Here is a 57,671-nt window from a genome sequence, read left to right as displayed (position 1 = left end):
AAAAACCGAATAGGTTAATATACGTAAGAGCCAAAATAGTCATTAACTAACTCTAAAAAGAATTTTAAGGGTTAAAAAACCTAAAATGAGTAGTTACAAACATTGCGTTCCTGACTATATTCACTTTTGATTGGAGCCAAAAACCAACAAAAACTTGGCAAATGGTTTTAAGCAATTTGAGAGTTATGCAAAAAAGAAACCGGTGAAGGAGATAAAGAACTACCAGCACCAGCAAAAAAAGAAAAAAGCCGCTTTAAAAAGCAGCTTCAACCTCACTTAATGATGCCCGTGCCCGTGTTCCGCCTGTTCTCTTTTGAACTTGACGTAGCTTTCACCGGCTGCATCCAGGCACTTCTTGCAGAGCATGGCATTTTCAGTCATGACACCTTTTGAGAAGTTGGGGATATGCAGTTCCACGGGGTAGAGGTCGGTTTTTGTCCCGCAGAGTTTACATTTGCCGGGGGTACCTGCAAGTTCTTCTTTTTCCACTTTTACGCGGGTTTTGTCGGCGGATTCGAGACAGTTCTCGCAGAGGCCTGTCCAGACTCCTTCGGGGTAGGCGAATTTGAGGAGGGGGCGGAAAACCCGCACCGGGTTAACGGTGGGGATTCCGCGTCCGCATAGATCACAGTCTGCCATATCTTTTCCTCCTTATTTTCCTTAGACCAGTACACTTGCTGCTTCCATTGCCCACTGCACGAAGGGTTCGGGCCAGATTCCGATTACCAGTACGCCTGCCACTGCGAGCAGGAGAGCGAGGGCATACGGGAAGGGAGTTCCGATCTTCTCGCCTTCGGGGGGCAGGAAGTACATGTACTTCACGAGCCGTGCGTAGTAGAACAGGGAAAGGGCACTGTTCAGGATGGCGATTACAGCCAGCCAGGTCATGCCTGCCTGGATGGTCGAGGAGAAGAGCACGAACTTGGCCATGAAGCCCGCGGTTGGCGGGATTCCTGCAAGGGCGAAGACGAAGACCATCATTGCAAAGGCAGCGATTGGCATTCTCTTGCCAAGGCCCTTGAAGCTATCCAGGTGGTCGGGGACTTCCAGGTTGCCTTTCTTTTCGGAGGTCACCATCCAGACAACGGCCCCTGCTGCTATGAATGCGCCTGCCTTCATGAAGGCGTGGGCAAGAGCATAGAGGATACCGCCTGCAAGAGCCATCGGGGTCATGACCACGAAAGCCATTGCGATGTACCCTGCCTGGGCAAGGGAAGAGTAGGCGAGCATGCGCTTGACACTGGTCTGAGACACTGCGACCACGTTTCCGAAGGTCATGGTGACAACAGCCAGGATCGTAAAGGCTAGCTGCCAGTCAGGCTGGAGGGCTGCCAGGGCTACGATGAAAACCCTGAAAGCTGCCACGAAGCCCATCTTCTTGGACCCTGCCGCAAGGAGGGCAGACACAACCGAGGGGGAACCCTGGTAGGTATCCGGAGCCCACATGTGGAAGGGGACAAGAGCCATCTTGAAACCGAACCCTGCAATCAGCAGGACCACTGCCACAAGCCCGATCGGGTTGTCCACGAGAAGGCCGCAGTTTGCAGCGATCAGGGGGATGCTGGTCGTGCCGGTTGCTCCGTAGACGTAGGTAAGCCCGAAGAGCATCAGGGCAGCCGAGACCGAGCCAATCACGAAGTACTTCATGGAGGCTTCAAGGGACCTCGGGTTCTGCTTCTCATAGCCTGCAAGGGCGTAGGTTGCGAGACTTGCAAGTTCGAAGGCGCAGAAGAGCACGATCAGGTCATTGGCTGAAGCCACGAACATCATGCCAAAGGTTGCAAAGAGCACCAGGGCATAGAACTCTTCGGTGTGGTCGCTGTCCTCATTATACTTTATGGCAGCTACCGAGACCAGCAGGGCGACTGCCAGGAAGACCAGCTTGAAGAACTGGGAAAGGGCATCGATACTGACCGTTCCCGAGAACATCACCGCTTCGGTCCCGAAGCTTGCGACCGTCAGGCCGAGAGCAGCCAGGACCCCGAAGGTTGCCAGGTAGCCGAGCATGTTCTTTGCCTGGGGGGACATGAAAATCCCCGTGACCAGGACAAAGAGGCCGGTAACCGCGATTGCGATTTCAGGTGCAAGTAACATAAGGTCTACCATTTTTCACACCCCCGCTCCAGCCGCCAGGCTGACTATTGCTTCCGAATTAGTAATCATCATATCAAGCACCGGATTCGGGTGCAGACCGAAGTAGAGCACCAGGAGGGCAATTATTGCCATGGAAAAGACCTGGAGGGAGTTAATGTCTTTCACGTCCCCGAGCTTCTCATTATACACACCGAACATTGCCCTCTGCATTGCCCAGAGGTGGTAGCCAGCGGTAATCACGATTGCCAGGAGAGCTATCACCACAAAGCCAGGCAGGTTCGCGAAAGTGAAGGTCAGCACCAGGAACTCGGCAATGAAGCCGGTCAGCCCGGGAAGACCAAGCGAAGCCATGAAAGCAAGCATCATGATGACTGTCAGCTTTGGCATCTTCTGGGCAAGCCCGCCAAGGTCGTTTATAATCCTCGTCCCTGCACTGCTGTGGATGGCGCCTGCCGACATAAACAGGATTGCCATAATCAGCCCGTGAGAGAACTGCTGGAACATTGCGCCTGAGACTGAAAGGGCAACCAGGCCTGCAGCACCGAGGGTCACGTACCCCATGTGGCTCACACTGGAGTAGGCGATCATACGCTTGAGGTCCTTTTGCCTGAGCGCCAGGAGAGCTCCGTAAAGGATACTGACCGACCCGAGCAAGCCCATCAGAACAATGAACAGGTCAGGGCTGCCTGCGTTAGGGAGCATGGGGAGTATGATCCTGAAGAGCCCGTACCCTCCGATCTTGAGCAGGACGAAGAGCACGCTGCCTGCGGTGGGGGCTTCGGAATAGGCATCCGGAAGCCAGGAGTGGAAGGGGAAGGATGGGATTTTTGCCAGGAACCCGAAGAGAAGCGCCAGGAAAATGGCGTCTTTCAGCATTCCGGACTCAAAGAACTGGTACTGAGAGATCAGTTCCCTGATGTCAAAGGTGGGCACCCCGGTCTGCTGCCAGGAGGCATAGAAGATCCCGAAGATCCCGAGGAGCATCACCAGGGAAGCGACATGCGTGTAAATGAAAAACTTGTAGGACGCATGGGCTCGCTTTTCTCCTCCCCAGATGTTCACCATGAAGAAGAGGGGGATCAGGGTGAGTTCCCAGAAGATGTAGAACATGAAGAAGTCAAGGGACACGAAGACCCCTATAACTGCTGCCTGCATGGCAAGGATCAGGCCGTAGAACCTGTTAGGGGCTTCTCTGTCCTCGCTCCAGGAATAAACAACAAGCAGCGGAATTACTATCGCGTTCAGGAGGATCAGGGGCATGGAAATGCCGTCAATCCCCACGGTGTAACTGATCCCTAGGGAAGGAATCCACTCCATCGACTCAAAGAACTGCATGGCAGCCGTGCTGCTGTCAAAGTTCATGTAGGCGTAGAGGGTGATTCCAAGCGTTACAAGCGAACCGAGCAGGCCCATTCCTGCAGCCTGTTCTTTCGTTTTTGTGAAAAAGGTCACTGCTGCAAAAATCAGCGGCACCAGAATCAGCAACGATGCTACCGGCAGCATTAGAGCACCTCCATTATCAACTTAACAAGTATTATCAACAGGCCCACACCCGCGATCACGACGGTTGCATAGGTCTGCACGACCCCTGTCTGCACCCGCCTGAGTGCATCGGCTGCTGCGACTGTGACGATTCCGATTGCTTCCACAATGCTGTCAATAATCACGTCAACTACCTGTCCCAGGAAGGCAACAATGCCGTAGACCACACCGATTGAGAAGAATTCAGTGAAGATCTCGTGCTGGTAGTAGCGCTTGTAGAGCAACTTGTAGACAGGGTTCTTCATAGAAGCCACAGCTCCGAGGTCCACTGCCCTGAGGTAGTAGAGCACGAAGGAAATCCCGAGGCCTGCAAGGGCAATAATTACCGGCATCCAGAGGATAAGGAGCGGCTCGTGCCCTGCGGCATGGACAATTTCGTTTCCTCCAAGCCCTGCAAGGCTTCCGATGTCCACATTTACAAAACTGTTTGTAAAGGTTTCCTCAAGGAACTCCATGAAACCTGTCCTGGTAAGTCCACCGAAGATAAGGGCAAGGACTGCCAGGATGCTGAGCGGAATGGTCATCACGGACGGAGACTCGTGCCCCCCGCAGTTGCTCCTTGGCTTTCCTGCAAAGGTCATGAAGATCAGCCTGAAGATGTAGACTGCGGTCAGGAGCGCTGCAACGATTGAGAAAATGTAGGGAATCCAGTTGCCGCTGTGTTCTCCAAGCAGGTAAGCGTTCTCGATTATCGGGTCCTTGGAGAAGAAACCGCTTGTCCCGATTGAAGTCCCCGGAATCCCGAAACCTGCAAGGGAAAGGGCTGCAGCGGTCATTGTAGCCGCGGTTATCGGCATGACTTTCGCAACGCCTCCGAGTTCTCTCATGTCGTGGGTGCCCACTGCGTGGATCACACTTCCGGCACAGAGGAAGAGAAGCGCCTTGAAGAATGCGTGGTTGATCAGGTGGAAGAGGGACACGCCCACTGCTTCAAGCCCGACGGCTGCTCCCAGACCCAGGGCCAGCATCATGTACCCGAGCTGGCTGATGGTTGAAAAGGCAAGCACACGCTTGAGGTCGTTCATCACAATGCCCATGGTGGCTGCAAAGAGAGCTGTAAAGCCTCCGAAGTAGGCAACTACCATCAAAGAGTCGGGAGCTGCAATGAACATCGGGAAGGTCCTTGCGACCAGGTAGACCCCCGCAGTAACCATTGTTGCTGCATGGATGAGGGCTGAAACGGTTGTCGGGCCTTCCATTGCGTCAGGCAGCCACACATGGAGCGGGAACTGCCCGGATTTTCCTACTGCGCCTCCGAAGAAGAGCAGAGTAATAATAGTAAGGTGGCTCACTTCAAAGCCGAGGAAGTTTGCCTGCATAGCCGAGAGTTCCGGGATATAGCTGAAGATCTCGTCAAAGCGGAGCAGGTATACGCCTTCCGTGAACCCGCCTGCAAGCTTCATAAGGTCGGCGGTGAGCACGATAATTCCCGTAAGGAACATCACATCTCCGATCCTGGTTGTCAGGAAGGCTTTCTTGGCTGCGGATGCTGCCGAGGGTTTTGCAAACCAGAACCCGATCAGGAGATAGGAACAAAGCCCCACAAGTTCCCAGGAAACGAAAAGCTGCAGGATGTTGTCCGAAAGGACCAGGGACAGCATTGCCGCGGTGAAAAGGGCGGTTTCTGCAAAGTACCTGGGTTTTGCGGGGTCATGGGACATGTAGCCCACTGCATAGATGTGGATAAGCAGGCTCACAAAGGAGACCATGCAGAGCATGACTGCAGCCAGGGGGTCAATTAATACTCCCAGGTTTAGCACTGCGAACCACGAAACGGACTGGCTGACAACCTCTTCCGGGTTTGCCAGCAGGCCGAGAGTAATCATGAAAGAGATTACAAAGGAGGCGGCAATGGCTGCTATCGGGATGATTGCTCCTCCCGAGGGCAACTTCTTCCCGAAGAAGAAGGTGATTACAAACGCAAGTGCCGGAAGCACGGGGATTAAAAATGCAAGTTCTTCCAGTGCCATTTTTACCACCTCAGAAGGTTAAGTTCGTCAAGGTTGATCCTGTCATGCATCCTGTAGATTGCCATGAAGATCGCAAACCCGATCGCTGCCTCTGCGGCTGCGAGAGCAATGGAAAACAGGGCAAAGACCTGTCCGTTCAGGGTATCCGTGTAGCTTGAGAAAGCTACCAGGTTCAGGTTTGCGGAGTTGAGCATGAGTTCGATGCACATGATCAGCCTGATACCGCTTTTATGCGTCATTACGCCATAGAGCCCGATAGAGAAAAGCAGGGCTGCAAGGCCAAGGTAAAAGTTTAAGGGAATCATTTGCTGCCCTCTCCTTTTGCCATATAGATTGCCCCTATCAGGGAGGCTAACAGGACGATTGACATGATCTCGAAGGGAATTACATATTGGGTAAAGATCAGCATCCCCAGGCCTTCAACGTTACTCGGATCAGCCGGGTTTTCAGGCAGTTCGGACACGGTGTTCCAGGAAGTCCCGAAAGTTCCCAGGACCACAACGGCCAGGAAGAGCAGGACCACTAAAAGGGCTGCGGGCCGGTTAATCTGCATTGGAAGCACCTCCGAGTTCACGCTTGGTAAGCATCACGGCAAAGAGGATCAACACCCCGATAGCTCCGATATAGACCAGCACCTGGACAACTCCGAGGAACTGGGCGTTCAAGAGGAGATAGAGCGCTGCCACACCGAACATGCACATGATAAGGGCAAGCCCGGCTCTCACAACATCCTTTGTGATAACCACAAAGATTGCGAAGAAGACCGTGATTACAGAAAAAAGCCCGAAGGCGGCCATTTCAACAAAGGCTCCGATCGTTTCAAGTCCGATCATCTCTCATCACCTTCCGCAATGTCGACTTCCCTGGCAAGTTTGGCAGGGGTCATGAGCATGTCTTTGTGAGTCCACTTGACAACGCCCTTACAATATTCCTTCCCGCTGGAAAGGGCACCTTTCGGGCACTGGTCAATGCAAAGCCCACAGAAGAGGCAGTGACCGATATCAATTTCCGGGAACCAGCGCTGTTTTCCACTGCCCGGTGCAATAGGAGCTTTTACGATCCTTATTGCGTTGTTCGGACAGGTGTTGGCACAGATCCCACAGCCAATGCATTTGCTTTTATCGAGGATCTGGAGCCCCCTGAACCTGTCAGAAAGCGGGCTTTCCACTTCGGGGCACAGCCTGGTTACGCGTTTTTTAGGGATGTTTTTTAGCGCATATTTGATATTTTTAAGAACCATGCTTTCACACTCCCAGATAGAGCCCAAGGCCCACTGCCCAAACAAGGTTCAGAAGGGATAGGGGCAGCAGTCTTTTCCAGCTAAGGTCTACCACCTGGTCGATCCTGTATCTCGGAACAGCCCATCTCATCATGACGATAGTACACAGGACAAGGGCAGTTTTAAGAAGCAGGAAACCTGTGGGGGCAATCAGGCCCAGCACCGGGTTGCTTGCAACAAAAGCCGGCACGTTCCAGCCGCCAAGGAAAAGAAGCGCCACAAGGAAAGAACCCAGGATCATGTGGATATACTCGGCAAAGAACCCGAGCCCGAAACGCATTCCGCTGTATTCGGTAACCCATCCTGCGACCAGTTCTTCTTCAGACTCGTTCTGGTCGAAAGGAAGCCTTCCCATATCAGCCATAAGGGCAATAAAGAAAACAACAAATCCGACCGGCTGCAGGAAAATGTTCCAGACAAGCCCCTGGCCCTGAGCGATTTCCACAATGTTCAGGGACCCGGTCATAACAGCAACACTGATAACCGTAATTCCGAGGGGGACTTCATACCCTACCATCCGGGCAAAGTTCCTGAAGGCTCCCAAGAGGGAATATTTGTTGTTCGAACCGTAGGACATCATGAAGATCCCGAAGATCGAAATAGAGGACATTGCCTCGATGTAAAGGATACTGATATCCATCTCGGTGACTGCCAGCGGGTATTCGACGCCGCCTATGAAGACCGCTCCCACGGGGATTGCAACAAGCATCAGGAAAACCGAGCTCATCAGGAAAATAGGGGCATTGTCGAAAAGAAGGCGGTCAGCGTTCTTCGGCCTCAGGTCTTCTTTAGTAAAGAGCTTGATAGCGTCTGCCACGAGCTGCAGGAGCCCGAACTTGCCGACTCTCATAGGGCCGTACCTGAACTGGATGTCGGCTGAGAGTTTACGCTCAATCCAGACCGCACCCATTGCGCCCAGGAAAATGGCACCAACAAGAGCAAGGCCCACAACCCCGCGGATCCAGGGAATAAAAGGCACTATTAATTCAGGAATTTCGATCATTAAAATCACCTGTCCGCTTCACTGGTACATCCGTCCATACTGCCTGAAATCGCTGCCACATCCGCAACCGTCGTACCTATGATAAGCGGGGGCAGGGCCTGCAGAGTCGGGAAATAAGGTCCTCTGACCTTTACCCTGTGCGGTTTGTCCGAGCCGTCAGAGATCATGTACATCCCCATTTCTCCCCTGGGGTCTTCCACTCTGTGGAATACCTCTCCTGGGGGCACTCTCATAACAGGAGTCCTCCTGCCGTAGGGAGAGTTTACGGGGAAAATCGGCCCGTCAGGGATCCGGTCAAGGCACTGTTCGAGGATGTAGATGCTTTCCCGCATCTCGTTAAGCCTTACCCGCACCCTTGCAGCGCAGTCCCCTGCGGTCTCGGTGCAGACCTTGAAGTCCAGGTCCTTATAGACAAGGTAGGGCTCGTTCTTCCGGATATCGAAAGGAACACCCGTTGCCCGGAGCGCAGGCCCGGAAACACCCAGGTTCTTTGCAACATCTGCGGTAAGGATGCCCACACCCTCGGCACGTTCCCTGTAGATAGAGTCCGACGCAAACATTTCCTCGTAATCGTCAATGACCTTCTTGAGGTTGTTCAGGACAGGAAGAGCTGTTTCCTTGAAGCCTTCGGGCAGGTCGTCGCGCACCCCTCCGAACTTCAGGTAGGTGTGGGTGACCCGGGCTCCGGTAACCATGTCGATAAGAGTCAGGATATCTTCCCTTTCCTTAATCGTGTACATGAACATGGAAACAAAGCCGATGAATTCCCCGTACTCGCCCATGCCGAGCAGGTGGCTCTGCAGCCTGGAAAGTTCCTCTATAATGACCCTGATATACTGGGCCCTTTCGGGAACCTCGATTCCTGCAAGTTTTTCCACACAGCCTACAAAACATTCCTCGTTGGTCAGGGCTACCAGGTAGCAGATCCTGTCCACGATAGGGATTCCCTGGAGGTAGGTCTTGTTTTCCAGGATTTTTTCAATACCTTTGTGAATGTAACCCAGTTCCACATCAGCATCCACCACGGTTTCCCCTTTCAGCCTCAGGTTCAGTCTGAAAGGTCCGGGCTGCATAGGATGCTGGGGGCCCAGGTGTACGATCATCTCATTAGGTCCAACCATTTCTTCCATTTTTAACCCCTCACACAAGGTTTCTGGCTGTCTTGTTCGGGAAACCCTCGTAGTCTTTCCTGAGAGGCCACTCGCCCAGCATCTCTTCAGGAAGCACCAGGGGCCTTAAGTCAGGGTGGTTTTTGAACATGACCCCGTAGAGTTCGTAGGTTTCTCGCTCGTACCAGTTTGCGTTCCAGTAGACCGGCACGACTGACTCGATTTCCGGGTTTTCCCGGGGAAGTTTTGCCTTCAGCATAAGGACCACAGGGTGCTCATATGAAGCGATGTGGTAGACAACTTCGATTTCCCCACGCTTCGGATAGTCAACTCCGCAGACGCTGCCGAGGTGGTCAAACTGAAGGGAATCCTTAAGGTACTGGCAGGTTTCCTTTGCCTTTTCCGCAGCCACGTATGCCCTTACGCGAATTTCGGATTCGACCTCGGATTCGGAAATTGCCTCCGGAAATTCACTGGTCAGTGATTCGATAATTGTTCTGGCATCCATTATTTTCCCTCGAATAATTCAAAACCGTTAGAAAAACCTCAATATTCCGTTCCCAGGTCTTTCTTGGCTTTGATTTTTTCCTGGAGCTCCACGAACCCCTGGATCAGGGCTTCAGGCCGCGGAGGGCAGCCGGGAATAAACACATCAATGGGAAACATCTCATCGATGTTCTGTACCGTGCTGTAGGATTCGTAGAACGGGCCGCCGCTGATAGAGCAGTCCCCCATGCAGAGAACCCACTTTGGAGCCGGCATCTGTTCCCAGAGCCTCTTCAAAGCCGGCAGATATTTCTTTGTCACGTAGCCACTGATGATCATGACATCCGCATGCCTCGGAGAGTTCCTTGGAATGATCCCGAAGCGGTCCGTATCATAGTGGGCACAGCCCGTAGCAATCATCTCCACCCCGCAACAGCCCATGGGCTGGGTCATGAACCAGAGCGAGTTTTTCCTTCCCCAATTTATAAAGTCCTGAGCTTTGGACTTCTTGAGGAAGTTATGGATCGCACTGGTGGTGGTAGTGATTACCCCCGGGATTTCGTCATCCGGAGTGTTTTTTATATCACTCGTTTTTTTCACCTTCACTTCACCCATGTAAGGGCCTCCTTCTTCCAGAGATAGAGGTATCCGAAGAGCAGCACGAAGATAAAGACAAACATCTCGATTACTGCGACTGAAGTGATCCCGTGCCCTTTGTAGACCGTGGCCCAGGGATAGAGGAAAAGCACCTCAATATCAAAGAGAACAAAAGCAATCGCATAGAGATAATACTCAACATTGAACTGGATCCTGGCAGTCCCGGTAGGGACGGAACCTGATTCGTATGTTGTGTATTTGTTTGCTGCCTTGCTCCTCGGACTCAGTTGCTTTACAATAAACATCGTCATGGGCGGCATAATCAACCCAACGGCGAGAAAGATTGCAACCGGTATGTAGCTATCGATTATTCCAGACATTGTATCACCTTTTAAAGTGCGGCAATCTGAAACTGCAGCATTTTATGACCTGGATTCTATAGGGTTTTCGATATTCCTGAGAAAAATCTGCATCTTCAGGAGAGAGGGTTTCCAGAACCCGAATTCAACCAAATGCAGATCCCATCGCAGAGCCTATCATTAATACACCTGTACTTCGGACCGGGTTTTTTGAAAAAACCTGACTCAGTACGAAACAGGCATCTGATTTTTGGGCTGTGAAAAGATATTTTTCAAAGCCCGACCATTGAAATAAATTACCGGAAGTTAAGGAAATTCCTCCTCCGGCAAAGTGGTCAAATTGTCATGAGATTATTATTATTAATAATTAAGATTCCAAATAACCACTATTTATTTCTGCAATGAATCAGGGGATATTTATAGGTATGTGCTAGATAATTAATATTATATAAATATTAAGTTTAAATATTTGAAAGACTGTATGAAAAAATAATTATACAGAAAATTGACATCGGTAAAGCAATATCTATCCCCCTAAATTATATATACAGCATAAATATGATATTTACAAACAAATTTCACCCCGTATTACCCAAATAAATTAACCCTTCAGACAAGATTTTTCAAAGAGACGATCGAGAAATATATATAGCTAATAATTATTTTAGTAGGCATAAAAACCCCCCAATACATTACAAATAATAATGACAAATCTGGACTCTGAAACATTCCGGAACCGAAAATAATAAAGAACCTTCCATAAGACTTACGCAGTTGAAAAAAAAACCAGTAGCATGGAGCACCAAACGGTCTAAAGCAGGATTTTCCTGGCAAGCTCTAATGTGCTTGGTTTTACATATCAAGTGCGCAACTCCAATTCCATTTACCATGCTACCCCGACACCCCTCACAGGACGGAGGATGGATTTCACCAGCACTTCAATTGGCTCAGCCCTTAGCCACCTAAAGGCACGGCAGATATAATATAGGCAGCAAATCATAAAGCTTCAACCGAAACTCCTGCAAGGAACCCACAGGAACCAAACAGGAGTACCTATAAGATATTATAATCAAATTGATATAAATAAATGATATATCATCAACCGCATAAATATGGCAGATGGCAAGTTTTTCAAAGAGCGAGTCAGCTTAACTGTCCCCGGGCAATCCGGACAAACGGACATTTAAAACGTGGTCAGAAACTTAAAATATGCCCCGCCCTTTAAGCCTCCCCCCGAGATTCAAACTTGATACTGGTATTCAAACTTCCCCGGCATTCAAGCTTAATCCCGACATTTAAGCCTCCTCACGGAATTCAAACTTTTCCGGGATTCAAGGCTTATCCGAACAAAAAAGAGACCAAACGTCATACCAATACTTTATAATAACTCCTTTCATGATAGGAAAGCTGGTGGAAATCGTATGAAAATTAACGATAACTGTGTAGGGTGCGGACAATGCACATCCTTTTGCAGGCAGGGCGCAATAGTGGTCAGAGGAAAAGCCCGGATAACCGATGCCTGTGTGGAATGCGGGACATGTGCCCCCTACTGCCCCGTAAAAGCCATAGAGGTGTCGGTATGAGAGTAGTAATCATCGGTGCCGGGCTGGGTGGGCTCCTGAGTGCCGCCAGGCTTTCGAAGGCAGGAAATGCCGTTGAAGTATTCGAACGGCTCCCGATTACAGGAGGCAGGTTCACGAATCTTGAGTATAAGGGCTTCCAGCTTTCCAGCGGAGCTTTTCACATGCTCCCCCACGGCCCGGGTGGCCCCCTTGCCAAACTTCTCAAAGAGATAGGAGCTGACGTCCAGATCGTACGCTCCGAAAAGACTACGATCCGCCTACCCCTGAAGAAAGGGGATGCCGACTACAGGCAAGGGTTCAGGGACATTCCTTTCAACGAGTTCCAGAAACCGCTCTCCCACAGAGACCGCCTGAAAAGCGCTTATCTGATCGTTAGCACAAGAAAGGACCCTCCCGAAGGGAGCACTCTTAAGGAATGGATAAGATCCCAGGTCAAAGATGAATGGCTGGTGAAGCTTGCGGATTCCTTCTGCGGCTGGTCCCTGAGTATGAGAAGCGATGAGGTCTCCGTGGAAGAAGTCTTCGAGATCATTGAAAACCTTTACCGCTTTGGGGGCCCGGGCGTGCCCATGGGCGGCTGCAAAGGTATAACCGGCGCTCTTGAAAAGGTGATCACGGCAAACGGCGGGACAATCAACACGAAAACCGAAGTCTCGAAGATCCTGGTGGAAAACGGAAAAGCGGTAGGAGTTGTAGTGGACGGTACGGAACATAGAGCCGACCTCGTAATAAGCAACATAGGCCATGCCGCAACTGCCGGGCTCTGCAGTGAAATCCTCTCCGAAGAAAAAAATGCCGAATATCTCAGGACCCTTAAAACCCTGCAGCCCTCAGCCGGCATAAAAATCTGCCTTTCCGCAGAAGAACCCCTGATAGGGCACTCCGGAGTGCTGCTGACCCCTTATGCAAGGCGCGTAAACGGGATCAATGAGGTCACCCAGGTGGACCCGTCACTTTCCCCTCCCGGAAAGCACCTGACCATGTCCCACCAGCATGTGGCTCCGGAAAATGTAGGGAAACTTGAAGAAGAAATCGAAATGGGCCTCCGGGACTTAAAAGAGATCTTCCCGGGCAAAAAATACGAAGTCCTGCTCATCCAGTCCTATCATGATTCCTGGCCCGTAAACAGGGCGTCCTCGGGAACTGACCCCGGCAACAATACCCCAATCCCGGACCTCTACGTCGTAGGAGACGGAGCCAAAGGAGAAGGAGGAATCGAAGTCGAGGGAATAGCCCTTGGAGTTGCCAGGACCATGGAGAAAATTCTTGGCTGAGTCCCATCCTTAAAAATTTCACACTTAATAATCACATAAGAAAACCCGGACCCGAAGATTCCAGAGTATAACAATAGATCAAAAATAGATCCAGAATAGACCCTAGCTGGCAGGTGTTTTACCATTCAACAGGAAAACCCCCCTTTCGTAACTTATTCGAAAAACGTATTCATTCCCGTAACCAACGTCTGCAGGAACCACTGCGCATACTGCGGGTTCAGGCGCGACCCCGGACATCCCGAAGCCAGGCTCATGAAACCCGAAGAGGTAATCCCCATCCTTGAAAACGGGGTGAAAGCAGGGTGTACGGAAGCTCTTTTCACCTTCGGGGAATATGCCGAAGAACTGCCCGAATACCGCGAATGGCTCGACACCCTGGGATATTCTTCCACCCTGGACTACCTCATCCAGCTCTCCAAAACCGCTATCGAAATCGGAATCCTGCCTCACACGAATGCAGGCGTCATGACCCGCTCGGAACTCGAAGCCTTAAAACCCCTGAACGCCAGTATGGGGCTCATGCTCGAGACCACCGCGGTTCTGGAAGCCCACCGGGACTGTCCCGGCAAGGACCCGGAGAGAAGAATCGAAACTATCCGGGAAGCCGGAAAGCTCCGTATCCCCTATACCACTGGTTTGCTTGTGGGGATAGGCGAAAGCCGGGAAGATAGGATAGAATCCCTGGAGACGATTGCAGCCCTGCACAGGAAGTACGGGCATATCCAGGAAGTTATCATCCAGAACTTCGCCCCAAAACCCGGGACCCCCATGGAAAAGCATCCCGAGCCAACGGCAGAAGAGATGATAGACACCGTGACCCTTGCCAGGCAGCTTTTGCCCGCAGACGTTGCCGTGCAGGTGGCTCCGAACCTTATCGACCCGAAAGTCCTGATCGCAAAAGGAGTTTCGGACCTGGGAGGAATTTCCCCTCTTACCATTGACTGGATCAACCCGGAAGCCGAATGGCCGGACGTTAGAGCCCTGCAGGAAAAACTCGGGAGTATCCCCCTCAGGGAACGCCTGCCAATCTACCCGCAGTACGTCAGGAAGGGCTGGTACTCACCCGGGATAAGTGGACTGATTGAGCGGCTTTCCGACAGGAAAGGTTACAGGAAACCCCCCGAAAACGAGTATTCCGAGGAATAAAAAATGGACAGCAGAATCCCAGATGACCTCATCGAACGTGCATATCAGGGAAAGAACACGAAAGAAGACGCAAGCCTGCTCCTGCAGACTCCGCCTTTCGAACTGTTCAGGTTTGCGGACGAGCTCCGCGCCTTTGCCGTGGGAGACGAGGTCACATATGTTGTGAACAGGAACATCAATTTCACCAGCCGCTGCGTTGGAACCTGCGGGTTCTGCGCATTCAGGGACAATAAGGGCTACATCCTGAGCCTTGAAAAAATCCTTGCCAGGGTAAAGGAAGCAGCCAGTGCAAAAGCCACTGAAGTCTGCATCCAGGGAGGGCTTTTGCCTGATGTGGGCCTGGACTTTTATCAGGGAATAGTCGAGGCCATAAAAGCCGAATGGCCGGAAATGCACGTCCATGCCTTTTCCCCCATGGAAGTCTACCATGCCGCCCACATCAGCGGAATCACTGTAAAAGAAGCCCTTTCCAGGCTCAAGAAAAGCGGACTTGACACCATGCCCGGGACGGCTGCTGAAATCCTTTCCGACCGCGTACGGGAAATCATCTGTCCTGCGAAACTCAAGACAGGAGAATGGGTTGAAGTGGTCAGGCAGGCCCATGCCACAGGGATTCCCACAACCGCAACCATGATGTACGGGCATGTTGAGACCCCGGAAGAGAGGATAGAACATATCCTAACGATCCGGGAAATCCAGAGGGAAACCGGCGGCATTACCGAATTCGTGCCCCTGCCGTTCATGCCCTACAACAACCCTATAGGGGAAAAAATGATCCGGGAAGGCAGGTACGCCACCCCCGGAACGGAAGACCTGAAAATTTACGCAATCTCCAGAATCCTTCTCCATACCCATGTCGAGAACATCCAGACAAGCTGGGTGAAGCTCGGGAAAAAACTTGCCCAGTTTGCCCTCCACTGCGGAGCCAACGACCTGGGAGGTACCCTGATGGAAGAGAGCATTTCAAAGTCAGCAGGGGCGAATAACGGAGAACTCATTTCGGCTGAAGAACTGGAATGGATGATCCACGGGGCCGGCAGGGTCCCTAAAGAGAGGAATACCCTTTACAGGGGAGTGAATAAGCTGGCAGCCTCCGGTCGCAAAAAAGCGGCTGGGTATGGAACGCTCCAGTGAAACCGGGGAAAGGAAAGAAGCCCGGACCTACAAGAAAAACCAGATTAGACAAAACACGGACAGGAATGATCGGGATGGACAGTAAAAAACCGACAATCCCCGAAGACGTCATTGAAAGGGCGTACCGGGGAAAATGTACAAAAGAAGATGCCTTTACCCTGCTTGAGGGAAATCCTTTCGAGCTTTTCACGCTTGCCGATGAATTACGCGCCCTTGCCGTGGGCGACGTGGTCACCTATGTAGCAAACAGGAACATTTACATCACAAACAAATGCTTAGGAACCTGTGGGTTTTGCGCTTACAGGACCCGGGACGGGTACATCCTGAGTGTCGAGGAAATCCTGGAAAAGGTCGCATGGGCCGAAAGGGCAGGAGCCGTGGAAGTCTGCGTGCAGGGAGGGTATACTCCAGAAGCGGACATGGAGTTCTATCTTGAGATCATAGAGTCCATAAAAGCCGAGTTTCCTGAGATGTGCATCCACGCCCTGTCCCCGATGGAAGTGAACTATGCGGCAGGGATTTCCGGCATGTCCGTGGAAGAAGCCCTTCACAAACTGAAAAAGAGCGGACTTGACTCCCTGACCGGGACCTCGGCTGAAATCCTTTCCGACCGGGTAAGAAAAATTATCTGTCCGAGCAAGATTAACACCCAGCAGTGGATAGACACCATAACTGCGGCCCACAAAACCGGGATTTCCACCAACGCAACCATCATGTACGGGCATGTTGAAACCCTGGAAGAGCGCCTTGACCACGTTTTTACGATCCGGGAGATCCAGCGGGAAACCGGCGGCTTTACCGAACTTATCCCGATGTCTTTTTTGCCTTACAATAACCGGATCGGGGAAAAAATGCTTGCGTCCGGGAAGTTCTCCAGCACCGGGCTTGAAGACCTGCAGCTCCTTGCGATTTCCAGGGTTATCCTGCACACCCATGTCAACAACATCCAGGCTACCTGGGTAAAACTCGGAAAAAAACTGGCACATGTAGCCCTCCACTGCGGGGCCAACGACCTTGGAGGGACCCTTATGGAAGACCAGATCTCCACAGCCTCCGGCGGCAGCAACGGGGAATATGTATCTCCTGAAGAGTTTGAGTGGATGATAAAAGGTGCAGGAAGAATCCCGATGCAGCGGGATACCCTTTACAGGCAGGTCGAACCCCGCCAGGGCAGCCAGGGAACAGTCCCGAGCTGCAAGAGAGCAGGAATAGGTAGCAAGGAATAAGAAAGCCGAAAAAACAGATAAAAATTCCCGGCACCACAAAAACGAAGAAGCAGCAGGAGTAAAGATGAGAGCCGTAATTCCCTATAAGAAAGCCGGTGCAAAATCCCGATTGTCCCCTGTCCTCAGCCTGGGGGAAAGGGAAGAGTTTGTCGGAATCATGCTGGACCAGGTCATAGCCTCCCTCGAAGAAGCCGGAATCGAAAAAATAGATATTCTCAGCACTTCGGGCTACGGGCTCGAAGGTATGGAAAAAGCCAGAGTGCTTATTGATGAAAATGGGCTGAACGAAGCCCTTAACCTTTATCTGGAACAGGCAGGAGAACCGGTTCTGATCGCAATGGCAGACCTTCCTCTGCTGACCCCCAAACATATAAAAGAGATAATCTCCACCGAAAAGGATGTCTGCATCATCCCGGGGAAGGGGGGAGGAACAAATGCCCTCTTTATCAGGAACCCTTCCCTCTACCAGGTGAAATACTACGGCTCAAGTTTCCTGACCCACTGTTCGATAGCTACCAAAGCCTGCCAGAGCCTGGAAATCTACGATTCCTTCCTCGCAGGCACGGATATAGACGAACCGGAAGACCTGGTAGAACTACTTATCCACGGAAATGGACCCTCAAAAGCCTACATAGACGGTAAGTTCAGGCTTGAAGTCAGCAAGGGAAGGGTCAAGCTCATTCCGCTTTGAACGCGGAGAAAATGCCGGTAGACCTTTAAGACCCGAAGGGCTAAGCCGGAAGGGCATCTTTAAGAGAAAACTCCGGAAGCATCGTAATGGTCAAATAATTTTAAAGTAAAAGGTATGTGGGGTACGAGGGAGAATCGGGCAGTCGGAAAACAGGACAGGCCCAAAAACAGTTCACCTGGCAGGACAGATGAGAATTAGTTCCTAAGACCGGGTAGAAAAAAATATCTCAGAGTGGGGAGAAACCTGAAAAAACAAGAAGGAAGTCCGGCACAGTAAATAGCTGAAGCGAAAAATAGGACTTCAAGTCGGGATTATCTTAAGTAACAAAAACTATATGTTAGAGAATTATTATTATCTGCTTTAAATTGTCTTATTTCCACAGCTAACTTAGTATATAACTTAACACATTCAATAAGTTGATGCGTTCAATAAGTTGGCATGTTCCGAGTTGATACGTTAAATAAGTTGATAACTTCAATAAGTTGATACGTTCCGAGTTGATACATTCAATAAGTTGATACATTCAATAAGTTGATACATTCAATAAGTTGGTACATTCAATAAGTTGATACGTTCCGAGTTGATGCGTTCAATAAGTTGGCATGTTCCGAGTTGATACGTTAAATAAGTTGATAACTTCAATAAGTTGATACGTTAAATAAGTTGATACGTTAAATAAGTTGACGTGATCCATAATTTGACATATTCATAAGTTGCCATTTACCAATTAATTACCTTAGTTTGCCGTCAAATATAACAGGTGAGTTAGTGAGCATAAAAGTAAACAGATACAAATGCGGATATTGTGGTACCTGTGTGGGAGTCTGCCCCAGAGGGGCACTCGAACTTGTAGAAACCTGGTTGGAAGTAGATGAAAGTATGTGCATTTCATGCGGGATGTGTGACCGTATTTGCCCTGTGGGGGCAATTGAGGTAATGAAATGAAAGACCGGTACGATGTCATAGTGGTCGGAGCTGGCCCTGCGGGCTCCATTGCCGCGAAAACTGCGGCAGAGAAAGGACTTGACGTACTTTTGATTGAAAAGCGCCAGGAAATCGGAGACCCTGTACGCTGCGCCGAGGGTGCGAGCAAGATATACCTCAAGAATCACGTGGAGATTGACAAAAAGTGGATCTGTGCCGACCTGAAAGGCTCCAGAATTTACGCACCGGACGGCACATTGATAGAAATGGCAGAAGAAATCTCCGGGGGGGAAGTCGGCTATGTTCTCGAAAGGAAGATTTTTGACAGGGCCCTTGCGGAAAAAGCAGCAGAAGCGGGGGCAGAGGTAAGAGTCAAGACAAGAGCCACGGACCTTATCATTGAAGACGGCTTTGTGAAAGGGGCCAGGCTCATGCACCTCGGGGAAAAGTATGAGGTAAGGGCAGACATCGTCATCGGAGCCGACGGGGTTGAGTCCAAGGTAGGAAGGTGGGCCGGGATCGACACCGCCCTGAAACCCGCTGACATTGAAACCTGCGCCCAGTACCTGATGGCAGGGCTGGACATTGACCAGGAATACTGTGAGTTTTATATAGGGGGAGAACTCGCTCCGGGGGGTTATGCCTGGATCTTCCCGAAAGGAAAAGGAAAAGCCAACGTAGGGATCGGCCTTCTCGGAAGTAAGACAGGAAAGTTCAAACCAAGACCCATCGATTATCTCAATGAATTTGTGGAGAAACGCTTCCCTGGAGGCAGGATTATCGAAATGGTTTTAGGAGGGGTCCCGGTCTCAGGAAGCATTGAAAAAACCTCAACAAACGGACTCCTACTTGTAGGAGATGCCGCCCGCCAGTCCGACCCTATCACGGGCGGCGGAATCATCAATGCCATGGACGCCGGGAAAATCGCAGGAGAAGCAGCTTACAAAGCCATCTCCGCAGGAGACGTCTCAGAGGAAATGCTTGAAGAAGCCTATGAAAAGCGATGGAGAGCTACCGTGGGCCACGAGATCAACATGAGCCTAATCGTCAAGAACTGCTTCATCAATCTGGACGACGAAGCCCTGAACTCCCTTGCCCATTCCCTCAAGGACGTGAAGTTCGAGAGAATGCTCCTTCTGGACCTGCTCTACGCCCTCTTCAAAGCCAACAAGAAACTGCTCTGGGACCTCAGGGTACTTTTCAAAGATGCGGCAAAAGAAGTGGCGAAAAATAAACTCTGATTCCCCGGAAACAGGGTTTATTCCTTTTTTACTATTTTCGGTATTTTGTTCTTTTTTACTATTTTTCAGAACTTTACCATTTTTACTATTTCCCGGCATTTATTTCCATTTTACTATTTTTCGGCATCTTTTCCATTTTACAATTTTTCGGAACTTAACCGCTTTTTTCACTATTAATGTGGATGCTATTTTTGGCAGGACTCCGGGATCTCTTCAGTGCTTTTTCATTCAAGGTGGAATTTCAAGGGCTTTCCGCGCAGGCAGCACATAGAATAAGGAAGTTAGACTCCACTCGGGCTGTTTCGGAATAATCCCCCAATCGGTTAATGAGGGAACCCCGGGGTTTTGCTTTAGGGTATGAAAAAAGACATTTAAGGGAAATCCGCCTGTTCCCTGCTTCACTTGTTCCAGAACTCCGGCGTAAAGAGCAGGATGACGGTGTAAACTTCAAGCCTTCCGATCCACATGTTTGCGATAAGGACCAGCTTCCCGACAGCGGGGATGGAGTCAAAGGTGCCCATGGGGCCCACTATACTCAAGCCGGGGCCGATGTTTCCCAGAGTTGCGATGGAAGCCGTTACCGAGGTCATTATGTCCATGCCTAGCACCGAAAGGATGAGGGCTCCCGAAAAGAAGACCAGGAGATAGATCACAACAAACGAGACGATGGAGTTTACAACTTCTTCAGGCACGGTTTTGTTGTTGAACTTGATGCCCCGGACAGCCCGAGGGTGCATTGTCTTGAAGAGTTCCGCACGCCCGTGCCTGAGCAGCATTAGGATGCGCACGACCTTGATGCCTCCACCTGTAGAACCTGCACAACCGCCTACGAACATGACCATAAGGAGGATCATTTTCCCGGATTCGGGCCAGAGATTGAAGTCCGTTGTGGCAAACCCTGTGGTGGTCATGATGGATACCACCTGGAAGATGGCAAACCTGAAGGAATCAACAAGGCCTGTCCCAAGGTCCCGCCAGAGCAAGAGGGTCAAAAGCCCGGTTGCCCCAAGGGTGAGAGCAGTATAAAAACGGAACTCGTCGTCTTTGAAAAGGAAGTTCTTGTCCACGTAAATAGCCCTGTAGTGGAGGGCAAAGTTAGCGCCTGCAACGAACATAAAAAAGGTGATTATGAACTCCACGAGGGGGCTGTTGAAAGCCTCGATACTTGTCCCGTAGGGAGAAAAGCCTCCGCAGGCCATGGTGGTGAAAGTATGGGTTACAGAGTCATAGAGGGACATTCCGGCCAGGAGGAGGGCAACGACCTCCAGGACCGAAATTACCATATAGACCATCCAGAGGATCTTTGCTGTTTCCCGGATCCGGGGCTTGAGCTTATCCTCGGTGGGGCCCGGAGCCTCAGCACGGAAAAGCTGCCTTCCGGCAACCCCGAGTTTGGGCAGAATAGCAATAAACAAAACGATGATGCCCATGCCGCCAAGCCACTGCATCATGGACCTCCAGAAGAGGATGCTCCTGGAATGGCTTTCAATATCCACGAGGATGGTAGAACCTGTAGTCGTAAACGCCGACATGGACTCGAAAAGGGCGTTTAAGGGAGAAATCCCATCCAGGACGAAGGGGATCGCCCCGAATATAGCAGCTGCAAGCCAGCCCAGGCCAACGATCGCAAAACCTTCCTTTCGCAGCCATTCCCCCTCTGTTTTGTAAGTAAGCAGGAAAAGCCCGGTAACGGCCGTTATCAAAATTGCAATCAGGAAAGGGACCAGAGATTCATCATAATAATATGCAACAGCCAGCGGGATGATCATAAGTATCCCCAGGAGCCGGAGCAAACCGCCAAGAACATAAAAAACAATCTTAAAATTCATGCGGATCCTCTGTTTTTACAGCATCCCATGCTTCTATAACTATGCATATCCATCCCTTCCCTGAAAAATTTTTCTTACCTGAAAAATTTCTCCACAAGCTGAACCGTGGAAGATAGAGCAAAGATAATCACCCTATCACCTTCCCTGACCACAAAATCCCCTCTAGGGACAACGATATCATCATTATGGACCACCATGGTGATGATCGCGCCCTTGGGGAACTTAACCTTGTTGAGGGCTTTTCCTACAATCTTTGAGTCCCTTGAAGTGGTATACTCAATAATTTCCGCTTTTTCCCCTTCAAGGGTAGCAAGGGTCTCGATACCCCTACCCATAGTAAGTTTCAGGACTTCATTTACGGTTGCCTCTCTGGGGCTCACCGCCATGTCGATGCCCACCATCTCAAAAAGGGGCACATAGTCCGAGCGGTCAGACCTGGCAATCACTTTCTTCGCCCCGAGCTGTTTTGCAAGGAGGGAGCAGAGAAGGTTTTTCTCATCGCTGTCCGTAACCGCAACGACAACGTCCATGTCCTCGATATTTTCTTCCCTGAGGAGACCGACATCCGTACCGTCCCCGTTCAGGACCAGGGCCTTTTCCAGCATCTCCGCAACTTCGATGCAGCGACTTTTCCGGTTCTCAATGATCTTGAGGTCCGAATTCTCATCTCTATCAAGTATTTTGCATAGATAGAAGCCAACAATCCCACAGCCAATAACAAGAATTCTATTCCTGTGAGTGACCTCACCTCCAAAAACACTGCCGAGGGATTCCATGGCCTGTGGCTTGCCTATGATCACCATATGGTCGTTTGCCTTGATGATATCGTTCCCGTGAGGGATAATAATCTCATTGTCCCGAAAGACTGCGCTAACGATGCAGCAGTCTGCAAGCCTGAGATCCTGCATCTGCTTGCCAACAAGCCTGTTTTCAGGTCTTATGGCGAACTCCATCATCTGGACTTTTCCCTCCGCGAACATTTCAGCATCGATAGCTGAAGGACTTGCCAGTACCTCTGCAACCTCGGAAGCAAGGGCAAGTTCGGGACAGATCATAAGATCAACCCCTACCTGGGCCCTGGAGGTCACTGGCATATCAATGTAATCGGGGTTGCTAACCCTGGCGATGGTCTTTGATTCCCTCCACCCGGGCCTGGCCCTGATAATCAGTTTGGCTGTCATGCAGGCTACAATGTTTACTTCATCGACCCCCGTAACAGCAACCAGAATGTCTGCGTCCGGAAGCACATTAGCAAGAACGTCGGCATTCGCACCGTTTCCTTCCACAACCTGCACGTCAAGTCCATCTGCCCTTTTCAGGGCATCTTCGTCTTTTTCGATTACGATTACGTCGTTTGTGAGGGAAAGAGCCTTTGCAATATGATAACCAACTTCACCTGCGCCGATTATTACCGCTTTCATACGATTTTCCTTCGAAAAAAGGACTGTTTTCTGATAAATAAATCTACTTATTTAAGTAACCTTTGGAAATTCGGGGAAAATGACCCGGAATTTCACATAAATTACTTCCATGCAACCTTTCTGTAAGCCACGTATACTAGAAAATATATAAATATATATAAAGATTTTTAAAAATATCTAATTAAAAAAATTAGACATGATGTATCCGGAGGAAGGTATGCGGGGGGACAAAAAAGTGAGTAAGTATAAGAGAGTAAGTAAATGGGTAAGTAAGTCAATAAAAAAAGTGTTAATAGTAGAAGAGATCAAAAAATCCGGAAAAAGGAAGATTCTGGAAAAAAGAAAAAGTTAAGGAAAAAAGGAAGTTCGGGAAAAAAGAAAAAGTTAAGGAAAAAGAAAAAGTTAAGGAAAAAGAAAAAGTTAAGGAAAAAGGAAGTGGCGGGGAAAATAATTTCCGGCTTTCAGCCTTCAAGGGCATCCTTTACTTTTTCAAAAATACCTTTGCTCTTCTTTTCCTTTCCTGTCTCGCCCTTTTCGCTTTTACTCCTGGCATCTGCTGGTTTCTTACCCTTCCCAAGGTATTCAAACTGCTCGAGCAACTCTTTTTGCTCTTTGCTCAGCTTTGTAGGCGTCTTGATAACAACCCTGACAAGCTGGTCTCCTTTCCCATGCCCGTGCAGGTGCTGGATGCCCTTACCCTTGAGCCGGAAAACAGAGTGGGTTTGAGTCCCCGCAGGGATGTTCATCTTTACCTTTCCGTGCAGGGTTTCAACCATTACGTCAGCCCCCAGGGCAGCCTGCGGGAAAGAGATGGAAAGTTCGGATATGACATCGTAATCCACCCGTTTGAAGTACCTGTGCTCCATCACATGAATAACGACATAGAGGTCTCCGGTTGGCGCCCCCGGCTCTCCTGCTTCCCCTTCCCCGCTAAGGCGAAGGCCAAGGCCCGAATCAGCCCCTGCAGGAACATTTACAGTAAGCTTTCTCCGTTTCCTGACCCTTCCGGAGCCACCGCACTCGGGACAGGGAAACTCAATGATCTGGCCCCTACCGTGGCAGGTGCTGCAGGCCGTGGTGCTTACGAACTGCATACCGAAAGTCGAATGGGTGGTGCGTACCTGCCCGGTGCCCCCACAGGTGGGACAGCGTTTTGGGCTCGTACCTTCCTTGGCTCCGGTCCCGGAACAGACGGAACAGTTTTCAGTCCGGGGGATATCGATATCCTTCCGGACCCCGAAAGCGGCCTCTTCAAAAGTTACGTAGAGGTCGTACTGGAGATCAGAACCTCTCCTGGGACCCCTGGGTCCCCGCCTGCCTCCGCCAAAGAACATCTCGAAAATATCCCCGAAGCCTCCGAAGTCCGCACCCCGGAAGATGTCCTCTGCCGAGTACTGCCCATCAATTCCGGCATGCCCGAAGCGGTCGTACTGAGAACGCTTTTCAGAGTCGGAAAGAACGGCATACGCTTCGGAGATTTCCTTGAATTTTTCCTCAGCCCCTGCGTCCTTATTCCTGTCAGGATGATACTGCAGGGCAAGCTTCCGATAGATTTTCTTAATTTCATCCGCTGAGGCGTCTTTCGAGACTCCGAGAATTTCGTAATAATCACGTTTAGTGGCCATCAAGATTCCCTGTTATGTTAAAAAAGATAAAGAATGCCGGAACCGGGGGCTGCAGCTTACCGGTCCGGCCTGATACTATCAAAGTTTGTTTTAATTACTGTAATTCGTTTTTATTTACCCTTTACGCTTTCTTCTCGTCGTCGACAACTTCATAGTCAGCGTCAACAACCGTGTCCTCCGGACCTTTCGCGTCTGAAGGACCTGCTTCGCCTGCTTCCTGCGCCTGTGCAGCTGCCGCTTCCTGAGCCTTCTGGTAGAGCAGTGCGGAGACCTCATAAACGGCTTCCTGGAGGGCTTCGGTCTTTGCCTTTATGTCCTCCATATCTTCGCCTTCAAGGGCTTTCTTAAGGTCCTCAATTGCAGCGTTGATCTTTGTCTTCTGCTCTTCCGTCGCCATATCTTCGGCTTCTTTGAGGGTCTTTTCCGAAGCGTTGATCAGGCTTTCGGCATTGTTACGGGTTTCGACATCTTCTTTTCTCTTTTTATCCTCTTCGGCGTGCAGTTCCGCATCCCTGACCATGCGGTCGATCTCTTCATCGGAGAGTCCGCCCGGTTTCTTGATGGAGATGGACTGTTCTTTTCCAGTCCCGAGGTCCTTTGCATTCACATGCAAGATCCCATTTGCATCAATGTCAAAGGTAACTTCGATCTGGGGCATGCCTCTCGGAGCAGGGGGTATACCGTCCAGAATAAAGCGGCCAAGAGTCTTGTTTTCGGCAGCAATCCCACGTTCTCCCTGCAGGACGTGGATTTCTACAGAGGGCTGGCTGTCAGCAGCAGTTGAGAAAATCTGACTCTTCTTTGTTGGGATTGTGGTGTTTCTCTCGATAAGCGGAGTGGAAATACCCCCGAGAGTTTCGATACCGAGGGTAAGGGGACTTACGTCGAGCAGAAGGACATCCTTGACCTCCCCGCCAAGCACTCCTGCCTGAATAGCTGCTCCGACGGCAACGGCTTCGTCAGGGTTGATGTTCTTGTAAGGCTTCTTTCCAGTGAAGTTTTCTACAAGTTCGACGACAGCAGGCATTCTGGTTGCCCCTCCGATGAGGATTACCTTTTCAATGTCGCTGGGAGTAGATTTGGAATCACTGAGGGCCTGACGCATGGACACGAGAGTCTTTTCCAGGAGGTCTTCAGTCATCTTCTGGAACTGTGCCCTTGTCAGGTCAACGTCCAGGTGCTTGGGATCGCCGTCCGGCCCTACGGTCAGGAAGGGAAGGTTCACATTGGTGCTGGCAACCCCGGAGAGTTCTATCTTGGCCTTCTCTGCAGCGTCCTTTAAGCGCTGGAGCACGGCCTTATCTTTGGAGAGGTCGATTCCTTCGGTCTTCTTGAACTCTGTGAGCAGGTAATTTATGATCCTCTGGTCGAAGTCATCTCCACCAAGGCGGGTGTCTCCGCTGGTTGACTTGACTTCGAAGACCCCGCCCCCAAGTTCAAGGATGGAAACATCAAAGGTTCCCCCGCCCAGGTCGTAGACAAGGATTTTCTGGTCCACATCCCCTTTGTCAAGCCCGTAGGCGAGAGAAGCTGCCGTAGGTTCGTTGATGATCCTTAAGACTTCGAGACCCGCAATCTGCCCTGCATCCTTTGTGGCCTGCCTCTGGGCATCGTTGAAATAAGCGGGAACGGTAATTACAGCCTGCTTGATATCTTCCCCGAGGTAAGCTTCGGCATCGTTCCTGAGCTTCTGAAGGATCATTGCGGAAATTTCCTGCGGAGAGTATTCCTTTCCATGAAGGGACACCATGTGGTTTGCATCTCCCATGTGCCTTTTGATGGAGCTGACCGTGTTGTCGGGATTTGAAACGGCCTGCCGTTTTGCAACCTGACCTACAAGCTTTTCCCCTTTCTTTGAAAAACCGACTACCGAAGGTGTGGTCCTACCGCCTTCTGCGTTGGGAATTACAACAGCTTCTCCGCCTTCCATCACAGCCATACAGGAGTTGGTTGTACCAAGGTCTATGCCCAGTATTTTCGCCATATTATATCACCATAAATTAGCTAACTTAAAGATGTCTTTAATGTGTATTGGTTTAATCTGAATTTGTAAAATTGAACTGTAAATCTAAGCATTTTATTCTTAGTATTATGCTTCGTATATATGTGAAGCCCAGCTTAGGGGGATAAAGAGCCTGATTCAGCTTTTTGACCCATTCAGCTTTTTGGCCAGGGATTAGGCAAAACCCGGACAATAGGCTTTTGAACTTGTCCTCGGGAGAGTTATAATGCCTCCTGAAGAGGCTTATTGACCTGTAGAAATTATAAGTAACCCACCGAGGTAATATTAATCAATAGAGGTACTTATGACCCGTAAGAGTGCTTATTCTTCTTTGGGCTCTTTATCACCGGGGTTCCGGGCCACAGAGACCATGGCAGGCCTGATAACCTTTGAGTCCAGAGCATACCCGGACTTGTAGACCTGGAATACCGTGTTGTCGGGAATTTCTAAAGTCTCCACATGCTGCACGGCTTCGTGCTTGTAAGGGTCAAATTCTACGGCTTTTTCACACTCGATTTTTTCAAGCCCGTGCTTTTCCAGAACCGAGTCAAACTGCCTGGAAAGCTGCTCAAGCCCGTTTATAACCGAAGCCATATCCTCCGTAGATCCGGAGGACTTCAGGGCCCGTTCGAAGTTATCAGAAACCTCGAGGAAGTCAAGCAAAACTTTCTCAAGCACGGTTTTCCGGTATTCCTCCATCTGACGGGCGCTCCGCTTCCTGAAATTATCAAAGTCAGCTGCAAGGCGGGAAAGCTGGTCCCTGAGCATATAATTTTCTTCCCTGCAGGCGGCATAAGCACTTATTTCAGCCCCGGAGGCTTCAGATTCATCTCCTGGACTTTGCTCTGTTGCCCCGGAACTCTCAGAATCCAGCCGGGATTCTTCCTTTCCGGAGCCCTTATTTTCTTTTTTACCAGGTTTTTTCATTTGCAGTATCCCCATTAAAAAATGTTAACGGTTTCGCTCGTCATGATCTGTGATTGTTTGTAATTCTATAAATAGTTTACGTATGAAAAAAAGCGTTTCATCAGGAAAAAATAAGAAAAAAGAAAAATCAGTAAAAGCGGTCCTCAAGTTTGTAAGAGAGTATTTTAAGCATTACCACACTTGCGACCATTGAAGCGGCAACTGCCGAAGTTACCTGTTCCCATCCCAGAGATGAAATTCCTCCTCCAAGGGCAAACTGTACGCCCCCGACAAGAGATACGAGCACGAAAGAAAGCCCGAAACCCGCAATTCCACCCCCTATCAGAGACCCTATGGGGTCCATCCCGTGCCGTTCATAAAAGACCATACCGGCAATAAACATTATCGCAAAGATCAGAAGTACGAGTGCGAGAGGCAGGGGACTTGCCTTAGTTAAAAAAATCTCAAAAAGCCCGAGCCCCATGTCAACCAGAAAGATCCCCATAAGGACCGAGACAGAGAGAGTCTTGACAAAAGGGTTCTCGAATACCGAGGGAGAATCAGAATTTTTGCTACTTATATTACCAGGCACCCTTTGAAGTTTTATAAAGTATAGCTTCCTGAATATAAACTATATAAATTATATAAAAGGTTTACTTACGGCTCACCATTTTTTACTCACATCCAGCCAATTAAGAGCTCACTTTCATTTTTAGCTTATCTCCTTATTATATCTTCTGAACCTTCCCGGAAATCCAAAATTTTCCAAATTTTCAAAAAGTTCCCTACAACCCCGGTCTTCTTACTTTCTCAACAACCCAGGTCTTTTTTACCTTCCCGGCGGTTCGATCCCGAGGTAGGGAGGCAAGCAATGGAACAGAACAAACAGTAATATAAAATGACCGGGTTTTTCCTTTCCGATGAAAATCCTGATCGCAGAATTTGCCGTCGGTACGGACGTCGAGAAGTCCCTGATCCCGGAGGGGGCAGCAATGCTCAAGACCCTTTCGGAAAGCTTTGCCCGTTTGGGGCACGAAGTGTACTACCCGACTGCCAGCACCAGGATCTGCGCAGGCACAGCTATCGAGTCCACGGCTGAAAACTTCCTTCAGGTTATTGAGAAAAAGGCAGGAGAGTGCGATGCAGGGCTGTTGATCGCCCCGGACGAGATGCTCCCGGAACTGAACAGGCTCCTTGAAGAAAACACTACAAACCTGGGCTGTTCCCCGGAATCCGCAGCATGCTGCGCGGACAAACTCCGGTGCACGGAATCCCTGCTGAATGCCGGGATAGGAGCTCCGGGGCTTGCGGCAGAACCGGAGGAAGGGAGGCAGTACGTAATAAAGCCGAGATTCGGCTGCGGAGCCGAAGAGACTTACCTCGTCCGGAAATTCGAGCCTGGGGAGAAGGTCATTGCAAGCGAGTACATCGAAGGCATGCACCTGAGCGTAAGCCTTGTCGCGGGAGAAAAACCGCTCCCCCTCACGGTAAACCGGCAGTTCATCGAATTCGGGACGCAAAAATGCGTATCCGGGAAAGCCGGAAAAGAAAAGGAAGAAGGAGCAAAGTCCGGCATAAAATACAACGGCAGCCTTACCCCCTACGAAACCTCGAGAAAAACCGAACTGGTCGAAACCGCAGTTTCCGCAGCAAGCTGCCTGAACTGTTCGGGGTATGTGGGAGTGGATATCGTGCTTGCGGACCATCCTTACGTTGTAGATGTAAACCCGAGGCCCACAGCCTCACTTTTCGGGATCAGACGGGTCATGAAAGAGGAAATAGGGGACCTGCTCCTGAAGAACAAATTCGGAGGGCTTCCCGATTCGGTACACATCGAGGGAGAATACCGCTTTTCAAAAGACATGCTCGGAGAAATCTTCGGACAAAATTAAAAAAAGGGATCAAGATGAAATCAAAGGTTATCGGGCTTGATATCGGAGGAGCAAATACCAAACTTGCTTCCTCGGACGGGACAGTTGTGGAACTGCACTACCTACCCCTCTGGAAAAATACGCAACTTCCCGGGGTTTTAAAGGAGATTGCAGAGCGTCTCCGCCCCGAAAAAGTTGCCGTGGTAATGACAGGGGAGCTTGCGGACTGTTTTGAAGATAAAGAACAGGGCATCAGCTTCATAATGGAAGCAGTAGACGCCGCATTCGGGCCCGGGAAATGCTCTTACGTCAACAGCAAAGGAAGGTTCCGGCAGGAAAGCGAAGGGCTCCGGGAACTTGCAGCTGCAAACTGGGCGGCTTCAGCCCGGCTGATCGGGAAGGAACTTGGAGACTGCATTTTCGTGGACGTGGGAAGCACCACTAGCGACATCATCCCCATAATTGCAGGAGAACACAGGGCAGGGCACACGGACTTTTCAAGGCTGCTCCGGAGCGAGCTCGTATACGCGGGCACCCTCAGGACAAACCTTGCAGCTCTCCTGGAGAAAGTAAAACTTGAAGAAGGCTACTGCCGGACCTCCTCCGAACTCTTCGCAACCACTGCAGACGCCTACCTCCTGCTCGGGGAAATCAGGGAAGACCAGTTCACCTGTGAGACCGCGGACGGAGCGGGCAGGAACAGGACCGATGCAATGCGGAGACTCGCCCGGGTGATCTGTGCGGACCTTTCCGAAATCAGGGAAGAAGACATCCTCGAGATGGCCAGGCAGGTAAAGGAAAAACAGGTATCTCTCCTGGCAGAAGCGATTTTTGAAGTCGCGGAAAAGAACGGGGTCCGGAGGATTGCAGCCGCGGGGCTAGGGGAATTCATGATAAGGGAAGCCGCAGAGAGGCTCGGCTTTGAATGCGTCTCTGTTGCAGGGCACTGGGGCGAGGAAATTTCAAAAGTATTTCCAGCTTACGCAGCCGCTCGCCTGCTTGATTCCGAGAAGGCATAACTTGAAGATACGTCTGTAAGAGCCATAACAAAAGCAATAACAAAAGCAATATACAATGCAGCCAGAAGGCGGGTAAATATGAGAGTGGTCGTCAAACTGGGTGGAAGCCTGATCAGGGAAGCCCCCGGAATAATTGACAGGCTAGTTGAAGAGTTTGCTCCGGGAGGGTTTGCTCAGGAAAAGGAAACCTTCGGAAAGGTAGCCTCTGAAAAGGTAGCCTCTGAAAAGGTAGCCTCTGAAAAGGTAGCCTCTGAAAAGGTAGCCTCCGGAAAGGAAGAAAACAACCGGGAAAAGGAAGCTTCCGTGAGAGGCAGATCTGGAGAAGATAGTTCCGATACATGCCCTGAGTGCATACTTATCGTGCCGGGAGGGGGAATCTTTGCGGATGCGGTGAGGGAGGCAGACAGGACGTTCGGGCTTGGGGCAGATGCATCCCACTGGATGGCGGTGCTCGGGATGGAGCAGTACGCCTGCTGCCTTCTCGACAAAAGCAGGGCTGCGGCCACACACTCAATAAAGAACCCGCCCTCCGAGGTTTCTATCTTCTTCCCCTACGGACTCCTGAAAGCCGAAGACCCTCTGCCCCATTCCTGGGACGTGACCTCGGACACGATTGCGGCATGGGTCGCACACCAAACGGGCGCTCGCTTCGTAAAGGTCACGGACGTGGACGGGGTTTTCCTGGAAGGGGAACTTGTAAGAGAGATTTCCGCCCCTGCCCTGGCATCAACCGGGACGAGCTGTACCGGAACAAGCTGTACCGACAGGGCACTTCCGGAATTCCTCCTGAAAAACAGAATGGATTGCATGATTGTAAACGGGAAATATCCGGAAAGGGTGCTTCTGGCGGTGTACGGGAGGCCTGTGCTGGGAACGTGGGTAAAGGGGAATATTTAAATCGGATATTGTATATGAGTAGTGGAAAAGAAGCAAGCCGTATCCAGAAAGCATTGTTTCTGTTCAACTCACAGGATGCACAGGCCTATCACAGGTGCCGGAAAAGCAGGACATGGTGCATGAGGCTGGTGCTCTTTCACTGGAAATTCGTTACAAGCTCACTATATTAATAAATCGATATGGAGAATAAAATGTCACCAAACAAAGTTGAATACTGTACCTCATGTGGTATCCGCCTGGAAGAAAAGGGCAACGTAAAGTTCCCCTGCCCCAAGTGCGGAGCCGAAGTCGGAAGATGTGTCAGCTGCAGGCAACAGGGCAACGTTTACACCTGTCCGAAATGCGGATTCCAGGGACCCTGATTCGAGGAAAAAGCCCGAAAAGGCAAAAACCTCGGATACACCCATGAAAATGGAAAAAGCAAATATACACAATAGACAGATCAATCGGATCAGATTAATATAATTGAGAGGAATAATATGGGCGAAGTAGCAGCAAAAATGAAGGTCATGCCGGAAACCATTGAAACCGACCTTAACGAGCTGAAAGAGAAGCTCAGAGCCGCAGTTCCGGAAGGCGTCGAAGTATACGGGGAAATCATAGAGGAACCCGTTGCCTTCGGATTAAAGGCCCTGATCATCACCATAATTGTCGGAGACCAGGAAGGCGGAACCGAAGCCGTGGAAGAAGCTTTCTCAAAGGTCCCCGGCGCAGAGAACGTCCAGATCCTGGAACTCGGCCGTCTCTAAAGGTGCGGAAAAACCGGATATTCCCCGGGAAAACCGTCCTTTACATATTTAATTTTTCAGTTCCCATTTCCCATTTTTTCCGGAAAAGGGCTCGTAGATCAGGGGAAGATCGTTACGTTCGCAACGTAAAGGCCGCGGGTTCAAATCCCGCCGAGTCCATAATCAACTCTCATTTTTCCCAAAGAATACCAGATTTGCATTAAGTACCGTTTTTTACAATTTATACAATCTTTGGCTCCTCGCTTTTTTGTTTGGGTAACCTCACAAAAACAGATGCATTCTTGGATTGAAACTTGTCTTACTACAGGAAATGGTGAAGAGTCTTCTTTTAGTTTGTACTCTAGCAGATATTCAGGATATTTTGAGTTAAAGTATTTTGAGTTGAGATGAGCTTATGCCATTTTTCACAGAATTCCTTAGTTTCCAATAATATTGGCTAATAAAAATTATTTGCCGAAAAAATTTGTTTTAAACATTTTTAAAGTAATTATATGTCTAAATAAAGGTATAATAGCAATTAGATGTTGTATTAATCGTTTAATAAGTAAAATAGGGGCAAATAGGAGTTTCAAACATAGTAAAAAAGTATATTTTTATACATTCTATGATAAAAAATCATATTAAATATCAATTTAAAATTTATATATAACATAAATTAAGTATTTATGATTAAAATTTTTAATCGGCATTTTGAGGAGTACTAATTTAAAAGCATTATATGTAATTTTTTGGATAAATAAGTATTCTTAAGCTTTTTTTACCGTTTTAAAGCATTTTAGTAAATTTTGGCATAAGCTCAGATATTTCATATTAATATATAGTCCTGTACATAGGGTAGACATAGAACATAAAGTTACAAACTCAAAGCACAAAATTAAAATGCTTTAATTCAAATAGACCTTAAAAAAGTGAAAATTCGAATATTATTTCAAATACTGATTCTACCTTGAACCCAAATAAAACCGAAGGAATCAAAACAAATCCCGGGACGTGTCCAGCATAAAAAACGCTGAAAAGACGAAAGAGAACGGCGATGAAGGAAAGTGGATAGAACAATTTCCCGCAAAAAACCCGAACCCTGTAATCAGGGTGAAAACTGACGGGACAGTCCTCTACGCAAACAGAGCAGCTACACCCCTGCTGAAAAGCTGGGATGTGGAAGTGGGAGGAAAACTCCCGAAAACCCTGAAAAGTCTTGTGAGAAAGGTGAGCGGCAGAGAAAAAGATGAAGAACTTGAGTTGAAAGTTGGGGGAAGGGTGTACCTGCTGACCTTCTATTATGAGCCAGGGGAGGAAGCCATAAACATCTACAGTTTTGACATCAGTTCCCGGGTGCAGAGGGAAAAAGAAACGAAAAAAAAGCACCTCCGGCTGGAAAAAGCCCTCTGGAACAACCTCCAGATTATGGAAACCATGGTGGACACCATTCCCGCACCCGTATATTACAAAGACAGGGAAGGGAAGTACATGGGCTGCAACAGGCTCTTTGCAGACCAGATCATCGGGCTGCCGGAAGAAAAGATCAAGGGCTTCAAACTGACCGAACTGGAAACAATAATATCTCCTGCTACTGCCAGGGAGTACCAGCAGCTGGACATGGAACTCCTGAGGAAAGGAGGCAAACAAGTTTACGAAACCGTAATCCCCTACCTGAACGGGGAGGAAAGAGAGATCCACGTCAGCAGAGCCGTTTACAGGGATGAAACGGAAAACTTTGCCATTCTGGTAGGGGTACTGCTGGATATAAGCGAACTTAAAAAGGTTGAAAAAGCCCTCCGGGACAACCTGCAGTTCCAGGAAACCCTCCTTGACGCGATTCCGATTCCCGTGTTTTACAAGGACATGAGGGGGATTTACCTCGGCTGCAACGAACTGTTTGCCAGCAGGATTCTTGGCCTTCCAAAAGAGAACATCGTCGGGCACTCCATGCGCGAGTTTGAGGATAAAGTCCCCCGGGAATTTGCTGATTTATATGAAAAATACGACCTGAAACTGCTCAGAGAAAACGAAAGCCAGTACTATGAAGCAAAAGTCAGGTGTGCGAAAAAAGGAGAAATTCGGGACTTCCTCATTACAAAAGCCCTCTACTTCGATACTGCAGGCAAAAGGGCCGGGATTGTCGGCATAATGCAGGACATCACCGAGCGCAAAAAAGGCGAAGAGATTTTGCAAAAAAGTGAAGAGAGGTACCAGCTGGCTGCAGAACAGACAGGGCAGATAATATACGATTATGACATCCAGGCAGACCGGGACGATTGGGCAGGGGCAATTGAAAAACTTACGGGATACAGCTTTGAAGAGTTCCAGAAATTCAACATAGAAGGCTGGGCTTCCCATATCCACCCGGAAGACCGAAAAAGGGCTGTAAAGGCGCATTATGACAGCTTCGAAACCGACACTCCGTACCATGAAGAATACCGCTTCATGAGGAAAGACGGGAGCTATTTTTACGCAGAAGACAGAGGAATTTTCCTGAAGGACAGAAGCGGCCGAATCTACAGGATGCTGGGCGTAATCAAAGACATCACGGAAAGAAAAGCAGCAGAAGAAGCCCTTGAAAAGACCGGAAAAATCCGGAAGAGGGAAATCCACCACCGTATAAAGAACAACCTCCAGGTGATTTCCAGCCTTCTTGAACTTCAAGCAGAGAAATTTGATGACGAAGAAGTCCTCGAAGCTTTCAGAGAAAGCCAGAACCGTGTTGCGTCAATGGCTATTATTCACGAGGAACTCTACGGAAGCAAAGACAAGGACATGCTGACCCTTGACTTTTCAGCATACCTCCGGAAACTGACCGCAGACCTCCTGAACTCCTACACCCTGAAAAGCGACAATATCAGGCTTGAACTTGAAGTAGAGGAAATATTCATCGGGATAGACACCGCCGTCCCCCTGGGTATTATCATCAACGAACTGGTCTCAAACTCCCTGAAACATGCCTTTACCCCGGAAAAACCGGGAGAAATCCGGATAAGTTTCCTGAGGACAGAAAACTATGAAAATGGCCGGAAAAACTCGAAAAACAGCGACAATGGAAACGGGGACAACGCTGAAAATAAAGGACAAAACGGGCTCAGCCTGATAGTTTCAGATAGCGGGGAAGGATTCCCTGAAGAAATTGATTTCAGGAACACCGATTCACTAGGCCTCCAGCTTGTGAACACCCTTGTAGACCAGATAGGGGGTACGATCGAGCTTAAAAAAGGAAGAGGCACGGAATTTTCGATCAGGTTCAGGGAACCTGAAAAATGAAGAGGAAAAATCCCGGAATAACAGCCTACGGTACAGGGGGACCGACCCCTGTATAAGGAAACTGAGTCCAGCAACTCTATTTTGAATAAGATCAGAGAGAAACTGAAAAGAAAGAATCGGTTTTGAAGATTAGAAAAAAGTTATGAAGAGAAGAAAAAAACTTTCTAAAAACCGGGCACATATCACAGACTTTTTAAATGATTGAGACGTATCGGGCAAACGGGCAAATGTACATCATTTTAGATGATGAATTAACAAACAATTACAAATTTGTAAATCTGAGCCATTCCATAAATCTGACCGATTTCATAAAAGAGGAGTTCACAGCCTAACTGACTTTTTGAATCGACGTTTTAAATAGCAAAACTTAAGAAGCTCAAAAATTAAGAGGCTCCATAAATACTCATTTTCAAAAGCATAAAGGGACAAACTCAGATAAGTGAGAGAAAATGGGGGATTCCAGAGACTTCGAAGCCGGTAACCGGCATCGTGGAAAAGAAGAGGGGAAAAGAACGATGGACCAGTTTCCTTCAAATAATCCGAATCCTGTCCTAAGGGTAGATGGAGAGGGGACAATCCTCTACGCGAACAAAGCTGCAGGTCCTCTGACGGAATACTGGGGTGCCGGAGAAGGAGAAAAGCTTCCCCGGGCGATGGTCAATAAGATAAAGGGAATACTTTCTCAAAAAAACCCTGAAAAACTTGAAATTAATACGGAAAAAAAGACCTATTCCGTCACATTCTGTCCCCTGCCGGAGGATAACTGCGTATATCTCCAGGGGTTTGACATAAGTCCTTTCAGGCAGGCTGAAGAAGAACTGAAAAAAAAGTATGAGGAGCTCGAGGCAAGGGCGAGGAAAATGAATCTCGAACCCTCGGAGGCAAAAGTGGAGCCCTATGGGGAAATTGCCGGGAAAAAACAGACTGAACAGACCCCACAGGACTGTCCTTTTTTTCTGGAAACCCTGATGAATACGATTCCTGCCCCGGTCCTTGCCAAGGACATGGAAGGAAAGTACAGGGAATGCAATGAGCTTTTTTCCAGGGAAATTACAGGGCTCCCGAAAGAAGAGATCCTGGGAAAAACGATTAAGGAAGTATTTCCGAAGCTCAGTCCCGAAATTGCGGATGCTATCCACAGGCAGGACCTTGAACTGCTCGAGAGGGGGGGCAAAGACAGCTACGAAACCGAATTTCCGTGTGCTGACGGGACCGTAAGGAATTTCCTTGTAAACAGGGCCGTTTTTAAGGATGAAAATGGAAGAACAGCCACCATGGTCGCCGTAATGCTGGACGTAAGCGAACTCAGGAGAAACGAGAAAAAAATCCGAAACAACGTAAAATTCCTCGAAACGCTCCTCAATACCATACCCAACCCTGTTTTTTACAAAGACAGCAAAGGAGCTTACCTGGGCTGCAACGAAACGTTTAGCAAAATGATTACAGGCCTTCCTAAAGAAGAGATCCTCGGATATACCCTCCCGGAACTGGCTGACAGGTTTGTTAACGATTTCTCCCCCAAGTTTTCCACCGAGGAAATCCGGAAACTAATTGAAAACTCCGATCAGTACCACAGGGAAGGACTCGAACTTATCAAAACCGGAGAGTCACAGCTTGAAGAATACGAAGCTTTTTGTGCGGACGGGAGGAAAAGAGATTTCCTGACAAGCAGGACTGCATACCACAATGAAAAGGGAGAAGTTGCAGGCATGGTCAGTGTGATGCAGGACATCACAAGGATCAAGCAAATTGAAAGAACTCTCCGGAACAACCTGCAATTTCTCGAAACCCTGATCAATACCATTCCCAATCCTGTTTTCTACAAAGACCGAAACGGCGTATATATAGGCTGCAACGAGGTCTTTGCAAACCGGCTTTTCGGGCTTCCCAGGGAAAAAATCATAGGAAAAACCCTTCCAGCCCTTCAAGTACCCGTCACGGAAGAGCTCAAGGAATACTGCCATAGAGTGGCTCTCGAACTGGCCAGGACCGGGAAAAAACAGGAAAATGACCTCAAATTCGGCTGCGCGGACGGAAAAACAAGGGACTTCATCGTCAACCGGGCTGCATTCAGGAACGAGGAAGGGGAAATTGCCGGAATAGTAGGGGTGATGCTGGACATAACCCAGCGCAAGAGCGCGGAAGAAGCCCTCCAGGACACCGTGAGTTTTCTGGAAACCCTGCTTGACGACATTCCAAGCCCTGTTTTCCAGAGAGACAAAAACGGGATTTACCTGAACTGCAACGAGACCTTTGCCAGCCAGATTATGGGGCTCCCGAAGGAAAAAGTCATAGGAGGATCTTTTACCGATTTTCGGAAAAGGGTCCCTAAAGAACTTGCGGAAATCTACCAGCTGCATGACAAGGAGTTTCTCAGGCAAGGGGGGAGCCAGTATTATGAGATAAAGGTGGTCTGTGCAGACGGCTTAAAAAGAGACTTCCTTTTACACAAAGCCGCATACAAAGACAGTTCCGGAAATGTGAGCGGGGTTGTCGGTGTGATGCTGGACATAACCCAGCGTAAGGAAGCGGAAGAAATATTCCGAAAAAGCGAGGAAAAATTCCGGGAAGTCGCAGAAAGAACCGGGCATCTTGTTTATGATTATGATTTGAAGACCGGGCAGAGTTCCTGGGCAGGGGCTATTGAAGAACTTACAGGGTACGGTTACGAAGAGTTCCAGGACTTCACTCCCGAGGCATGGGCCGAACATCTACATCCGGAAGACCGCGAAAGGGCTGTTGAAGCCTACAAAAAATGCCTGGAAACCGGGGAAGACTTCCATGAAGAGTACAGGTTAAGGAGAAAAGATGGGAGCTATTTCTACGCAGAGGACAGCGGCTTCTATTTAAAAGACGAAAACGGGAAAGTCTACAGGACTCCCGGCGTAATAAAAGATATAACGGAAAGAAAACTTTCGACGCAAAAAATAGAAGAAAGTGAAAAAAAGTTCCGTATCATTGCAGAGCAGACCGGACAGGGAGTCTATGACTATGATGTTGAGAATGACAGGCTTTCCTGGACAGGGGCCATAGAAAAGATAAGTGGGTACCGCGCAGAAGACCCCTGCATTTCTTCCACTGAGCTCTGGAAATCCCTTATCCATCCTGAAGATATTAAGCGGGCAGACGGGCACTACGAACAGGCCCTGAAAGAAGGAAAAGAATACCATCAGGACTACCGGATACAAAGGAAGGATGGAAACTACGTCTATGTGGAAAACAACGGCGTTTTCCAGAAGGACGAGAAAGGCCGGGTATACCGGCTGCTCGGCACAATAAAAGACATTACGGAAAGAAGGCTTGCAAGGGAAAAACTTGAGAAAAGCGAAAAAAAGTATCGGATCGCAGCCGAACAAACAGGGCAGATTGTATTTGAGCATGACCTTAAAAATGAAGTTATCGACTGGGTGGGAGCTATCCAGGAACTTACAGGCTATTCTCCGGAAGAATTCCGGAAATTCGACACTGAAAAATGGGAAGAACACGTCCACCCCGAAGACAGGAAACAAGCCGTCGAAAGGATCACTGAAGCCCTCGAGAAGGGGGAAAGGTTCGTTGAGGAGTACAGGTTCAGGAGAAAAGACGGGGACTATTTCTACGTGGAATCCTGCGGGATCGGGATGCTCGATGAGGAGGGAAAACCCTTCAAGGCACTCGGGGTGATGAAAGACATTACTAGAAGGAAGCTTGCCAGGGAAAAACTTGAGAATAACGAAGAAAGGTACAGGCTGGCAACTGAACAGACAGGGCAGATTGTATGCGACCTTGACCTAGAAACCGGAAACATTGAATGGGCAGGAGCCATTAAGGAGCTTACAGGATATGGTTTTGAGGAATTTCAGAAATTCACCCCCGAAGTCTGGGCAGAACACATCCATCCCGAAGACCGCGAGTCCGTGCTCAAAAATGTAGAGGGGTATTTAAAGAGGGGGGGAAGGTTCAAACAGGAATTCAGGTTCAGAAGGAAAGACGGAAGCTATTTTTACGTAGAAAACAACGGGGTCATTCTTGAGAATGAAAGAGGACAGATGTATAGAATCCTCGGGTTAACGAAAGATATCACGGAACAGAAACTTGCCAGGGAAGAGCTGGAACAAAGTGAAGAGCGGTACCGGCTTATTTCGGAGAGAACAGGGCTGCTCCTCTATCACGATAGTTACATGGAAGGTTCGATTAACTGGTCGGGAGCTATCACGAAACTTACCGGATACAGCGTGGAAGAATTCCAGAAACATACCGAAGAAGGGTGGCTGGAGCTAATCCATCCTGAAGACTTCGAAAAGGTAAAGGCATCCCATGAGAAAGCCCGGGAGATAGGGGGAGAGTTCCATGAAGAGTACAGGTTCAGAAGGAAAGACGGGAGCTATTTCTTTGCGGAAGATGAGGGTGTCTACTTAATAGATGAAAAAAGATGCATCTTCAAAGCTGTCGGGGTAATAAAGGACATCACGGAAAGAAAGCTTTCCCAGAAGAAACTTGTGGAAAGCGAGGAACGCTTCAGGGTCGCTACCGAGCAGACAGGTCAGATTGTTTTTGAACATGATCACGTAAATAACGTCCTTTCCTGGGAAGGAGCAATCACCGAAATTACCGGTTACAGCCGAGAGGAATTCCAGAAATTCAGCAACAGGATATGGGCAAAGCATGTACACCCCGAAGATAGGGAAGAAACCCTAACAAAACTCAGGAAATTCCGGGAAAAAAGCAGCCACTTCAGGGTTGAATACAGGTTCTGTAGAAAGGACGGGAGCTATTTCCATGTCGAAGACAGCGGAGTTTATCTTCGGGACGAAGAAGGCAGGATCCGCAAGGCTATAGGAGTGATTAAAGACATCACGCCAATAAAACTTGCCGCTGAAAAACTCCAGGAAAGCGAAGAAAGGTTCCGCATAGCAGCAGAGAAGACAGGCCAGCTGTTATACGATTACCACATTGGTTCGGAACAGATAAGATGGGCAGGGGCTATTGAGGACATTAGCGGTTACACACATGAGGAAATCCATAAGCTTACGACCGGTGAACTCTGGAAAGAGCATATCCACCCTGAGGACTATAAAAAAGCAATCAAGTATTTTAGAGAAGTTTACAAGACAGGGGAGAGCTATTCTCAGGAATACAGGTTCAAAAAGAAGTCCGGGGACTATATTTATGTGGAAGACTGCGGGACTTACTTGAAAGACAAAGAGGGCAGAGTATACCGGATGATTGGAGTGATAAAAGACATCACTGAAAGAAAACTGGGAACTGAAGAAATGCGGAAAAGCGAGGAGCGTTTCCGGATTGTTGCCGAGCAGACCGGGCAGCTGGTATACGATTATGATATTTTGGACGACAAGATAAGCTGGAAAGGAGCAATCGAAGAGCTCGTGGATTGCGGCGAAGAAGAGTTCAAAAAATTAAGCAGTCTGAAGGACTGGAAAGAGCTCATTCACCCGGAGGACCGCAAAAGAGTAATCAATTCATATAAAAAGTGCGTGGAGAAGGGCGAAAAATACTGTGAAGAATACAGGCTCAAAAAGAAGGACGGGGGCTACCTTTGTGTGGAAAACAGGGGAGTGTTCCTTAAGGATGAAACCGGACGTATATGCAGAATGCTCGGGACAAATAAAGACATTACACAAATCAAGCATTCCCTTGAAAAAGTACGGGAAAGTGAAGAGAAGTACCGTTCATTTATGCGAAACTTTAAGGGGATTGCTTTCCAGGGCGATATGCACTTCAGTCCGGTTTTCATGCACGGGGCTCTGGAAGAAATCACCGGGTACACGGAAGAAGAACTTCTTTCCGGAACTATCCCCTGGCCCCGCTTAACAGTTCCCGAAGACCGTCACCTGATCTACGAAGATGCAGCGAAACTGAGAACTATTCCGAATACCCTCATAGAACGAGAATACAGGATAAGGCACAAGAATGGAAAACTGCGCTGGATCTGTGAGCTCATCCAGAACATCTCCGATTCTTCCGGAAAACCACTCTTCGTGCAGGGCTCAATCTATGACATCACTGAAAGAAAGGAAGCAGAAGAAGCCCTGGCCAGGACAGAGGAAATCCGCAAGAAAGAAATCCACCACCGGATCAAGAACAACCTCCAGGTAATATCCAGCCTCCTTGAACTGCAGTCCGACCAGTTCAGAGAAGAAAAAGTGGTAGAGGCGTTCAGGGAAAGCCAGAACCGCGTGGCGTCCATGGCCATTATCCATGAAGAGCTGTACAGGGCAGGAGATACCGAAACCCTTGATTTTGCAGCCTATCTCAGGAAACTGACTTCAGACCTTCTTCGCTCGTATATGGTCAGGAAAGGGGACGTAAAGCTGAAGCTGGAGGTAGAGGAGATATTTCTGGGAATGGACACGGCAATCCCATTAGGGATCATTGTCAACGAACTTGTCTCCAATGCCCTGAAACATGCTTTTCCTGCCGGAAGGAAAGGAGAAATCCACGTCAAACTTTTCAGGAAAGAAAGTTCAGGAAATAAAAGTATAAGTAACATCACAAATAATATTGATGCAAGGAGCACTATTAACAAAAATAGTCAGTTCACACTGATTATTTCGGATAACGGGTTGGGTTTTCCGGAAAACGTTGACTTCACAAATACCGATTCTTTGGGTTTGCAGCTCGTAAATACCCTTGTAGAACAGCTGGAGGGTACGATCGAACTTGAAAGAAACGGAGAAACGGTTTTCAGGATAAAGTTCCTGGAAAGTGGAAAATGATCCGGGACCAGAGTATGAATAAGAAGGGGAAATATGATGAAAAAGGCAAAAATTCTGGTTGTCGAAGACCAGAACATCGTGGCTCTGAATATCAGGAACAAGCTTAAGAATTTAGGCTACACGGTTCCGGCTACCGCGGCTACCGGAGAAGAAGCGATCAGGAAAGCGGAACTGACAGATGCTGATCTTGTTTTGATGGACATAATGCTAAAAGGGGATATGGACGGGATATCAGCGGCTCAGGAAATCAAGTCCCGGTTCGGGATTCCCATCCTGTACCTGACCGCTTACACGGACGAAGAAACCCTGGGCAGGGCAAAAATGACCGAACCTGCAGGGTATATCTCGAAACCTTTCAAGGAAGAAGACCTTCACAGCAACATTGAAATGGCGCTGCACAAACACAGGCTTGAAAGGGGAGAAAAAGAGACGGAATAAAATCCCCTGCCCTATATTTTAAAGCTGTTTTGAAGCTTATTTGAACTTGACTTAACGAAGTAAAAACTTCTTAGAGGACAAAAACGGGAAAAAAGAAACCTGGGAGTCATTTTGTTGTCAGCCCCGAAAACCAGGGAAATGAAAGAAAAAAGGAGGAAAATGGATGGAACATTTTCCCTCGAAAAACCCTAATCCGGTACTCAGGATAGGAACGAACGGAAAGGTCCTCTATGCAAACAGGGCTGCAGGTCCTTTACTTAAAAGCTGGGGGATCAGGGAAGGAGAAAAAGCCCCCGAACTTATTGAAAATGCTGTCCTGAGAGCCCTGAGCCTGAGAAAATGTGAAGAGCTGGAACTGGAAACCGAAACCAGGACATATCTTGTCACACTGAATCCCTTTCCCGAAGAAGCCTGCGTGAATGTCTACGGGTACGACATAAGCAGCCGGAAAGAAATTGAAAAAAAGCTGCATATCCGGGAAAAACAGCATCTGGTGCTCGAAAAGTTCGGAAAAATGACCCTTACCTGCACAAGCCTCCAGGCCCTGATGGATGAAAGCACAGGACTTGTAGCCAGTACTCTGGAAATCGAATCCTGTAAAATCCTTGAGCTGCTCCCGGACGGAAATTTCCTGTTTCGAGCGGGATTCGGACCAAGGAGAGAACTCGCAGGAGAGCTAATTGTCGGAAGAGGAAAGGACTCCCTGGCAGGATACACGCTGCTTTCAAGGAGACCTGTTTCCGTAAAAGACATGAAAGAGGAGACCCGCTTCAAAAAAACCGCTTCTGTTGCGGACCAGGGCCTGGTAAGCGGGATTAGCGTTATTATAGGGGAGGCGAAAAGACCTTTCGGGGTGATCGAAGCCTTCTCAACGAAAAGAAGGGAATTTTCGGAAGAGGACCAATATTTCCTTAGTTCGGTCGCATTTCTGATTGCAGAGACAACTGAACGCAGGAAAGCCGAAGAAAAACTTCGGCTGCACCAGAAACTGCTGGAAAAGCAGGTAGAAGAAAGGACCAGGGAACTCACCAAAACGAATAAAACCCTTGTCATGGAAATTGTCCGGCGCGAGCAGGTTGAACAGACCCTCCGGAGCAATATGGAACTGCTGGAAAAACTGCTCGGCACAATGCCAAACCCCATCTATTACAAAAACAGAGAAGGAGCTTACAGGGACTGCAATGAGAACTTTTCTACACGAATCGCAGGCCTTCCAAAAGAAGAGTTACTGGGATCTACACCTCCGGAAGTTGCCCAAAAACTTTTACCTGAGCGTATCCTTAAAGCCCCGGAGCAAAGCAAAGAAAAGCTGTTTGAACAGGTCCTGGAAATCCACAGGAAAGACCTTGAACTTCTCCGGGACGGGGGAAGCCGGGTTTTTGAAGATGAATTACTATGTGCCGACGGCGTAAAGCGAAATTTCCTTATCAACAAGTCAACCTTTGGGAGCGGAAACGGCGAGGTCTACGGGCTTCTCTGTATGATGCAGGACATAAGCGAACTCAAGCAGGCCGAAAAGAAGCTAAGGGACAACCTGTATTTCCTGGAAAAACTTCTCGATGCCATTCCCACCCCTGTTTTTTACAAGGACAGGGAAAACAAGTACCGGCTCTGCAATGAAGAGTTTATAAGGGAAATCGCCGGGATTCCGAAAGAGCAGATAATCGGGTATTCCCTGCATAAGTTCATAAAAGAACTGCCTGAAGACCTTATCCTTCTTCATGAAAAATACGACCGAACCCTTATGAGGGAGAGAAAGACCCAACGCTACGAAGCACAATTGAAATGTGCAACCAAAGGGTTCAGGGATTTTCTCATAAACAAAGCCCCTTACATCGAGAAAGACGGAGAACCCGGGGGGATTGTCGGGGTGATGTTCGATGCTACCGAAAACAGGCAAGCCCGGGAAACCCTGGAGAGAAGAGAAGAGCGCTACCGGCTCGCTGCGGAGCAGACAGGGCAAATTGTTTTTGATTATGACTTCAAAACCGGCTCCGTTGACTGGGCAGGGGCCGTTACGGAAGACACCGCCCATATCATCGAACTTCAGAAATTTGACATGAACCGCTGGTGCGAAAAAATACATCCTGAAGACCGGGGACGTGTAAGGTCGGCATTTGAAAAATCCCTTAAGACAGGAGAGAAGTTCCATGAAGTATACAGGTTCAGGAAAAAGGAAGGCGGATATATCTACATGGAGGAAAGCGGAATTTTGTTGAAAGACGAAGAAGGCCGCATCCGTAGAATGCTGGGAGCAAAAAAAGACATAACCGAGAGAAAAATGGCAGTGGAAAAGCTGCATAAAAGCGAAGAAAGTTTCCACTCCTTCATGCAGAACTTCAGGGGGCTTGGATTCCAGCTTGACAGTGACTTCACACCGGTATTCGTGCACGGAGCTGCAGAAGAAATCACAGGCTACAGTAAAGAGGACTTCCTTTCCGGAAGCATAGGATGGACCCGGCTTGTCAAAGAGGAAGAACTGCCGCTTATCCTTGAAAAAAGGAAGAAACTGAAGGAAGACCCGGAGCTTTTTACCGAACTTGAGTACCGGATAAGGAGAAAGGGCGGGGAACTTCGCTGGGTCCGGGAAGTTATCCAGAACGTCCCCGAAGGCCCGGATAAATCAATACATTTCCAGGGCTCTATCCACGATATCACCGAAAGAAAGGAAGCAGAAGAAGCTCTGGAAAAAGCCGAAAAGGTCCGGAAAAAAGAGATACACCATCGGATCAAGAACAACCTCCAGGTAATCTCTTCCCTCCTCAGCCTCCAGTCCGAAAAATTCGGGGATGCGCAAGTGCTCGAAGCTTTCCGGGAAAGCCAGAACCGCGTAATATCCATGGCGATTATCCACGAGGAACTCTACAAAGGAGACAAAATCGATACCCTTGATTTTGCAGCCTATCTCAGGAAACTGACCGCAGATCTTCTAAGTTCATACAGGGTCGGAAAAGATGACATCAGCCTGGAGCTTGACCTTGAGAAAATTTACCTGGGGATGGACACCGCAATCCCCCTCGGAATCATTGTCAATGAACTGGTTTCCAACGCCCTGAAACATGCCTTTCTGACCGGAAAGAAAGGGAAGATTCGCATAAACCTCTGCGGAAAGGAAAATTTTGCAGGGAATCCGGAGGATTACGGGACTGGCTCCGGCTGCGGGGAAGAACAGGACTTTCAGGCAGAAAAAGAACTTCCTTTTACACTCATTGTCGCCGACAACGGCCCTGGCATCCCCGAAGAAATCGATTTCAGAGATACGGATTCCCTGGGGCTCCAGCTCGTCAATCTCCTTGTTGAACAGATAGAGGGCAACATAGAGCTCGATAACGGCACCGGGACGGAATTCAGGATCTATTTTACGGATAACTGAAATTAGCAGCCTATCAGTCGGGTAATGTGGGGGCAATAACCGGACTCAAACAGGCTCTATGCCCGTAAGCTACTTATTTTAAATATTCTAAAAATGATTACATATTTTAGGAGAATATAAAGATACAAGTATAAATTCGTGACAAGGGGATGTGGGAAGCATAAAGAATGCTGAAAAACCGAGGGTTCTGGAGGAGGAAGAGAAGTGGATGGAACATTTCCCCTCAAAAAATCCCAACCCGGTACTCAGGGTGGGAAATAAGGGAGAGGTCCTTTACTCCAATGCCGCAAGCGCTCCCCTTCTGGAGCACTGGAAGGTGTCTACCGGGGAGGAGCTTCCTCACTCAATTAGGGAAATGGTTAGGAAAGCCGTTCTCAGGAGAAATCCGGAAAAACTGGAAGTAAAAGTGGGAGACCATACATACCTATTCACGCTCAATCCGCTGCCTGAAGAGGGCTACGTAAACCTCTACGGGTTTGACATCAGCAGCCAGAAGCGGAACGAAGAACAGCTCCTGCTGCGGGAGAAGCAGCACCTTGCCCTGAACAAACTTGGAAAAATGGCCCTTGCCTGCAAGAAACTTCAGGTTTTTATGAGAGACAGCACAAAGTTGATTGCCAGGACCCTTGAAGTCGAATACTGCAAGATCCTGGAACTACTCCCCGAAGGAAACTTCCTGCTCAAAGCGGGGACCGGGTGGAAGCCGGGAATTGTGGGAAAGACCATCGTAGAAGGGAAGAAAGACTCCCAGGCAGGGTACACGCTCCTTACGAACAAACCCGTGATCGTGGAAGATGTGGGAAAGGAAAAGAGGTTCAGGGCTCCCGAACTCCTTAAAGAACACGACGTGGTAAGCGGGATGAGCATAATCATAGGGGACATAAACAGGCCCTTTGGAGTAATGGGAGTACACAGCACAAAGAAACGGAAGTTTACCCGGGAGGACATCTATTTTCTCAGTTCTGCGACCCTCATCATCGCAGAAGTGATCGAGCGCATACACGCGGAAGACGAGGTGAGGAGGCAGCGGGAACACCTGGAAGAGATGGTGGAAAAACGGACCGGGGAACTTACAAAAATAAACAGGCGGCTAAAAAAAGAGATATCCGAGCGGAAACAGGCCCAGAAAGTTCTGCAAAAAAGCGAAGAAAGGTACAGGACAGCAACAGAGCAGACAGGGCAGCTGGTCTACGACTGTGACCTCAGCAGCGGGGAAATAGACTGGGCGGGAGCTATCAGGAAACTTACCGGCTACGACCTCAGGGAGTTTCAGCAGGTGGACTTTGACGGCTGGGTTGAGCATATCCACCCCGAAGACCGCAAAAACGTGTTTTCAGCCCATAAACGTTCCCTGCGGACAGGGGAGAAATTGCACGAAGAGTACAGGTTCCGCAGGAAAGACGGGACTTACTTCTACGCGGAAGACAGCGGGACCTACCTGAGAGATGAGAGCGGATGCATATGCAGGGTAGTAGGGGTGATGAAAGATACCACCGAAAGAAGGCTTGCAATGGAAAAGCTCGAGAAGAGCGAAGAGCGCTACCGGTCGTTTTTGAAGAATTTCAGGGGCATCGTGTTCCAGGGAAATATGGATTTCAATGCTCTTTTCATGCACGGGTCCCTTGAAGAAATAACAGGATACAGGGAAGAGGAATTCGTTCCGGGTGGGTTGAGATGGGACCGGATTATAGATCCTGAAGACCTGCCGATGATTTTTGAAGACGCAGAAAAGTTGAGAACTGTTCCCGGGGCTACCTCCGAAAGGGAATACAGGATAAGGAAAAAGGATGGGAGCAGATGCTGGGTCCACGAAATTCTCCAGAATATTCCCGACGAATCCGGAAAACCCGTGTTTGTGCAGGGCTCGATCTACGACATTACCGAACGCAAAGCCGCCGAGGAAGCCCTGGCAAAAGCCGAAGAAACCAGGAAAAAAGAGATACACCACCGGATCAAGAATAACCTGCAGGTGATCTCATCCCTCCTGAGCCTCCAGGCAGAAAAATTTACGGATGAAGCCATTGCCGAAGCCTTCAGGGAGAGCCAGAACCGCGTCAGATCAATGTCCCTTATCCACGAAGAACTCTACAAATCAAGGGATATGGAGACCCTGGACTTTGCAGCCTACCTCAAAAAACTGACAGCCGACCTCCTCCAGTCCTACAGGGTCAGAAGCGATGAAATCAGCTTGAAGCTGGATATCGAAGAAGTGCACTTCGGGATGGATACTGCAATCCCGCTAGGGATCATCATCAACGAACTTGTATCCAACTCCCTGAAACATGCCTTCCCGGAAGGTAAAGGAGGAGAAATCCTGATCAAGCTTTTCCAGACAGACCACAATAAAAATAAAGTTATAAGTAGGAACAGAAAAATTAATAAAAATGGTAATAGTAATTACAGTACTCAGTTCTCATTGATCGTTTCGGATAACGGGTCAGGATTCCCTGAAAACATTGATTTCAGGAATACCGCCTCCCTGGGGTTGCAGCTGGTAAACACCCTGGTGGAACAGCTCGAAGGAAACATCGAACTAGAGAGAAACGAAGGGACTAATTTCATAATCCGGTTCAGAGAGACCGGGTGACCAAAATGGCAATTAACCGATTCAAAGCTAACAGCAATGGAAGAAAACGGGGGTAACAAAATGGGAAAAGCAAAGATTCTGGTTGTTGAAGACCAGAACATAGTAGCCCTGAATATCAGAAACAAGTTAAAGAATCTTGGGTATACCGTCCCAAGCACCGCAGCTTCAGGGGAGGAAGCAATCCGGAAGGCGGAGCTTACAGGTGCTGACCTGGTTTTGATGGACATCATGTTAAAAGGAGAAATGGACGGGATCGAAGCAGCAAGGGAGATCAAAGCCCGCTTTGGGATACCCGTAATCTACCTTACCGCCTACACGGACAGCGAAACCCTGGAAAGGGCCAAAATGACCGAACCTGCAGGCTATATCTCAAAGCCTTTCAAGGAAGAAGACCTGCACAGCAATATAGAGATGGCTCTCCATAAACACCGTGCGGAAAAGGGAGAAGAAGGGGAAGGTGAAAAAGAAGAAAAAGAAAGCGTTTAAGACAAAACGTTGAATGGAATAATCAGGGATTAAGTGAAAAAGAATTAATGCGGCAGGAAAATAAAAGTTGTTCTGGCACACTCCGCTGCAAGGTACGGAGTATTCAGATGAAATAAAAGTAAGGATGAAAACAGGCACATATGCCTGTGAAATCTACTTTTGAGAGCAGAACATCCTTTAAATCCAGGAACACACTTTAAACCCGACAATCCCCTGGTGTCTTGCCAACCGAATACCGCCGAATAAAATAGATCGCAATTATTCATAGTCGTTCATACTCAACCACAATCATTCGTAACCGTTCATAATCATTCATAATCGTTCATACTTGTTCATAGCAATTCAATGCCTGGCGATTGACGCGACACCAGGATAAGTTCTACTTTTTAATAGCAAAACATATCTGAAGAGGGTATCGGCTGCATTCATCTACAAACTTAAAATCTGAGGGTCCACGAGAAAGTTAGTGCAAAATTTAAAGAACCGGACAGCGTATGGAAAGACATCAGACCTTTAAGATCCATAATAGAAGACGGCTTCAAATTTGTGAAAAAAACGTACTCTCCGGATAATTTACACATGTAATTCAGGTTATTACTTGAGTTCACTGCGAGTTTCAGTTGTCAGGGCAGCTATTGAAGACGGGGCAGAGACCTGCTTTCCCTCAAAACCTTCAACCTCAGAAGGCCTGTAAATCCTGGTTCCGTGATTCACATTTATGAAATATTTTTTATTCCCAAATACAGGTATCGGACATTTTAAGTGCGGGAATTTAATTTATTCTGGCTTCCAGAATTTCTAAAATACTCCCCAAGTTCATAAAAAATTTAAAATAATAACAAATATGTTTACTTTCAAAAATACTTCCTAAATACATAAAAAAATTTAAAATAATACCAGAAATATTTTATAATAGGATGACATAAACGATCAAAGTCAACTCAGGAAATTTAACAAAAGGATTGATAAAAATTTATTCAAAGAGTTGGCCTGGCTTAAAGCCTGAATTCGTCAAAAAGGAGGTTTTAAACTAAAATTGAATATAACTTTCATTTAATTCATAACAGATTTTAATTACAAAAAACAGAAGCTTCAGCTTCATTTCTGATCTTTCTGCGTGATTCGCATTTTTGAAGAGTGAATGTACTAAGAGCGAATGCCCTCTAAAAGTGCTGTTCCCCGCATAATAGAGGACAGGGAAAGAGTCGGAAAAATATTACAATCAATTCATAGGGAATTTTCAGAACTCATGGGAATATTATGGAAAACACTCCCTGAGGATCAGAAGACTTTAGATTAAAAAATTCCTAGATAGTCCAACCCAAGGTGATAAAATGCTAAAACTGAAGCTAGGAACCCGAAAGCTGATTTCGATTTCAATTTGCTTTTTAATGCTGCTTGCTACAAGCTCAGCAGCATTAGCAGCATCAGGTGATTTAGCAAATGTTCAAGTATCCAAAGTTAGTGGAACTGTTACGGTAACAAACGAAGATGGTACTGTTGTATATAAAGGTTCAGACGATGCAGACGCTATTGAAGCGGCTATGAAGGCAATCGATAGCGGTGTCATCTCCTTCCAGAAAGGCGAATATAATATCGACCGTACACTTCGTTTAAAATCAGATATAACCTTCATCGGAGAAGAAGGAGTAGTATTTGACTGCATTAGCTCCCCGGGATTTACTACCGGTACCGGTGGCTATTCTTCTTTAACAATACCAGTGGCAAGTAATGCCAACTCAGGGACTACACAGATTAAGTTGTCCAGTGTTTCTGGCTTGAATGTTGGGAACTATATAAAAATTTCAGACGATTTCACAGTTTCCTATGAAGGGAACGCTTACAAAAACGGCGAACTGGCAAAGATAGTTGCCATCGACGGTTCAACGGTCACAATTGACAGCCCCCTCTACGATAGCTATACCACATCCAGGAATGCCAAGGTCCGAGAAATCTCAATGCTTGAAAACATCAGGTTTGAAAACATTGATTTTGTAGGGAAAGGAATGGACACCAGTTCTACTGCAATCTATTTCTATGCAACGAAGAACGTTACGTTCTCAAATTGTGGAATTGAAGATTTTGGCACCCGTGCGATCAGTTTATTTGATTGTTTAGACTGTACTGTAGAAAACAGCACCTTTAAAAGGATATTCAAAGACGGGACAGGGTATGGAATTGCCATAACAAATGCCTGTGACAATATCGTAATAAAAAACAACTCTTTCCTTGAAAAAGGCAGGCACTACATTGCTGTCGTGTCCAGCAGGGGAGGAGTCACAACTGACGGCTTTACCCGGCATGTAGATGTTCTGGACAATATTTTCAGAGATTGCGCCGACGAAGCTGTAAACTCACACCCGACTTCATCTCCGATTTTCAGAGTTATTGGCAATGAATTCTACGATTCCAGAAAGGGTGTAGAACTCGCCAGAACTGACAGCATCGTAAAAGACAATAAATTTTATCGCTGTGGGAATGCCCTGGTTACATTAAGCACCGGCAACCACGTGATTGAGAACAATTACTTCAACGGGAATAGGATCTCCATTATTCCTCACGCGACAAGCAACATAATAAGGAACAATGTGTTTGACAACGGCGGCTATATCATGCCGGAACTCAATGCCGTAATTGAAAGTAATACTTTCAGGAATTATTCAGGGTATATCATATACGCATCCGGCTCAAGCAGTTCCTACCTGCAAAACATTGAAATTTCAAACAACCTGTGTGAAGACCCCCTTACACTGGCAATGAAATTAAGCTATGCTAAAAATGTTAAATTGTATAACAATGACCTGAGAGGGTATCCTGAATTTAGAGCCTGTGACAATGTAGAAATCGACGGCAACAGGATAAACTCTCCTGCCTCTTCTGGGGTCAGGGTTATTGATGCAAAGGGTCCCTACACAATAACAGATAATGAGTTTAAAGCTGACAGTGTAGGAATTTCCCTTGAAAACACCGGCACATCATTGATTAATGAAAAGATTCTCATCGCGCGTAACGCCGTCGATGCCCCTAAAGCATATTCTAATGACGACTATTCAAATGTCATCGTAGAAGGAGGAACTCCTGAAATCGGAGATTCTACACCAGGGGCTTCGGACACTCCGACAACTCTGGTAGGAGTACAGGATTCCCGCCTTCGTGAAGGCTCTCCTGACACGGTATACAATGACGTTAGTTATCTCGACCTTGGAGGCAGAGACGAAGTCGGCGCATACAGAGACCTTGTCATTTTCGACTTAAGCGAATACGAAGATGCCGAGCTGATCGAAAATGCGACCCTTTCCCTTTTCTGGTACTACCCCGAAGGAGCGGAAAGGTCCGAGGACACAATTGTCGAAATTTACAGGCCTGAAGCCTGGAACCCCTACTACGTGACCTGGAACAGCAGGGACCTTAACACTCCCTGGGCGAATGCCGGCGGAGACTGGTATGACCGGAATAATGCCTCCCAGGGCAGTATCCCCTACGCAACGATTACCATCAAGGGCAGTGATGTTCCTGACAACAGCTACCATGAACTTGACGTAACCGAACTTGTGAAAGAGTACGTGAGCGGCGAGTACGAGAATACGGGATTCCTGATAAAAGCCCGCACGGAAAGCGGAAACTACGTCGCTTTCTACAGCAGTGACTGCGGAATAACGGAATCCACCCCGAAACTCGATGTAGAACTGAAACCCGAGTCTGGAGATACACCTGAGTCTGGAGATACACCTGATGAAGCTCTCGTCCTGAGCAACCTTCAGGACAACCGCCTCCGTGAAGGCTCTCCTGACACGGTATACAATGACGTTCGTTATATCGACCTTGGAGGCAGAGACGGAGTCGGCGGGTACAGAGACCTGGTCCTGTTCAACTTAAGTGAATTGGACAATGCTGAAAGTATCGAGAATGCTACCCTTTCCCTCTTCTGGTACTACCCTGAAGCAATAGAAAGGCCCGAGGACACAGTTGTCGAAATATACAGGCCTGAAGCCTGGAACCCCGACTATGTCACCTGGAACAGCAGGGACCTTAACACTCCCTGGGCGAATGCCGGCGGAGACTGGTATGACCAGAATAATGCCTCCCAGGGCAGTATCCCCTACGCAACGATTACCATCAAGGGCAGTGATGTTCCTGACAACAGCTACCATGAACTTGACGTAACCGAACTTGTGAAAGAGTACGTGAGCGGCGAGTACGAGAATACGGGATTCCTGATAAAAGCCCGCACGGAAAGCGGAAACTACATGGCTTTCTACAGCAGTGACTGCGGAATAACGGAATCCATCCCGAAACTCGATGTAGAACTGAAACCAGAACCTGTAGTTCACGTCCTTAACAACCTTCAGGACAGCCGGCTTCGTGAGGGCTCTCCTGACAGAGTATACAATGACGTCCGTTATCTTGACCTTGGAGGCAGGGACGGAGTCGGCGGGTACAGAGACCTAGTCCTGTTCGACTTAAGTGAATTAGACGATGCTGAAAGTATCGAAAGTGCGGCCATCTCCCTTTTCTGGTACTACCCGGCCGGAATAGAAAGGCCCGAAGACACAATTGTCGAAATCTACAGGCCGGAAGCCTGGAACCCCGACTACGCCACCTGGAACAGCAGGGACCTTAACACCCCCTGGGTGAATGCCGGCGGAGACTGGTATGATCTGAATGATGTCTCTCAGGGCAGCACCCCGTACGCAACAATAACCATTAAGGGAAGTGACTTCCCAGACAACAGCTACCATGAGTTTGATGTAACCGAACTTGTGAAAGCGTACGTAAGCGGCGAATACGAAAATACGGGATTCCTGGTCAAAGCCCGCACAGAAAGCGGAAACTACATCGCCTTCTGCAGCAGCGACTATGAAGACGAAAACCAGAAACCTGTGATGACTGTATCGGAAAAAGCATAAGTTTTCCTCAGTATCGGGTTCGTAAAAAAGCTTAAAATACCCGCGCAGAAGGAAAAATCCTTTCTGCGCAGGAAATTTTTTTAATTTTAATAGTTTTTGGCAGCATTTTTTGAGTATAACCGTTTTTGGCAGCATTTGTTAAGACCTGACAACTCCACATGGGTGACATTACTGAAATATACCTGAAAAGGAGCTTTGCCGATAGTTTTTGATTCCGTATCCAGGGAATAATTTTCTACAATTTTCCCAGCTAAGAAATTCTGCCTGAATTTCTTATTTATATTCGTCCGGATCTACTTTTATCAATTTTACTTTCCCTCTTTTTCCTATGGTTCCTTATGCCTACTTACATGCTGGATTTTAGCCCTCTTTCTTCGTTTTTCCGGGAAGAATATAAATCTTACAAAAATATATTGGATATCTATAAAAAATTTTAACATAATACCAAAAATATTTTATAATAAACTTGTGTAAATGTTCAAAGTTGACTCAGGAAATATAACTAAAAATTAATTGGAACTTCATTTGATGAATTGACCAGGCTAAAGGCCCGGATTCATCAGACAGGAGGTGTTGAACTAAAAGGGAATATAATTGTCCTATAATTCATAACATATTCTAACTACAAAAACAGAAGCTTCGGCTTCATTTCCGAACTTTCTGCGTTATTCGCAATTTTGAAGAGTAAATGAACCAGGAGCGAACGCTCTCTGAATGTGCTGTTCCCCGCATAAATGAGGGTAGAGCGAGAGTCGGAAAAATATTACAATCAATTCCCAGGGAGTTTTCCAATCTCACGTGAAATTGTGAAAATACCCTCTAAGAATCGGTCTACTTTAGATCCAAAAATCCCTAGATAGTCCAACCCAAGGTGATAAAATGTTAAAACTGAAGCCAGGAACCCGAAAGCTGATTTCGATTTCAATTTGCTTTTTAATGCTGCTTGCTACAAGCTCAGCAGCATTAGCAGCATCAGGTGATTTAGCAAATGTTCAAGTATCCAAAGTTAGTGGAACTGTTACGGTAACAAACGAAGATGGTACTGTTGTATATAAAGGTTCAGACGATGCAGACGCTATTGAAGCGGCTATGAAGGCAATCGATAGCGGTGTCATCTCCTTCCAGAAAGGCGAATATAATATCGACCGCACACTTCGTTTAAAATCAGATATAACCTTCATCGGAGAAGAAGGAGTGGTATTTGACTGCATTAGCTCCCCGGGATTTACTACCGGTACCGGTGGCTATTCCTCTTCAACAATCCCGGTGGCAAGTAACGCCAACTCAGGGACTACACAGATTAAGTTGTCCAGTGTTTCTGGCTTGAATGTTGGGAACTATATAAAAATTTCAGACGATTTCACAGTTTCCTATGAAGGAAGAAGCTATAAAAACGGCGAGCTGGCAAAAATAGTTGCCATCGACGGTTCAACGGTCACAATTGACAGCCCCCTCTACGATAGCTATACCACATCCAGGAATGCCAAGGTCCGAGAAATCTCAATGCTTGAAAACATCAGGTTTGAAAACATTGATTTTGTAGGCAAAGGAATGGGCACCAGTTCTACTGCAATCTATTTCTATGCCACGAAGAACGTTACGTTCTCAAATTGTGGAATTGAAGATTTTGGCACCCGTGCGATCAGTTTATTTGATTGTTTGGACTGTACTGTAGAAAACAGCACCTTTAAAAGGATATTCAAAGACGGGACAGGGTATGGAATTGCCATAACAAATGCCTGTGACAATATCGTAATAAAAAACAACTCTTTCCTTGAAAAAGGCAGGCACTACATTGCTGTCGTGTCCAGCAGGGGAGGAGTTACAACTGACGGCTTTACCCGGCATGTAGATGTTCTGGACAATATTTTCAGAGATTGTGCTGACGAAGCTGTAAACTCACACCCGACTTCATCTCCGATTTTCAGAGTTATTGGCAATGAATTCTACGATTCCAGAAAGGGTGTAGAACTCGCCAGAACTGACAGCATCGTAAAAGACAATAAATTTTATCGCTGTGGGAATGCCCTGGTTACATTAAGCACCGGCAACCACGTGATTGAGAACAATTACTTCAACGGGAATAGGATCTCCATTATTCCTCACGCGACAAGCAACATAATAAGGAACAATGTGTTTGACAACGGCGGCTATATCATGCCGGAACTCAATGCCGTAATTGAAAGTAATACTTTCAGGAATTATTCAGGGTATATCATATACGCATCCGGCTCAAGCAGTTCCAACCTGCAAAACATTGAAATCACCAATAACGTATGTGAAGACCCACTGACAATGGCAATGAAATTAAGCTATGCCAAAAATGTGTCCTTAAGTAACAATAACCTGAGAGGGCACCTTGAATTTAGCAGGTGCAATGATGTACAAATCGATGGCAACAGGATAAATTCCCCCGCATCTTCTGGAATTAGAGTTATTAATGCAAGAGGGGAACACACTATAACGGATAATGAGATCAAAGCCGATAGTGTAGGAATTTCCCTTGAAAATACAGGAACATCTCTAATCAAAAATGAGATTCTCATCGGACGCAATGCCATTGATGCCCCCAAAGCATATTCTAATGACGACTATTCAAGTGTCATCGTAGAAGAAGGCGCTCCTGAGATCCCACTTTGGGGAGTGCAGGATTCCCGCCTCCGTGAAGCCTCACCTGACACGGTTTACAATGACGTCCGTTATCTCGACCTGGGAGGCAGAGACGGAGTCGGCGGGTACAGGGATCTTGTCATGTTCGACTTAAGCGAATACGAAGATGCCGAACTGATCGAAAATGCGACCCTTTCCCTCTTCTGGTACTGCCCGGATGGAAGAGAAAGACCCGAGGACACAATTGTCGAAATTTACAGGCCTGAGGCTTGGAACCCCGACTACGTCACCTGGAACAGCAGGGACCTTAACACCCCCTGGGTGAATGCCGGAGGAGACTGGTATGACCGGAATAATGCCTCCCAGGGCAGTACCCCCTACGCAACGATAACCATCAATGGAAGTGACTTCCCTGACAACAGCTACCATGAACTTGACGTAACCGAACTTGTGAAAGAGTATGTGGGTGGCGAGTACGAGAATACGGGATTCCTGATGAAAGCCCGCACGGAAAGCGGAAACTACGTCGCTTTCTACAGCAGTGACTGCGGAATAACGGAATCCATCCCGAAACTCGATGTAGAACTGAAACCAGAACCTGTAGTTCACGTCCTTAACAACCTTCAGGACAGCCGCCTCCGTGAAGGCACCCCTGATACGGTCTTCAATGACGTCCGTTATCTCGACCTGGGAGGCCGGGAAGGAGTCGGCGGGTACAGAGACCTTTTCATGTTCGACTTAAGTGAATTAGACGATGCTGAAAGTATCGAAAGTGCAGCCCTTTCCCTCTTCTGGTACTACCCGGCCGGAATAGAAAGGCCCGAGGACACAGTTGTCGAAATCTACAGGCCGGAAGCCTGGAACCCCGACTACGTCACCTGGAACAGCAGGGACCTTAACACCCCCTGGGTGAATGCCGGAGGAGACTGGTATGACCGGAATAATGCCTCCCAGGGCAGCACTCCCTACGCAACGATAACCATCAATGGAAGTGACTTCCCTGACAACAGCTACCATGAACTTGACGTAACCGAACTTGTGAAAGAGTACGTGGGCGGCGAATACGAAAATACGGGATTCCTGATCAAAGCCAGCACGGAAAGTGAAAACTACATCGCTTTCTGCAGCAGCGAATATGAAGATAAAAACCAGAGGCCTGTGCTGGCCATCTTGGAAAAAGCATAAGTTTTCCTCAGTATCGGGTTCGTAAAAAAGCTTAAAATACCCGCGCAGAAAGAAAAAATCCTTTCTGCGCAGGAAATTTTTTGATTTTACTTGATTCTGACCGGACTTACCAGGACATGACTATTTTCCCGAACACCCGG

At 48.1% G+C, this 57,671-nt stretch carries 42 protein-coding genes and 1 tRNA gene (1 of these 43 running past the window's edge); 23 read left to right on the top strand and 20 right to left on the bottom strand.

The window, feature by feature from the left end; translation table 11 throughout:
* Positions 1-13, top strand: the 3' end of a protein-coding gene (locus MSMTP_RS05235) for a hypothetical protein (protein WP_197076142.1). The gene continues 491 nt to the left of window position 1, outside the view; only the last 13 of its 504 coding nucleotides appear in the window; the start codon falls outside the window, past its left edge; it ends in the stop codon at positions 11-13.
* Positions 14-276: 263 nt separating this feature from the next.
* Here MSMTP_RS05235 and MSMTP_RS05230 read toward each other — a convergent pair whose 3' ends face one another.
* Genes MSMTP_RS05230 through fpoA form a run of 13 tightly spaced genes read right to left on the bottom strand, consistent with a single transcriptional unit; the run spans position 277 to position 10,460 of the window.
* On the bottom strand, positions 277-639 hold the full coding sequence (locus MSMTP_RS05230; protein ID WP_048178125.1) for a F420H2 dehydrogenase subunit FpoO: 363 nt from the start codon (positions 637-639) through the stop codon (positions 277-279).
* Between the two features lie 21 nt (positions 640-660).
* Positions 661-2,106, bottom strand: a complete 1,446-nt coding sequence (gene fpoN, locus MSMTP_RS05225) for a F(420)H(2) dehydrogenase subunit N (protein ID WP_048178124.1) — start codon at positions 2,104-2,106, stop codon at positions 661-663.
* A gap of 3 nt (positions 2,107-2,109) precedes the next feature.
* On the bottom strand, positions 2,110-3,597 hold the full coding sequence (fpoM, locus tag MSMTP_RS05220; RefSeq protein WP_048178123.1) for a F(420)H(2) dehydrogenase subunit M: 1,488 nt from the start codon (positions 3,595-3,597) through the stop codon (positions 2,110-2,112).
* Positions 3,597-5,606, bottom strand: coding sequence for a F420H2 dehydrogenase subunit FpoL (fpoL, locus tag MSMTP_RS05215; protein ID WP_197076141.1), 2,010 nt, complete (start codon positions 5,604-5,606; stop codon positions 3,597-3,599). Before fpoL ends, fpoM begins: the two co-directional genes overlap by 1 nt.
* Before the next feature lie 2 nt (positions 5,607-5,608).
* Positions 5,609-5,911 carry a F420H2 dehydrogenase subunit FpoK gene (fpoK, locus tag MSMTP_RS05210; protein ID WP_048178121.1) on the bottom strand — a complete coding sequence of 101 codons (303 nt, stop codon included), beginning with the start codon at positions 5,909-5,911 and terminating at the stop codon, positions 5,609-5,611.
* Complete coding sequence (gene fpoJ, locus MSMTP_RS20155; protein WP_048178120.1) at positions 5,908-6,159, bottom strand: F420H2 dehydrogenase subunit FpoJ; 252 nt, start codon at positions 6,157-6,159, stop codon at positions 5,908-5,910. Before fpoJ ends, fpoK begins: the two co-directional genes overlap by 4 nt.
* Positions 6,149-6,439, bottom strand: a complete 291-nt coding sequence (locus MSMTP_RS20150) for an NADH-quinone oxidoreductase subunit J (protein ID WP_048178119.1) — start codon at positions 6,437-6,439, stop codon at positions 6,149-6,151. The genes fpoJ and MSMTP_RS20150 overlap by 11 nt, the downstream gene beginning before the upstream one ends.
* Positions 6,436-6,846 (bottom strand): F420H2 dehydrogenase subunit FpoI, encoded by a 411-nt coding sequence (fpoI, locus tag MSMTP_RS05195; protein ID WP_048178118.1) that lies wholly within the window; start codon positions 6,844-6,846, stop codon positions 6,436-6,438. Before fpoI ends, MSMTP_RS20150 begins: the two co-directional genes overlap by 4 nt.
* Before the next feature lie 4 nt (positions 6,847-6,850).
* Positions 6,851-7,888, bottom strand: coding sequence for a F420H2 dehydrogenase subunit FpoH (gene fpoH / locus MSMTP_RS05190; RefSeq protein WP_048178117.1), 1,038 nt, complete (start codon positions 7,886-7,888; stop codon positions 6,851-6,853).
* A gap of 5 nt (positions 7,889-7,893) precedes the next feature.
* Positions 7,894-9,018 carry a F420H2 dehydrogenase subunit FpoD gene (gene fpoD, locus MSMTP_RS05185; protein ID WP_048178116.1) on the bottom strand — a complete coding sequence of 375 codons (1,125 nt, stop codon included), beginning with the start codon at positions 9,016-9,018 and terminating at the stop codon, positions 7,894-7,896.
* Positions 9,019-9,028: 10 nt separating this feature from the next.
* Entirely contained in the window at positions 9,029-9,505 is a 477-nt protein-coding gene (fpoC, locus tag MSMTP_RS05180; RefSeq protein WP_048178115.1) for a F420H2 dehydrogenase subunit FpoC, read from the bottom strand.
* Positions 9,506-9,543: 38 nt separating this feature from the next.
* Positions 9,544-10,098, bottom strand: coding sequence for a F(420)H(2) dehydrogenase subunit B (fpoB, locus tag MSMTP_RS05175; protein ID WP_048178114.1), 555 nt, complete (start codon positions 10,096-10,098; stop codon positions 9,544-9,546).
* Positions 10,086-10,460 carry a F420H2 dehydrogenase subunit FpoA gene (gene fpoA / locus MSMTP_RS05170; protein ID WP_048178113.1) on the bottom strand — a complete coding sequence of 125 codons (375 nt, stop codon included), beginning with the start codon at positions 10,458-10,460 and terminating at the stop codon, positions 10,086-10,088. Before fpoA ends, fpoB begins: the two co-directional genes overlap by 13 nt.
* A 1,400-nt stretch (positions 10,461-11,860) precedes the next feature.
* On the opposite strand from fpoA, the gene MSMTP_RS05165 reads away from it, so the two are divergent.
* The 8 genes from MSMTP_RS05165 (at position 11,861) to MSMTP_RS05135 (ending at position 19,658) form a co-directional block, all read left to right on the top strand.
* Positions 11,861-12,022: a 4Fe-4S binding protein gene (locus tag MSMTP_RS05165; protein ID WP_048178112.1), complete on the top strand. Its 162-nt coding sequence runs from the start codon at positions 11,861-11,863 to the stop codon at positions 12,020-12,022.
* A complete protein-coding gene (locus MSMTP_RS05160; RefSeq protein WP_048178111.1) occupies positions 12,019-13,296 on the top strand; it encodes an NAD(P)/FAD-dependent oxidoreductase in 1,278 nt (425 codons plus the stop codon). The genes MSMTP_RS05165 and MSMTP_RS05160 overlap by 4 nt, the downstream gene beginning before the upstream one ends.
* 123 nt (positions 13,297-13,419) lie before the next feature.
* Entirely contained in the window at positions 13,420-14,442 is a 1,023-nt protein-coding gene (gene cofG, locus MSMTP_RS05155; protein ID WP_048178110.1) for a 7,8-didemethyl-8-hydroxy-5-deazariboflavin synthase CofG, read from the top strand.
* A 3-nt stretch (positions 14,443-14,445) separates the two neighbouring features.
* On the top strand, positions 14,446-15,576 hold the full coding sequence (gene cofH, locus MSMTP_RS05150) for a 5-amino-6-(D-ribitylamino)uracil--L-tyrosine 4-hydroxyphenyl transferase CofH (protein WP_048178109.1): 1,131 nt from the start codon (positions 14,446-14,448) through the stop codon (positions 15,574-15,576).
* 74 nt (positions 15,577-15,650) lie between these two features.
* Positions 15,651-16,802, top strand: coding sequence for a 5-amino-6-(D-ribitylamino)uracil--L-tyrosine 4-hydroxyphenyl transferase CofH (gene cofH, locus MSMTP_RS05145; protein WP_048182772.1), 1,152 nt, complete (start codon positions 15,651-15,653; stop codon positions 16,800-16,802).
* Between the two features lie 64 nt (positions 16,803-16,866).
* Positions 16,867-17,493: a 2-phospho-L-lactate guanylyltransferase gene (gene cofC, locus MSMTP_RS05140; protein WP_048178108.1), complete on the top strand. Its 627-nt coding sequence runs from the start codon at positions 16,867-16,869 to the stop codon at positions 17,491-17,493.
* A gap of 768 nt (positions 17,494-18,261) precedes the next feature.
* Positions 18,262-18,438, top strand: a complete 177-nt coding sequence (locus tag MSMTP_RS18400) for a 4Fe-4S binding protein (RefSeq protein ID WP_082090506.1) — start codon at positions 18,262-18,264, stop codon at positions 18,436-18,438.
* Positions 18,435-19,658, top strand: coding sequence for a digeranylgeranylglycerophospholipid reductase (locus tag MSMTP_RS05135; RefSeq protein WP_048178107.1), 1,224 nt, complete (start codon positions 18,435-18,437; stop codon positions 19,656-19,658). Before MSMTP_RS18400 ends, MSMTP_RS05135 begins: the two co-directional genes overlap by 4 nt.
* 398 nt (positions 19,659-20,056) lie before the next feature.
* On the opposite strand, the gene MSMTP_RS05130 is transcribed toward MSMTP_RS05135, so the two are convergent.
* The 6 genes from MSMTP_RS05130 to MSMTP_RS05105 all read right to left on the bottom strand — a co-directional run bounded on the left by MSMTP_RS05130 (position 20,057) and on the right by MSMTP_RS05105 (position 28,033).
* Positions 20,057-21,487: a TrkH family potassium uptake protein gene (locus MSMTP_RS05130; RefSeq protein WP_048178106.1), complete on the bottom strand. Its 1,431-nt coding sequence runs from the start codon at positions 21,485-21,487 to the stop codon at positions 20,057-20,059.
* Between the two features lie 74 nt (positions 21,488-21,561).
* Positions 21,562-22,908 carry a Trk system potassium transporter TrkA gene (trkA, locus tag MSMTP_RS05125; RefSeq protein ID WP_048178105.1) on the bottom strand — a complete coding sequence of 449 codons (1,347 nt, stop codon included), beginning with the start codon at positions 22,906-22,908 and terminating at the stop codon, positions 21,562-21,564.
* Between the two features lie 461 nt (positions 22,909-23,369).
* Entirely contained in the window at positions 23,370-24,533 is a 1,164-nt protein-coding gene (dnaJ, locus tag MSMTP_RS05120) for a molecular chaperone DnaJ (protein WP_048178104.1), read from the bottom strand.
* 121 nt (positions 24,534-24,654) lie between these two features.
* Positions 24,655-26,517, bottom strand: a complete 1,863-nt coding sequence (gene dnaK / locus MSMTP_RS05115) for a molecular chaperone DnaK (RefSeq protein ID WP_048178103.1) — start codon at positions 26,515-26,517, stop codon at positions 24,655-24,657.
* 339 nt (positions 26,518-26,856) lie between these two features.
* Positions 26,857-27,462: a nucleotide exchange factor GrpE gene (gene grpE, locus MSMTP_RS05110; protein WP_048178102.1), complete on the bottom strand. Its 606-nt coding sequence runs from the start codon at positions 27,460-27,462 to the stop codon at positions 26,857-26,859.
* Between the two features lie 127 nt (positions 27,463-27,589).
* On the bottom strand, positions 27,590-28,033 hold the full coding sequence (locus MSMTP_RS05105) for a heat-shock protein (RefSeq protein WP_231582923.1): 444 nt from the start codon (positions 28,031-28,033) through the stop codon (positions 27,590-27,592).
* Between the two features lie 328 nt (positions 28,034-28,361).
* Between MSMTP_RS05105 and MSMTP_RS05100 the strand changes: the two genes are divergently transcribed.
* Positions 28,362-29,333 carry an ATP-grasp domain-containing protein gene (locus tag MSMTP_RS05100; protein WP_048178100.1) on the top strand — a complete coding sequence of 324 codons (972 nt, stop codon included), beginning with the start codon at positions 28,362-28,364 and terminating at the stop codon, positions 29,331-29,333.
* A gap of 14 nt (positions 29,334-29,347) precedes the next feature.
* On the top strand, positions 29,348-30,331 hold the full coding sequence (locus MSMTP_RS05095; RefSeq protein ID WP_048178099.1) for a hydantoinase/oxoprolinase family protein: 984 nt from the start codon (positions 29,348-29,350) through the stop codon (positions 30,329-30,331).
* A 173-nt stretch (positions 30,332-30,504) separates the two neighbouring features.
* Here the strand turns inward: MSMTP_RS05095 and MSMTP_RS20345 are convergent, their stop codons facing one another.
* Positions 30,505-30,684, bottom strand: coding sequence for a pentapeptide repeat-containing protein (locus MSMTP_RS20345; protein WP_369799616.1), 180 nt, complete (start codon positions 30,682-30,684; stop codon positions 30,505-30,507).
* Positions 30,685-30,772: 88 nt separating this feature from the next.
* Between MSMTP_RS20345 and MSMTP_RS20340 the strand changes: the two genes are divergently transcribed.
* The 12 genes from MSMTP_RS20340 to MSMTP_RS19645 all read left to right on the top strand — a co-directional run bounded on the left by MSMTP_RS20340 (position 30,773) and on the right by MSMTP_RS19645 (position 57,531).
* Complete coding sequence (locus MSMTP_RS20340) at positions 30,773-31,228, top strand: amino acid kinase (protein WP_369799627.1); 456 nt, start codon at positions 30,773-30,775, stop codon at positions 31,226-31,228.
* A gap of 179 nt (positions 31,229-31,407) precedes the next feature.
* Complete coding sequence (locus MSMTP_RS18395) at positions 31,408-31,590, top strand: HVO_2753 family zinc finger protein (RefSeq protein WP_369799615.1); 183 nt, start codon at positions 31,408-31,410, stop codon at positions 31,588-31,590.
* A 117-nt stretch (positions 31,591-31,707) separates the two neighbouring features.
* Entirely contained in the window at positions 31,708-31,977 is a 270-nt protein-coding gene (locus MSMTP_RS05080) for an elongation factor 1-beta (RefSeq protein ID WP_048178096.1), read from the top strand.
* Positions 31,978-32,064: 87 nt separating this feature from the next.
* Positions 32,065-32,136: transfer RNA gene (locus MSMTP_RS05075), tRNA-Ala, on the top strand.
* Between the two features lie 831 nt (positions 32,137-32,967).
* On the top strand, positions 32,968-35,229 hold the full coding sequence (locus MSMTP_RS17865; protein ID WP_052718285.1) for a PAS domain S-box protein: 2,262 nt from the start codon (positions 32,968-32,970) through the stop codon (positions 35,227-35,229).
* Positions 35,230-35,678: 449 nt separating this feature from the next.
* Positions 35,679-41,945 carry a PAS domain-containing protein gene (locus tag MSMTP_RS18975; RefSeq protein ID WP_048178095.1) on the top strand — a complete coding sequence of 2,089 codons (6,267 nt, stop codon included), beginning with the start codon at positions 35,679-35,681 and terminating at the stop codon, positions 41,943-41,945.
* Between the two features lie 36 nt (positions 41,946-41,981).
* Positions 41,982-42,383: a response regulator gene (locus MSMTP_RS05060; protein WP_048178094.1), complete on the top strand. Its 402-nt coding sequence runs from the start codon at positions 41,982-41,984 to the stop codon at positions 42,381-42,383.
* 163 nt (positions 42,384-42,546) lie between these two features.
* The gene (locus MSMTP_RS17860; RefSeq protein ID WP_052718284.1) at positions 42,547-45,756 is read left to right on the top strand and encodes a PAS domain S-box protein; all 3,210 of its coding nucleotides are present in this window, start codon (positions 42,547-42,549) and stop codon (positions 45,754-45,756) included.
* Between the two features lie 151 nt (positions 45,757-45,907).
* Complete coding sequence (locus MSMTP_RS05050) at positions 45,908-48,343, top strand: PAS domain-containing protein (RefSeq protein WP_231582922.1); 2,436 nt, start codon at positions 45,908-45,910, stop codon at positions 48,341-48,343.
* Positions 48,344-48,403: 60 nt separating this feature from the next.
* Positions 48,404-48,829, top strand: a complete 426-nt coding sequence (locus MSMTP_RS05045; protein WP_048182761.1) for a response regulator — start codon at positions 48,404-48,406, stop codon at positions 48,827-48,829.
* Positions 48,830-50,163: 1,334 nt separating this feature from the next.
* Positions 50,164-53,736, top strand: coding sequence for a disaggregatase related repeat-containing protein (locus MSMTP_RS19650; protein WP_082090504.1), 3,573 nt, complete (start codon positions 50,164-50,166; stop codon positions 53,734-53,736).
* Between the two features lie 879 nt (positions 53,737-54,615).
* On the top strand, positions 54,616-57,531 hold the full coding sequence (locus tag MSMTP_RS19645; protein WP_052718282.1) for a disaggregatase related repeat-containing protein: 2,916 nt from the start codon (positions 54,616-54,618) through the stop codon (positions 57,529-57,531).
* Positions 57,532-57,671 lie beyond the last annotated feature (140 nt).

Origin of the sequence: Methanosarcina sp. MTP4, from assembly GCF_000970045.1 — an archaeon.
In the GTDB taxonomy this organism is placed as follows: Archaea; Halobacteriota; Methanosarcinia; order Methanosarcinales; family Methanosarcinaceae; genus MTP4.
This window is presented reverse-complemented; position numbering and strand designations above follow the sequence as displayed.

Coding starts and splice junctions, on each gene's coding strand:
- MSMTP_RS05165 (WP_048178112.1), top strand. CDS start 11,861: ATGAAAATTAACGATAACTGTGTAGGGTGCGGACAATGCACATCCTTT.
- fpoL (WP_197076141.1), bottom strand. CDS start 5,606: ATGGCACTGGAAGAACTTGCATTTTTAATCCCCGTGCTTCCGGCACTT.
- MSMTP_RS20345 (WP_369799616.1), bottom strand. CDS start 30,684: ATGCACTCAGGGCATGTATCGGAACTATCTTCTCCAGATCTGCCTCTC.
- MSMTP_RS19650 (WP_082090504.1), top strand. CDS start 50,164: ATGCTAAAACTGAAGCTAGGAACCCGAAAGCTGATTTCGATTTCAATT.
- MSMTP_RS20150 (WP_048178119.1), bottom strand. CDS start 6,439: ATGATCGGACTTGAAACGATCGGAGCCTTTGTTGAAATGGCCGCCTTC.
- fpoD (WP_048178116.1), bottom strand. CDS start 9,018: ATGGAAGAAATGGTTGGACCTAATGAGATGATCGTACACCTGGGCCCC.
- MSMTP_RS05045 (WP_048182761.1), top strand. CDS start 48,404: ATGGGAAAAGCAAAGATTCTGGTTGTTGAAGACCAGAACATAGTAGCC.
- MSMTP_RS17860 (WP_052718284.1), top strand. CDS start 42,547: ATGGAACATTTTCCCTCGAAAAACCCTAATCCGGTACTCAGGATAGGA.
- fpoK (WP_048178121.1), bottom strand. CDS start 5,911: ATGATTCCCTTAAACTTTTACCTTGGCCTTGCAGCCCTGCTTTTCTCT.
- MSMTP_RS05095 (WP_048178099.1), top strand. CDS start 29,348: ATGAAATCAAAGGTTATCGGGCTTGATATCGGAGGAGCAAATACCAAA.
- fpoB (WP_048178114.1), bottom strand. CDS start 10,098: ATGGGTGAAGTGAAGGTGAAAAAAACGAGTGATATAAAAAACACTCCG.
- MSMTP_RS05100 (WP_048178100.1), top strand. CDS start 28,362: ATGAAAATCCTGATCGCAGAATTTGCCGTCGGTACGGACGTCGAGAAG.
- dnaJ (WP_048178104.1), bottom strand. CDS start 24,533: ATGGCCACTAAACGTGATTATTACGAAATTCTCGGAGTCTCGAAAGAC.
- MSMTP_RS05130 (WP_048178106.1), bottom strand. CDS start 21,487: ATGAATTTTAAGATTGTTTTTTATGTTCTTGGCGGTTTGCTCCGGCTC.
- MSMTP_RS05080 (WP_048178096.1), top strand. CDS start 31,708: ATGGGCGAAGTAGCAGCAAAAATGAAGGTCATGCCGGAAACCATTGAA.
- cofH (WP_048178109.1), top strand. CDS start 14,446: ATGGACAGCAGAATCCCAGATGACCTCATCGAACGTGCATATCAGGGA.
- fpoH (WP_048178117.1), bottom strand. CDS start 7,888: ATGATCGAAATTCCTGAATTAATAGTGCCTTTTATTCCCTGGATCCGC.
- dnaK (WP_048178103.1), bottom strand. CDS start 26,517: ATGGCGAAAATACTGGGCATAGACCTTGGTACAACCAACTCCTGTATG.
- fpoC (WP_048178115.1), bottom strand. CDS start 9,505: ATGGATGCCAGAACAATTATCGAATCACTGACCAGTGAATTTCCGGAG.
- fpoJ (WP_048178120.1), bottom strand. CDS start 6,159: ATGCAGATTAACCGGCCCGCAGCCCTTTTAGTGGTCCTGCTCTTCCTG.
- fpoA (WP_048178113.1), bottom strand. CDS start 10,460: ATGTCTGGAATAATCGATAGCTACATACCGGTTGCAATCTTTCTCGCC.
- fpoN (WP_048178124.1), bottom strand. CDS start 2,106: ATGGTAGACCTTATGTTACTTGCACCTGAAATCGCAATCGCGGTTACC.
- cofC (WP_048178108.1), top strand. CDS start 16,867: ATGAGAGCCGTAATTCCCTATAAGAAAGCCGGTGCAAAATCCCGATTG.
- MSMTP_RS18395 (WP_369799615.1), top strand. CDS start 31,408: ATGGAGAATAAAATGTCACCAAACAAAGTTGAATACTGTACCTCATGT.
- cofH (WP_048182772.1), top strand. CDS start 15,651: ATGGACAGTAAAAAACCGACAATCCCCGAAGACGTCATTGAAAGGGCG.
- trkA (WP_048178105.1), bottom strand. CDS start 22,908: ATGAAAGCGGTAATAATCGGCGCAGGTGAAGTTGGTTATCATATTGCA.
- MSMTP_RS18975 (WP_048178095.1), top strand. CDS start 35,679: ATGGGGGATTCCAGAGACTTCGAAGCCGGTAACCGGCATCGTGGAAAA.
- fpoI (WP_048178118.1), bottom strand. CDS start 6,846: ATGGTTCTTAAAAATATCAAATATGCGCTAAAAAACATCCCTAAAAAA.
- MSMTP_RS05135 (WP_048178107.1), top strand. CDS start 18,435: ATGAAAGACCGGTACGATGTCATAGTGGTCGGAGCTGGCCCTGCGGGC.
- MSMTP_RS05060 (WP_048178094.1), top strand. CDS start 41,982: ATGAAAAAGGCAAAAATTCTGGTTGTCGAAGACCAGAACATCGTGGCT.
- MSMTP_RS05160 (WP_048178111.1), top strand. CDS start 12,019: ATGAGAGTAGTAATCATCGGTGCCGGGCTGGGTGGGCTCCTGAGTGCC.
- MSMTP_RS20340 (WP_369799627.1), top strand. CDS start 30,773: ATGGCGGTGCTCGGGATGGAGCAGTACGCCTGCTGCCTTCTCGACAAA.
- MSMTP_RS05230 (WP_048178125.1), bottom strand. CDS start 639: ATGGCAGACTGTGATCTATGCGGACGCGGAATCCCCACCGTTAACCCG.
- fpoM (WP_048178123.1), bottom strand. CDS start 3,597: ATGCTGCCGGTAGCATCGTTGCTGATTCTGGTGCCGCTGATTTTTGCA.
- grpE (WP_048178102.1), bottom strand. CDS start 27,462: ATGAAAAAACCTGGTAAAAAAGAAAATAAGGGCTCCGGAAAGGAAGAA.
- MSMTP_RS19645 (WP_052718282.1), top strand. CDS start 54,616: ATGTTAAAACTGAAGCCAGGAACCCGAAAGCTGATTTCGATTTCAATT.